Annotated in this window: 50 protein-coding genes, 1 pseudogene and 1 riboswitch (2 of these 52 running past the window's edge); of the genes and pseudogenes, 22 read left to right on the top strand and 29 right to left on the bottom strand. The window is 58.2% G+C overall.

Annotated features, from left to right (window positions below; all coding sequences use genetic code 11):
• Positions 1–238, top strand: partial view of an NADP-dependent oxidoreductase gene (locus tag ACZ6ZO_RS03855; RefSeq protein ID WP_465290686.1) — the 3' portion only. 773 nt of this gene lie to the left of the window's left edge; only the last 238 of its 1011 coding nucleotides appear in the window; the start codon falls outside the window, past its left edge; the stop codon is at positions 236–238.
• On the opposite strand, the gene ACZ6ZO_RS03850 is transcribed toward ACZ6ZO_RS03855, so the two are convergent.
• Entirely contained in the window at positions 235–522 is a 288-nt protein-coding gene (locus tag ACZ6ZO_RS03850; protein WP_182385012.1) for a HigA family addiction module antitoxin, read from the bottom strand. The genes ACZ6ZO_RS03855 and ACZ6ZO_RS03850 overlap by 4 nt on opposite strands.
• Before the next feature lie 399 nt (positions 523–921).
• Between ACZ6ZO_RS03850 and ACZ6ZO_RS03845 the strand changes: the two genes are divergently transcribed.
• The 6 genes from ACZ6ZO_RS03845 to ACZ6ZO_RS03820 all read left to right on the top strand — a co-directional run bounded on the left by ACZ6ZO_RS03845 (position 922) and on the right by ACZ6ZO_RS03820 (position 10714).
• Positions 922–1392, top strand: coding sequence for an NYN domain-containing protein (locus tag ACZ6ZO_RS03845; RefSeq protein WP_465290683.1), 471 nt, complete (start codon positions 922–924; stop codon positions 1390–1392).
• The gene (locus tag ACZ6ZO_RS03840) at positions 1379–3259 is read left to right on the top strand and encodes an HsdM family class I SAM-dependent methyltransferase (protein ID WP_465290681.1); all 1881 of its coding nucleotides are present in this window, start codon (positions 1379–1381) and stop codon (positions 3257–3259) included. The genes ACZ6ZO_RS03845 and ACZ6ZO_RS03840 overlap by 14 nt, the downstream gene beginning before the upstream one ends.
• A gap of 60 nt (positions 3260–3319) precedes the next feature.
• On the top strand, positions 3320–4897 hold the full coding sequence (locus ACZ6ZO_RS03835) for a type I restriction-modification system subunit M (RefSeq protein WP_465290679.1): 1578 nt from the start codon (positions 3320–3322) through the stop codon (positions 4895–4897).
• Complete coding sequence (locus ACZ6ZO_RS03830; protein ID WP_465290677.1) at positions 4890–6092, top strand: restriction endonuclease subunit S; 1203 nt, start codon at positions 4890–4892, stop codon at positions 6090–6092. The genes ACZ6ZO_RS03835 and ACZ6ZO_RS03830 overlap by 8 nt, the downstream gene beginning before the upstream one ends.
• A gap of 22 nt (positions 6093–6114) precedes the next feature.
• Positions 6115–7191, top strand: a complete 1077-nt coding sequence (gene rhuM / locus ACZ6ZO_RS03825) for a RhuM family protein (RefSeq protein ID WP_465290675.1) — start codon at positions 6115–6117, stop codon at positions 7189–7191.
• 76 nt (positions 7192–7267) lie between these two features.
• Positions 7268–10714 carry a DEAD/DEAH box helicase family protein gene (locus tag ACZ6ZO_RS03820; RefSeq protein WP_465290673.1) on the top strand — a complete coding sequence of 1149 codons (3447 nt, stop codon included), beginning with the start codon at positions 7268–7270 and terminating at the stop codon, positions 10712–10714.
• Between the two features lie 84 nt (positions 10715–10798).
• Here the strand turns inward: ACZ6ZO_RS03820 and ACZ6ZO_RS03815 are convergent, their stop codons facing one another.
• Complete coding sequence (locus tag ACZ6ZO_RS03815) at positions 10799–11128, bottom strand: hypothetical protein (RefSeq protein WP_208768429.1); 330 nt, start codon at positions 11126–11128, stop codon at positions 10799–10801.
• Between the two features lie 258 nt (positions 11129–11386).
• Positions 11387–11839, bottom strand: coding sequence for a PaaI family thioesterase (locus ACZ6ZO_RS03810; protein WP_182385021.1), 453 nt, complete (start codon positions 11837–11839; stop codon positions 11387–11389).
• A 77-nt stretch (positions 11840–11916) separates the two neighbouring features.
• Here ACZ6ZO_RS03810 and paaZ point away from each other — a divergent pair, with 77 nt between their 5' ends.
• Positions 11917–13899 (top strand): phenylacetic acid degradation bifunctional protein PaaZ, encoded by a 1983-nt coding sequence (paaZ, locus tag ACZ6ZO_RS03805; RefSeq protein WP_465290670.1) that lies wholly within the window; start codon positions 11917–11919, stop codon positions 13897–13899.
• 60 nt (positions 13900–13959) lie between these two features.
• Here the strand turns inward: paaZ and ACZ6ZO_RS03800 are convergent, their stop codons facing one another.
• From ACZ6ZO_RS03800 to ACZ6ZO_RS03740, 13 genes are all read right to left on the bottom strand, one after another.
• Positions 13960–15117 carry an AAA family ATPase gene (locus ACZ6ZO_RS03800; RefSeq protein WP_465290668.1) on the bottom strand — a complete coding sequence of 386 codons (1158 nt, stop codon included), beginning with the start codon at positions 15115–15117 and terminating at the stop codon, positions 13960–13962.
• A 93-nt stretch (positions 15118–15210) separates the two neighbouring features.
• Positions 15211–15678, bottom strand: a complete 468-nt coding sequence (locus tag ACZ6ZO_RS03795; RefSeq protein ID WP_465290666.1) for a hypothetical protein — start codon at positions 15676–15678, stop codon at positions 15211–15213.
• A gap of 99 nt (positions 15679–15777) precedes the next feature.
• Positions 15778–18102 carry a bifunctional lysylphosphatidylglycerol flippase/synthetase MprF gene (locus ACZ6ZO_RS03790; RefSeq protein WP_465290664.1) on the bottom strand — a complete coding sequence of 775 codons (2325 nt, stop codon included), beginning with the start codon at positions 18100–18102 and terminating at the stop codon, positions 15778–15780.
• Complete coding sequence (locus ACZ6ZO_RS03785) at positions 18099–19334, bottom strand: alpha/beta hydrolase (protein ID WP_465290662.1); 1236 nt, start codon at positions 19332–19334, stop codon at positions 18099–18101. Before ACZ6ZO_RS03785 ends, ACZ6ZO_RS03790 begins: the two co-directional genes overlap by 4 nt.
• On the bottom strand, positions 19335–19952 hold the full coding sequence (locus ACZ6ZO_RS03780; RefSeq protein ID WP_208768423.1) for a DedA family protein: 618 nt from the start codon (positions 19950–19952) through the stop codon (positions 19335–19337).
• A 119-nt stretch (positions 19953–20071) separates the two neighbouring features.
• A complete protein-coding gene (locus ACZ6ZO_RS03775; protein ID WP_465290660.1) occupies positions 20072–20785 on the bottom strand; it encodes an NADPH-dependent oxidoreductase in 714 nt (237 codons plus the stop codon).
• Positions 20786–20807: 22 nt separating this feature from the next.
• Complete coding sequence (locus tag ACZ6ZO_RS03770; protein WP_465290658.1) at positions 20808–21767, bottom strand: ABC transporter substrate-binding protein; 960 nt, start codon at positions 21765–21767, stop codon at positions 20808–20810.
• A gap of 28 nt (positions 21768–21795) precedes the next feature.
• Positions 21796–23166 (bottom strand): VWA domain-containing protein, encoded by a 1371-nt coding sequence (locus ACZ6ZO_RS03765; RefSeq protein WP_465290656.1) that lies wholly within the window; start codon positions 23164–23166, stop codon positions 21796–21798.
• 43 nt (positions 23167–23209) lie between these two features.
• Positions 23210–24097: an ATP-binding protein gene (locus ACZ6ZO_RS03760; RefSeq protein ID WP_465290654.1), complete on the bottom strand. Its 888-nt coding sequence runs from the start codon at positions 24095–24097 to the stop codon at positions 23210–23212.
• Complete coding sequence (locus tag ACZ6ZO_RS03755; RefSeq protein WP_465290652.1) at positions 24098–27241, bottom strand: cobaltochelatase subunit CobN; 3144 nt, start codon at positions 27239–27241, stop codon at positions 24098–24100.
• The gene (locus ACZ6ZO_RS03750; protein WP_465290650.1) at positions 27238–28011 is read right to left on the bottom strand and encodes an ABC transporter ATP-binding protein; all 774 of its coding nucleotides are present in this window, start codon (positions 28009–28011) and stop codon (positions 27238–27240) included. Before ACZ6ZO_RS03750 ends, ACZ6ZO_RS03755 begins: the two co-directional genes overlap by 4 nt.
• The gene (locus tag ACZ6ZO_RS03745) at positions 28008–28988 is read right to left on the bottom strand and encodes a FecCD family ABC transporter permease (protein ID WP_465290648.1); all 981 of its coding nucleotides are present in this window, start codon (positions 28986–28988) and stop codon (positions 28008–28010) included. Before ACZ6ZO_RS03745 ends, ACZ6ZO_RS03750 begins: the two co-directional genes overlap by 4 nt.
• Positions 28989–29181: 193 nt before the next feature.
• Positions 29182–29739: a TetR/AcrR family transcriptional regulator gene (locus tag ACZ6ZO_RS03740; RefSeq protein ID WP_182385035.1), complete on the bottom strand. Its 558-nt coding sequence runs from the start codon at positions 29737–29739 to the stop codon at positions 29182–29184.
• 103 nt (positions 29740–29842) lie between these two features.
• On the opposite strand from ACZ6ZO_RS03740, the gene ACZ6ZO_RS03735 reads away from it, so the two are divergent.
• The gene (locus ACZ6ZO_RS03735) at positions 29843–31414 is read left to right on the top strand and encodes an MFS transporter (RefSeq protein WP_465290645.1); all 1572 of its coding nucleotides are present in this window, start codon (positions 29843–29845) and stop codon (positions 31412–31414) included.
• Here ACZ6ZO_RS03735 and ACZ6ZO_RS03730 read toward each other — a convergent pair.
• The 4 genes and pseudogenes from ACZ6ZO_RS03730 to ACZ6ZO_RS03715 form a co-directional block, all read right to left on the bottom strand.
• Complete coding sequence (locus tag ACZ6ZO_RS03730) at positions 31350–31694, bottom strand: MmcQ/YjbR family DNA-binding protein (protein WP_465290643.1); 345 nt, start codon at positions 31692–31694, stop codon at positions 31350–31352. The two genes, ACZ6ZO_RS03735 and ACZ6ZO_RS03730, sit on opposite strands and share 65 nt — an antisense overlap.
• A gap of 85 nt (positions 31695–31779) precedes the next feature.
• Positions 31780–32046 (bottom strand): annotated as a pseudogene (locus ACZ6ZO_RS03725) (DUF5635 domain-containing protein); the annotation flags it as partial.
• A gap of 61 nt (positions 32047–32107) precedes the next feature.
• Positions 32108–33070, bottom strand: coding sequence for a hypothetical protein (locus tag ACZ6ZO_RS03720; RefSeq protein ID WP_465290641.1), 963 nt, complete (start codon positions 33068–33070; stop codon positions 32108–32110).
• Positions 33071–33616: 546 nt separating this feature from the next.
• Complete coding sequence (locus tag ACZ6ZO_RS03715; protein ID WP_465290639.1) at positions 33617–34048, bottom strand: helix-turn-helix domain-containing protein; 432 nt, start codon at positions 34046–34048, stop codon at positions 33617–33619.
• A 197-nt stretch (positions 34049–34245) separates the two neighbouring features.
• On the opposite strand from ACZ6ZO_RS03715, the gene ACZ6ZO_RS03710 reads away from it, so the two are divergent.
• The 3 genes from ACZ6ZO_RS03710 (at position 34246) to ACZ6ZO_RS03700 (ending at position 35750) form a co-directional block, all read left to right on the top strand.
• Positions 34246–34698 (top strand): S-ribosylhomocysteine lyase, encoded by a 453-nt coding sequence (locus ACZ6ZO_RS03710; protein WP_465290637.1) that lies wholly within the window; start codon positions 34246–34248, stop codon positions 34696–34698.
• Positions 34698–35354: a 5'-methylthioadenosine/S-adenosylhomocysteine nucleosidase gene (mtnN, locus tag ACZ6ZO_RS03705; protein ID WP_465290635.1), complete on the top strand. Its 657-nt coding sequence runs from the start codon at positions 34698–34700 to the stop codon at positions 35352–35354. The genes ACZ6ZO_RS03710 and mtnN overlap by 1 nt, the downstream gene beginning before the upstream one ends.
• A gap of 75 nt (positions 35355–35429) precedes the next feature.
• Positions 35430–35750 (top strand): DUF2853 family protein, encoded by a 321-nt coding sequence (locus ACZ6ZO_RS03700; protein WP_465290633.1) that lies wholly within the window; start codon positions 35430–35432, stop codon positions 35748–35750.
• A gap of 39 nt (positions 35751–35789) precedes the next feature.
• Here the strand turns inward: ACZ6ZO_RS03700 and ACZ6ZO_RS03695 are convergent, their stop codons facing one another.
• The gene (locus tag ACZ6ZO_RS03695) at positions 35790–37037 is read right to left on the bottom strand and encodes a PepSY-associated TM helix domain-containing protein (protein ID WP_465290631.1); all 1248 of its coding nucleotides are present in this window, start codon (positions 37035–37037) and stop codon (positions 35790–35792) included.
• A gap of 37 nt (positions 37038–37074) precedes the next feature.
• The gene (gene thiE, locus ACZ6ZO_RS03690; protein WP_465290629.1) at positions 37075–37722 is read right to left on the bottom strand and encodes a thiamine phosphate synthase; all 648 of its coding nucleotides are present in this window, start codon (positions 37720–37722) and stop codon (positions 37075–37077) included.
• Positions 37723–37737: 15 nt separating this feature from the next.
• A riboswitch (TPP riboswitch) is annotated at positions 37738–37847 on the top strand.
• Between thiE and thiO the strand changes: the two genes are divergently transcribed.
• The 5 genes from thiO (at position 37838) to ACZ6ZO_RS03665 (ending at position 41703) form a co-directional block, all read left to right on the top strand.
• Complete coding sequence (thiO, locus tag ACZ6ZO_RS03685) at positions 37838–38893, top strand: glycine oxidase ThiO (protein ID WP_182385043.1); 1056 nt, start codon at positions 37838–37840, stop codon at positions 38891–38893. (Overlaps the previous riboswitch by 10 nt.)
• 5 nt (positions 38894–38898) lie before the next feature.
• On the top strand, positions 38899–39090 hold the full coding sequence (gene thiS / locus ACZ6ZO_RS03680) for a sulfur carrier protein ThiS (protein WP_343158884.1): 192 nt from the start codon (positions 38899–38901) through the stop codon (positions 39088–39090).
• 3 nt (positions 39091–39093) lie between these two features.
• The gene (locus tag ACZ6ZO_RS03675; protein WP_465290627.1) at positions 39094–39861 is read left to right on the top strand and encodes a thiazole synthase; all 768 of its coding nucleotides are present in this window, start codon (positions 39094–39096) and stop codon (positions 39859–39861) included.
• 4 nt (positions 39862–39865) lie between these two features.
• Positions 39866–40969, top strand: coding sequence for a molybdopterin-synthase adenylyltransferase MoeB (gene moeB, locus ACZ6ZO_RS03670; RefSeq protein ID WP_465290625.1), 1104 nt, complete (start codon positions 39866–39868; stop codon positions 40967–40969).
• Positions 40970–40986: 17 nt separating this feature from the next.
• A complete protein-coding gene (locus tag ACZ6ZO_RS03665) occupies positions 40987–41703 on the top strand; it encodes a hypothetical protein (RefSeq protein ID WP_182385046.1) in 717 nt (238 codons plus the stop codon).
• Between the two features lie 17 nt (positions 41704–41720).
• Here the strand turns inward: ACZ6ZO_RS03665 and ACZ6ZO_RS03660 are convergent, their stop codons facing one another.
• Both ACZ6ZO_RS03660 and ACZ6ZO_RS03655 read right to left on the bottom strand, forming a co-directional pair.
• Positions 41721–43130: a succinic semialdehyde dehydrogenase gene (locus tag ACZ6ZO_RS03660; RefSeq protein WP_232843210.1), complete on the bottom strand. Its 1410-nt coding sequence runs from the start codon at positions 43128–43130 to the stop codon at positions 41721–41723.
• 37 nt (positions 43131–43167) lie between these two features.
• Positions 43168–44112, bottom strand: coding sequence for a helix-turn-helix transcriptional regulator (locus tag ACZ6ZO_RS03655; protein WP_182385048.1), 945 nt, complete (start codon positions 44110–44112; stop codon positions 43168–43170).
• Positions 44113–44208: 96 nt separating this feature from the next.
• Here ACZ6ZO_RS03655 and ACZ6ZO_RS03650 point away from each other — a divergent pair, with 96 nt between their 5' ends.
• Entirely contained in the window at positions 44209–44757 is a 549-nt protein-coding gene (locus ACZ6ZO_RS03650) for a mycothiol transferase (protein WP_182385049.1), read from the top strand.
• A gap of 58 nt (positions 44758–44815) precedes the next feature.
• Here the strand turns inward: ACZ6ZO_RS03650 and leuS are convergent, their stop codons facing one another.
• Positions 44816–47638 carry a leucine--tRNA ligase gene (gene leuS, locus ACZ6ZO_RS03645; RefSeq protein WP_182385050.1) on the bottom strand — a complete coding sequence of 941 codons (2823 nt, stop codon included), beginning with the start codon at positions 47636–47638 and terminating at the stop codon, positions 44816–44818.
• Between the two features lie 412 nt (positions 47639–48050).
• On the opposite strand from leuS, the gene ACZ6ZO_RS03640 reads away from it, so the two are divergent.
• Positions 48051–51509, top strand: coding sequence for an indolepyruvate ferredoxin oxidoreductase family protein (locus ACZ6ZO_RS03640; RefSeq protein WP_465290621.1), 3459 nt, complete (start codon positions 48051–48053; stop codon positions 51507–51509).
• Positions 51510–52025: 516 nt separating this feature from the next.
• Here ACZ6ZO_RS03640 and ACZ6ZO_RS03635 read toward each other — a convergent pair.
• The 4 genes from ACZ6ZO_RS03635 to ACZ6ZO_RS03620 all read right to left on the bottom strand — a co-directional run bounded on the left by ACZ6ZO_RS03635 (position 52026) and on the right by ACZ6ZO_RS03620 (position 55786).
• Positions 52026–52517, bottom strand: coding sequence for a hypothetical protein (locus ACZ6ZO_RS03635; RefSeq protein ID WP_182385052.1), 492 nt, complete (start codon positions 52515–52517; stop codon positions 52026–52028).
• A 137-nt stretch (positions 52518–52654) separates the two neighbouring features.
• Positions 52655–53695, bottom strand: a complete 1041-nt coding sequence (locus tag ACZ6ZO_RS03630; RefSeq protein WP_182385053.1) for a DUF418 domain-containing protein — start codon at positions 53693–53695, stop codon at positions 52655–52657.
• A gap of 13 nt (positions 53696–53708) precedes the next feature.
• The gene (locus ACZ6ZO_RS03625; protein ID WP_182385054.1) at positions 53709–55103 is read right to left on the bottom strand and encodes an FtsX-like permease family protein; all 1395 of its coding nucleotides are present in this window, start codon (positions 55101–55103) and stop codon (positions 53709–53711) included.
• On the bottom strand, positions 55103–55786 hold the full coding sequence (locus tag ACZ6ZO_RS03620; protein ID WP_465290618.1) for an ABC transporter ATP-binding protein: 684 nt from the start codon (positions 55784–55786) through the stop codon (positions 55103–55105). The genes ACZ6ZO_RS03625 and ACZ6ZO_RS03620 overlap by 1 nt, the downstream gene beginning before the upstream one ends.
• A gap of 149 nt (positions 55787–55935) precedes the next feature.
• On the opposite strand from ACZ6ZO_RS03620, the gene ACZ6ZO_RS03615 reads away from it, so the two are divergent.
• From ACZ6ZO_RS03615 to ACZ6ZO_RS03605, 3 genes are all read left to right on the top strand, one after another.
• Positions 55936–56568: a sensor histidine kinase gene (locus tag ACZ6ZO_RS03615; RefSeq protein ID WP_465290752.1), complete on the top strand. Its 633-nt coding sequence runs from the start codon at positions 55936–55938 to the stop codon at positions 56566–56568.
• The gene (locus tag ACZ6ZO_RS03610; protein ID WP_465290616.1) at positions 56565–57221 is read left to right on the top strand and encodes a response regulator; all 657 of its coding nucleotides are present in this window, start codon (positions 56565–56567) and stop codon (positions 57219–57221) included. Before ACZ6ZO_RS03615 ends, ACZ6ZO_RS03610 begins: the two co-directional genes overlap by 4 nt.
• Positions 57222–57359: 138 nt before the next feature.
• Positions 57360–57671, top strand: partial view of an O-acetylhomoserine aminocarboxypropyltransferase/cysteine synthase family protein gene (locus ACZ6ZO_RS03605; RefSeq protein ID WP_465290614.1) — the beginning only. It continues 954 nt past the right edge of the window; 312 of the gene's 1266 nt are visible here — the first part of the coding sequence; it begins with the start codon at positions 57360–57362; the stop codon falls past the right edge of the window.

Genomic DNA, 57671 nt, shown 5'->3' with positions numbered 1-57671 from the left:
GACGCCGGGGCCACGTAATCTGGGCCTAGCGATCGGCAAGTGCCTCACCCTGCGCGGCTTCGTCGTGGGGCAATACGCCCAGTTCGGCGGCGAATTCCGCGAAAAAGTAGCGCCTTTGCTTCTCGACGGCTCCATTCGCACCGACACCACAGTCCGCCACGGCATCGAGAACATGCCGAACGCATTCCTTGAGCTGTTCACCGGCGGAAACCGCGGAAAGATGGTGGTGGAGATTTAGGGGTTTGGCGACGCACCGCCGTCTTGTGCCATGCGGCGGTCGTACTCAGCTTGCAGATTCATCCAAAGCTGTTCAGAAGTTCCAAAACAATTCGCTAGCAAACGAGCCAGAACTGGGGTTATTGACTGCCTACCCTGGATAATCTTCTGAACCACACCAAGTCCAATATCAATTTCAATTGCTAGATCCTTGGCAGTCATTCGGTTAGGCCGGAGGAAGTCGTCCAATAGAACTTCACCAGGATGAACCGGCCTTTGCAGTGCATCATTGTCAACAACTGTCATCTTTTCATCATTTCTGCTTGAACTAGAGAGACTTTTGTTGCCCCTCTAAGTAGTCCCTTCTCTACAAAAGAAGTATAGATTCCAACGTGGACGGTCGTTCGAATATTGCGTCGTTCACGCTCCGAATGACGTACACAGCTCGCTTAATTAATTTTATTCACCCACGATCATCTCGCCAGCTTTCGCTATTTTCAACCATCTAGCTGGACATTTGATCAAAATTTCCACCTACAAACGTGAATTACGACCTCTTTATAGATAGCTGTGTATGTCATTCACTTGCCTTGTGTGCGTGTATGCCTTACGATGAAGGCATCGAGGGAAAATAACCCCGTCGAGAGCAGCTAGATAAAGGATTGAAAATGACATACACGACCACTCAAACTCCTGATAGCATTAATGCCAATCGGAAGTCACGCACCCACTACTTCATCGACATCGAAAATTTCAATGGAGGCCCCGTTCACACTATTGACGAGTCGAACCGCTGCTACGACGAATTGTCTAGCATGCTTGGCTTCGACAAGACGGCGCAGATCACAATCGCCGCGGACATCACCACTATTACAAACCTCCACCAAAGTTGGAATCCATTCCGCATCCTCCGGGGATGGGGGGGGAAACGGTGCCGACTTGGCCCTCATCGAGTCAATGTCGAACGTCATCCTCGCTGAAGGCGACGACATCGTGGTGGTATCTGGCGATGGAATCTTTACCGACCAGATCGACGCTTTGGTAGCCCGAGGTTTCCAAGTTCACGTGTTCTCAGAAGTGACTGCTCTCAACAACCGACTCAAGTTGGCCGCAACTACATGGACAACTTTCGAATACGACTCCAACAACGCAAAGGATTCTTATGCTTTCGCCTAACCCACAGGGCACTCTCGCGCTCAAGGATATTGCTGACCTTGCAGAGGTCAGCCGAGCTGCTGTCAGTAACTGGCGCGCTCGCTACGCAGACAGCTTCCCCGAGCCTGTCCCCCTCTCTACTCCTCGCCGGCCGCTTTTCGACGCCCAAGAAGTCCTCACTTGGCTGACCGAACATGACCTCTTGCCAGCAGGAATCGAAGACAAGAAGACCTCACTCCGCCTTAGAGCAATTCTCAATACCTTGGCCAATGAAGGGTTGAACCCGGGCGAATTGGCAAAATTTGCCTTGCAACATCTCGCTGGAGAAAGTTCGGAAAGTTCCGAGCTAGTGGCAATCTTTGATGGGCTTTCTACTGAAAAGAAGTCGGTCCTTGCTTCCCTTGTTTTGGAGCATTGTTTCGGCAATCAAGGTCGCGGTTCATTTGGAATGTTCAGCACAAGCAGCTCCCGGGCATCATCGATCCTTGCCTCTGCTGCGAGCACTTCTGTAACGGACAGTTCCATCATTTTCGATCCGACATGCGGCATTGGCGAGACACTCATTCAAACCGGTCTCGCTGGGGGCAAAGAGCTTCGAGCTCAAGACATCTATCCCTTTGCCACCGAAGTCGTCTCTCTCCGCAAGTCCATCAGTGAGCCCCGCCTGTCGGTGGAAAATGGAGATTTCCTGATCACCGATGGATTCGGGGACGATCGCCCTGATGTCATCGTCGCAGAACTTCCATTTGGCATGCGCATCGACAAGGAACAGCGCCGAGCCATGGAACGGACAAAAGTTGGCGCCAACGCTTCTTCATCCAATGGGGATGCAGCTTTCCTTGCCAGAATTGTCGATACGCTTGCCGACGAAGGCCGGGGCTACGCTCTGACACCTTTGGCACCCGCCTTCCAGGGGCCGCTTCGGAAATTCCGATCGAATTTGATGGCGCATGGATGCGTGGAGTTCATCTTCCAGTTGCCGCCACGACTGTTGACCAATACCTCGATCCCGACACTTTTGTGGGTTTTGCGTTCTCCAAACGCTTTAGGTGAAACCCCAACAACGTTGATCGATGCATCCCAAGCAGACAACCGATTGGAACAAATTGGCAGTTGGATTACCTCGCTCCGTAAGGGTGAGCACATTGACGTGCCACATGTTTCGGTTTCCCTCGCTGAATTTGTGACTAGCGAAGGCTCCTTGCTCCCATCTGAGTGGCTGTTTGAAGCTCTATCTGAGCAGGAAGTTGCGAACCGACTGAAGGAACTTGAGTCGGAAATCAATGCCATTTCGAAGAAGCTGGACCAACCAATCCGACTGACCTTCGAGCATGGAAGCTTTGAAAATCCGATTCTCATTTCGCTCCGAGAAGCGATTGAACGGAAGCTGATCAAGATCCTCGATTTGCGACCAAAAGACAAAGCAAATGGCGAGACCAAGAAAGTTCCCAAGATTGCATCAATCAATCTCCCAGAGCCAGAGCTTGTCGAGGTACCGGCAGATGAGGAATGCGCACGTTCAGGCGACATTGTTGCACTGGGTATGAGAGATTCCGCTCTTGTGCCCGGCACTTCCGAGGAATGGGCTGTACCCAACTTTGCCAAGGTCATTCGTGTGCTTGATTCAAAGCTTTCTCCGCGAATCGTAAAAGCCTGCATCGACCACAAGATGCGCGAACGGCGCACAGCGGCTCCAGGTGTGCTCACTCCCGGAACGGTCTTGCGTGGATTCCTAGACATTAAGATCCCATTGCTTACGGACGAGCAATTGGCAGAATTAGACTCTGTCCTGCGAGAACTCGACGAGCGTAAACAACTAGCAGACAAGCTAGGCAACCTCGCGGCTGAGGCCAACGATACTCTCATCGCAGCCACGCTTTTGAAGTAACATCAAGACATTGTCTTACTCCCGACCCGGTTAGGGCCGGGCACAAACCAAGGAAAATTCATGAATCACTCTGAGTTCAAGAGCCGCATCGACAAGATTTGGGATGTTTTCTGGTCTGGAGGTATCGCCAACCCGATGAACGTCATCGAACAGTTCACCTACTTGCTCTTCCTCCGCCAGCTCGACAAGCAGCAAGACAACCTTGATGCGCAACGAGCTTTCGGCAACGAGGTCCCGGCTAGCGCCGATATTTTCCAATCAGATCAGCAAGATTTCCGTTGGAAGAACCTTGTTGCTGAAACTAGCCCGACTCGTCTGAAGGAACTCGTCGACGACCACGCATTCCCTCACATGCGAAATCTCGGCAGCTCTGGCATGGCTGCTCACATGAAGAATGCCAATTTCGGCATCGATAACCCCAATACGCTACGCACGGTTATCAGCCAGATCGATGAACTACCGCTGACCAAGCAGGACCTACTCGGTGATCTCTACGAGTACATGCTCTCTAAGCTCAGCAGTTCAGGCACGAATGGTCAGTTTCGCACCACGCAGCATGTTATCGACCTTATGGTCGAACTCATGCGACCGGCTCCCAACGAGCGCATTATCGATCCAGCGTGTGGCACCGCAGGATTCCTAGTCAACGCGTGGGAGTGGATGCAACACAACTACGAAGAAGCACTGCTTAAGACAAGCACGCGTGAGAAGTTTCATAAAGATGGCCTTACTGGCTACGACAACGATGCCACCATGGTCCGGCTGTCCGCAATGAACCTGTTCATGCACGGCTTCCAAGAGCCGAACATCAAGTACAAGGATTCGCTGGGCCCAATCGATCAACAGGACGAAGATGCTTTCGATATCGTTCTTGCCAACCCACCATTTTCCGGCACCATCGATGCCGCCGGCATGGACAAGAAGCTCAATCGCCTGGCTACCACCAAAAAAACTGAGTTACTGTTCATCAACCGTTTCCTGAGCTTGCTCAAAATCGGCGGCCGCGCAGCCGTTATCGTCCCTGAAGGCGTCCTATTCGGTTCGACCAAGGCTCACAAAGCGATCCGCAAGGAACTCATCGAGAACCAAAAGCTCGACGCTGTCATTAAACTCCCGTCTGGAGCGTTCAAGCCGTACACTGGCGTTTCCACGGCGATCCTTTGTTTCACCCGCACCGACGCGCCTGACACAGACCACGTCTGGTTCTACGAAGTGCGTGCCGACGGCCGCTCCCTCGACGACAAGCGCTCCCCGCTTCTCGACGAACATCTGCTCGGCCCAAGGCCTCTCGACCGTCTACCTGATCCAGATAACCCACTCGACAAGCCACAGACCGTCAATCTCACCGCCGAGCAACACGACAAGAACAACCTCCCTGACGTGGTGAAACGCTTCGCACTGCGTGATGCAAGTGAATTGGATCGGGCCCGCACTGAGCAAAGCTTCTGCGTGCCGGTTTCTGAGATCGTCGACAACGACTACGACCTTTCCATGAACCGCTACAAGGAAATCGTGTTCGAAGACGTGGAGACTCGAGAGCCGATGGAAATCATTGCGGAGATCGAAGCCCTTGACGCTCAGATAGCTACTGGAATGGCGCAGCTTAAGAAGCTGATTGGAGGTGCTGGGAATGACTGAAGATTCAAAGGTAGCGTGGCCGATGGTGCGGTTGAAAGATGTGTGCAGATTCGTCGCAGGCCTAACGTTTAAGAAATCTGACGCATCTACAGAGAAGAGACAAGCTTCCGACATTGCTACACTCCGCGCTGGCAATATCCAAAATGGGAAGATAGTTATGGATGAGTTGGTTTACCTGCCCAATGCCATAATCAAACCGGCACAATATCTAATGGTCAACGACATCTTGATGGCTACCTCCAGCGGGAGCCTAGATGTACTTGGAAAAAGTGCAATCGTAAAAGAAAGCGCAAATATTTCTTTCGGCGCATTCTTGCGTGTGATTCGCCCAAACCCAAATCGTGTCGATCCGACATTTCTATTCCATTTGCTTAGCTCTAATCGTATTCTCGCTGAAATTCGCGCAACTGGAAAAGGCGCAAACATCAACAACTTGCGGTCGAGCAGCCTATCCGAACTGCAAATTCCCCTCCCACCCCTTGCCGAGCAGCGCAGGATCGCGGAGATTCTTGAGGTTACGAATCAAAGACTCAATGCGACTCAAAAACAACTTGAGGAACTTGACGCGATTCGCAACAGTTTGATTCGTGAGATCGATGACCTTACTGCGTCTACCTGTCGACTTGAGGAGATTGCTGCAGTTTCAGGTGGCCTCTCTCTGAGTTCCAAACGCGCGAAAAACCCGATTGAGGCAAACTATCTCAGAGTCGCAAACGTTCAACGAAATTCAATTGATCTCGGCGAAGTGAAGACCATTCGTGTTACTGAACGAGAGTTTGATCGATGCTTGGTCGCCGACGGAGACATACTCATGCTCGAAGCAAATGCAAACCCTCGGGAAGTTGGCAGAGCCGCAATCATTTCTCCAGGAGATCACCGATTTGTATTCCAAAATCATCTATTCCGTGTCCGATCCATTGCCACTTCGCCGATCGTTCTGAACGCACTCTTGTCTGCTCCTTCCGTTCGACTTCAACTTATTCGTTGTGTCAAAACAACTTCGGGACTGAATACAATGACAATCAATCAAGCCCGTGACTTACTCATTCCCGACCTTCCAACGATCGACCAAGAACGATTTGAGTCCCAGCTGCTGAAAATTGAAGAGTTGCGGGGCAAAATCCGAACGCGGATCCGCCTACTTGAAGAGCTCCACCAATCCCTTTCCACTCGCGCTTTCGCTGGTCAACTGTAGGATTTCAGCCAGGAGGTAAGAAATGTCCACACCAGATCAGCCGATTGAGAAGGGCGTCGATCAGCTCGGCGAGTTTGTCATCTACCGCACCCTCGACGACCTCACCGAGGTACACCTGCGTTTGATCGATGGCAGCGTGTGGATGACGCAAGCCGAGATCGCCGAACTTTTCGGCGTCACTAGCGCAACTGTCAGCATTCACCTCAAGAATATCTACGCAGAAAACGAGCTGACCAGGGATCGAACTCTTAAAGAATTTCAAAGAGTTCAGAATGAAGGCGACCGGGACATCGTCCGCAGCCTCAACCATTACAATCTCGACGCCATCATGGCAGTGGGTTATCGTGTCCGCGGACCGCGGGGCGTCCAGTTCCGCACCTGGGCTTCTAGCATACTCACTGAGTATTTGGTCAAGGGCTTTGTGATGAATGACGAAAAGCTCAAAGACCCTCGCGGACAGGATTACTTTGATGAGCTGCTCGCACGGATCCGAGATATTCGATCTTCGGAATACCGGTTCTACGCAAAGCTACGCGACATTTTTAGTTTGGCTGATGACTACGACGCGAAAGCGCCGTCGACAAGACATTTTTTCCAGCGCATTCAAGACAAATTGCACTACGCGATCACTGGATTGACCTCGTCGGAAATCATTGCGACTCGGTGCGATCCACAAGCCGACAACCTTGGCTTAACTTCGTTCAAGGGCAACGTCGTCCGTAAAAGAGATATCACTAGCGCCAAGAACTATCTGACCAAAGACGAGCTCGAGATGCTCAACTTCTTGGTGTCTCAGTACCTCGATTACGCCGAGCAACAGGCCCGTCGCCGTAAGGTCATCCACATGGCGGATTGGATCGAAAAGACCGATTCCTTCATCGAGTTCAACGAGTACGAACCTCTCAAGGATCGTGGCCGTATCACGAGGAAGGAAGTCGAAAAGTTGGCCATCGAGCGGTATGAAATCTTCGACAGTCGACGCCGAGAAAAGGAAGATTCGGTTGTGGAGATTGAACTCCTGGAGCGACTGAAAGAAATGGATCGTCGGATTCTCGCGGATCGAAAGCGACTCGAGCCTCGTAAAGCATCTGACGAGTAGCAAAACAGATAATCTATTAGGTAAAGAAACTGGCATTTTAGGCGTCGAAAAGCGCCACCCCACCTGAGGACTTTGATTGACCACTCCTTCACGCTCCAACTTTGCATTTGTCGGACCTGTCTTCCCACGCCTGCTGAGTGATTGCCGTGGGGCGGAAGCCGCGGCCGTCAGCAACCCACGTGCGTCGGCAATTCAGGCACGTTTCGTCACAGAAGCAATGATCAAACACATCAGTGCGTTCTATGGACTCGAGACAGGTGGAGCGATGCTGGACCTTGCCAGAGCGCCTAAGTTCCGCCAGGTTGTACCACCGAGCATCCAAAATAAGATTCATGCGCTGCGCAAGATCGGCAATGTTGCGGCTCACGAGGATAAGCATATCGAGCAACAAGTAGCTATCCACGCCATCGCCCACCTGTATGACCTCATGGTGTGGGCAGCCGCCAACGTGGCCGACCGCGGCCGCGCGGCGATTCCTAACGAGGCATTCGATCCGCAAATCCTCTTTGACGCACCAAAACAGCAGGCAAAGACCGCAGCTCAGTTGCGAAAGCTACAGTTTGAACTTGATCAGCGTGAGCAACAGCATGCCCTCCAGCTCTCGGAGGAACGCGAACGGCTGCGCGCTGAACGCGAAGAACACCTGCGCCAGCAGGAACGCTTCCGGAAGGAATCCGCCGAACAAGCAGCCGAAATTGCACGTCTTCGCGCCGAACTCGAAGAAAAGACTCGCGCGGAGCTAGTTGAAGCTCAGGCCGAGGCAGGAGCAGTAGACACCACTGCGAACTTTGCCATCAGCGAGGCCGATACCCGCCGCGACATCATCAATCCAATGCTCGCTGCCGCCGGCTTCTCCGTTGAAAAAGGGAATGTACGCGAGGAAGTGCAGTTGCCTTCGGGACGCGCAGATTATGTTCTCTACGGTGAAGACGGCAAGGCCTTGGCCGTAGTTGAGGCGAAGAAGCCGTCGGTAAGCATCTCAGCGGGTCGACAGCAAGCGGCACGGTACGCACGCGAATTAGAAGCCCAATTCGGCCAGCGACCAATCATTTACTACACCACGGGCTACCTGGTTGAAATGTGGGATGACGTAGCACTCCCTAGTGGAGTTGAACCAAAACCACGCGAAGTAGATGGCTACGCGACCGCACGCGAGCTGTACCAACTGATTAGGTTCCGCACGCTTCGCCAAGATCTGACCAAAGTGACGCACGATTCCGAAATTGCGGGACGCCCCTACCAAGCAATCGCGATCCGGGCCGTCGCGGAGCACCTGAGCGATGGGTACCGTAAGGCCCTGCTAGTCATGGCTACCGGAACTGGCAAGACTCGTACTGCCATTGCTTTGGTGAAAATGCTGAAGGATGCTGGCTGGGTGAAGAACGTGCTGTTCCTTGCCGACCGCAAAGCACTGGTGAACCAAGCTGCGAAAAACTTCTCCGCCCTATACCCGGATGCGGGAATCGTAAACCTACTGAAGGAATCCAAAACCGATGGCACGGTTTATCTGTCCACCTACCAATCCATGATCAAGCAACTTGGGGAGAAGTTCACCCCATACGCTTTTGACTTGGTTATCGTGGACGAAGCTCACCGCAGTATCTACCGACGCTACCGGCGTATCTTCGATTATTTCGACTCCTACCTCATTGGCCTTACTGCCACGCCACGTGACGAAATCGACCACAATACATACTCGATGTTCGACCTCCAGGACGGCCAACCGACCACGGAATACTCACTCGAACAAGCAGTGTCCGAAGGCTACCTAGTTCACTACCGTCCGTACGCGGCGGAATCAATCATCCTGCAGACTGGCGTCCGTTACGAAAACTTGTCAGAAGAAGACAAGGTCAAATGGGATCTCGCGGAATGGGGTACCGACGAAGATGGAAACAAACTCGAGTCCCCTGAGGGAGCCGACGCGTCTGAAATCAACGCCAAGCTCTACAACCTGAGCACCATCGACCTGGTCCTGAAGCAGGTACTTACCCACGGCATCAAAGTTGATGGAGCAGACCGCATCGGCAAAACGATCATCTTTGCTCGCAACCAATATCACGCAGATTTGATCTACAAGCGGTTCTCGGTGGTCGACCCGAAGGTGAGCGCTGAAGTGATTACCTCCGGCGTGGACAATCCAGACGAACTCATTGAGCGGTTTGAAGACCCGTCACCTCGTGGAATCGATGTTGCCATCAGCGTCGACATGCTCGACACCGGAATTGACGTCCCAGAGATCGTCAACCTTGTTTTCTTCAAGCCCGTTCATTCCCAAACCAAGTTCTGGCAGATGATTGGACGAGGCACCCGCACTCGAAAGGACCTCTTCGGCGAAGGCCTAGACAAAGAAGAGTTCTTCGTCTTTGACTATTGCGACAATCTGCGCCACTTCGCTGGTGCGGACAAGCCTGCCACCGAAGGTTCTAAACAACGGTCACTGTCCGAGCGACTGTTCCTCCGCCGCCTCGAGCTGTTGGACAAATCAAAGGATGTCGAATTGCGGGCGTCCATTAGAACCCACCTTCAGAAGCAGCTGGGAGGCGTGCCAGAGTCTAGCCCGCTGGTCAGCCCCAAGGCCCGGCCCATTCTAGACCGCTATCGTGAGCCAGCTTCATGGGAAAGCCTCAGTGCGGCGGACTACGCTGATATGGAAGAACACCTTGCCAATCTTCCGTTCGCATCTGCCGCGGAAAATGAGCATGCCAAACGCTTTGACCTAGTTGTCCTTGGCTGCCAGACGGCAGTGGCCGAGGAACAGCCCGTGCCCGATGGCCTTCGTTTACGCGTCCAACGACTCGCTACCAACCTGCTCACGAAGCTCAACGTCAAGGCAATCGCCGCCCAAGCGAAGCTCCTTGAACAAGCCGCATCCGATGAGTGGTGGGACGGTGTCACCGAAATGGAACTGGAAGTGCTCCGACGGAGAATGCGCTCACTCGTCCACAATGTAGATAGAGGCCAGCGCAACGCCGTCGTCATGGACATCAAGGACGAACTCGGCGAACTCAACCTCATGTCCCTACCGCTCGAAGGGGCAGCCGGAACAGTCGTCGAAAGTACCGTTGAGCAGAAGATTCAGGCTGTGTTGGATAAGCACGGCGACGCTCTTGTGCTGCAAAAGATTCGGCGAGCAAAGCCTCTCACGGGAGTAGACATCGTCTCATTGGAGCAACTTGTTGCATCGGCTGGCATTTCAGATGTTCCTAGTCTTCGCACCGAGCTCGGGATGTCGCTTCCGAGGTTCGTCCGTACGATGGTGGGCCTCGAAGAAACCGCAGCTCGAGAAATTTTTGCGGACTGGATTTCAGGCAGTCGACTCAATGCCACGCAGCTGGCGTTCCTCAATCGAGTTGTCGGCGGCCTGGTACAAAACGGCATCGTGACAATGGGCGATCTGTGGGAGGCCCCCTACAACGACTACGGAGATCCGCTCGATGTCTTCGACGGAAATACAGCCATGGTGTATGACCTGCGGGATCGATTGCAACGGATTGAGCAGTCTGTGGAGGAGATTTCTTAGTGATCAGCCAATGCACCTGGATGCTTGCGCTCCACCGGTCGCTTCTACCCGGAAGACGCAGGAACGAATGCGTAAAAGCAGTGTCTAACCTGGCTTTTCCGCCCGGGCAATGAGATCCAATAGGGCACTGACCGGCACGTGGGCGTCACCGTCAGCACGCTTGGATACGTATTCCGTGACGATTTCGCGAAGCTTCGCTCCTGTGGTTTTGCCTTCCGTCTCGGCCATATCGCTCACTGCGTTGAGTACGGAAAGTGGCATCCGGACTGAGTATGACGTCATAGCTTCTGATGGCTTAGGAGGTCGATACCCTTCGGGCCGGCGCACAAGACATGCCCCACTCATCGCCGCCGACTGATCAGTGTTGTCATAGAACTCGGCAAGCTCGTGATATTTATGGTCATCGTTTTCCATTTCGAAACTCCCTGTGTTCGGCCAATGCCATGTCACGAGCGGTGACACAGAACTTTCGACCATCTTCGGCTGCCGTTCCCCGGGCATGACAACCCTTTAATCCGTGAGTGTATGCGTTTCGCACACGGCAGGTCAATGGCATATTTCCCCCGTTTCACCAATGTCCGCCACAACACTAGCGAGAGTTCAAAAACAGGGAGGGGAGCTATCCACAGACTGCCCGATCGGGCATCTAGGGAGTGAAGCTATCCACAGCCCCTACACCCGATCCACGATAGCATCAGCACGCGCCGCCTCGAGCGCAGCTGACAGATCACCCAGCGGTTCCACGATGGCGTTGGTGATGCGCACGGTACAGAGCCGCTCCCCCGTTTCCTCGGCCGTGATGACCACTTCGTGCGAGGTCAGCGTGCGCCCGAGCTTGATGGGAGTGGCGACCGCGCGAACATAGCCAGAGCGCGCGCCCCGGTGGTGGGTAGCGTTGATATCCACGCCCACGCAGGCTTTGCCAAGGGTGGAGGCGTATTTCAGCGCAGCCCACGAGCCGGCCATCTCACCGAGGCAGGCCATCGCTCCCCCATGCAAGGCTCCTAGGGACTGACGGTTGCGCTCGACCGGCATGCGCACCTCGACACGATCGACCGACTCGGAAACGACTTCAACGCCCATCCGAATGTCCAGCTCACCGAGCGAAATATTAACTGGATCCATGTAAACCTCCCAAAGCCTTTGTGATCTACGTTATACTCTAGAACATTCCCAACCGAACGTTCAGTAAAGGATGGAAAATGCTTGTTCCTAGCTACCTCTCCGGCCAGTGGACCACCCCGAAATCCCCTAGCAAAGTCACCGACGTACTGGACGCCCGCACCGGCGAAGTAATCGCCCAGGTCAGCACCGAAGGCCTGGACATCGCCGGCGCCATCGACTACGCCCGCACCACGGGCCAGGAGGGCCTCGGCGAGCTCACCATCCACGAGCGAGCCCTCAAACTCAAGGAACTCGCACTCTTCCTCGGCGAACACAAGGAAGAGCTTTACCGCATCTCCGATTCCACCGGCGCAACGCAGCGCGACCACTACATCGACATCGACGGCGGCATCGGCACCCTGTTCACCTTCTCCTCCAAGAGCCGCCGCGAACTTCCCAACTCCCAGGTCATCGTGGACGGCCCCACCGAGCCACTTTCTAAAGACGGCTCCTTCATCGGCACGCACATCTACACCCGCATCCCGGGCGTCGCGGTGCAGATCAACGCGTTCAACTTCCCAGTCTGGGGCATGCTGGAGAAGTTCGCCCCTGCGTTCATAGCGGGCGTCCCCACCCTGGTGAAGCCCGCCACCCCGACCGGCTACGTCACCAAGAAGTGCGTGGAGCTCATGGTTGGTTCCGACATCCTCCCCGAGGGCTCCATCCAGCTGATTTCCGGTTCTGCCCGCACTCTCCTCGACCACCTCGACTACCGCGATCACGTCGCCTTCACTGGCTCCGCCGCCACCGCCGCGCAGCTCAAGGGCCACAAGAACGTCATCGAAGGTGGCGTCCGCTTCACCTCCGAAGCCGATTCTCTGAACGCCGCGATCCTCGCCTCCGACATCACCACCGAGGATCCCGAATTCGACGCCTACATCAGGGTACTTTTCACCGAAATGACCGCGAAGGCCGGCCAAAAGTGCACCGCCGTCCGCCGCGCCATAGTGCCACGCCCGCTTATCGACGCCGTCAAGCAAGCCCTCGAAACCAAAGTGTCCGAAAAGGTTGAACTGGGTAAGACAATGGGCCCATTGGCGTCCTTTGAGCAACAGGAGGATGTGAACCAGGCCGTCGCAAAGCTGGAAGCTGCGGGCGGAGTGGCGACGCGCGTCGGAACGCTGCCGGAAGCCGGCGCCTACGTACTACCCACCATCCTGACCTGGGACAACGACGCCGATGAGGTCCACGACATCGAGGCGTTCGGCCCGGTCGTCTCCATCCTCGGATATGGCACCGACGCCGAGGCCATCGCACTCGCGCAGCGTGGCAAGGGTTCCCTGGTGGCTACGGTCTGCACCCGCGAGAAGGCAGCTGATTATGCTGCGGGAATGGCCGCCCACCACGGTCGACTCCACTTCCTCGACCGCGATGACGCGAAGACCACCACCGGCCACGGCTCTCCCCTACCGATGCTCATCCACGGTGGCCCCGGTCGTGCGGGTGGCGGCGAAGAACTCGGTGGCGTGCGCGGCGTGAAGCACTACATGCAGCGCACCGCCCTGCAGGGCACCCCGAATCACCTCACCGCCGTCACGGGCGAATGGCAGCGCGGGGCCGACGTCCAACGTGGCAAACACCCATTCCGCAAGTCACTAGCCACCCTGAAACTCGGCGACCAGTACGCCTCCGAGCTGCGCAAAGTGACCCTAGAGGACATCCTCGAGTTCGCAGAGAAGACCGGCGATACCTTCTACGCCCACACGGACGAGGAAGCCGCCATGGCCAACCCGTTCTTCCCACGCCGCGTAGCCCACGGTTATCTGCTGGTTTCTTGGGCGGCAGGCCTGTTCGTTTCCCCGGAGCCGGGACCAGTGCTCGCGAATTACGGCCTGGAAAACCTCCGCTTTATCACCCCGGTGACCTACGACGACTCCATCCGCGTCGAACTCACCGCCAAGCGCATCACCCCGCGCGTCACTGACGAATACGGCGAGGTCGCCTGGGACACCGTCATCTACAACCAGAATGACGAGATCGTCGCCACCTACGACGTGCTAACGCTAGTGGAAAAGGAATAACGAACCCCCTGCCAGGGCCACCTGGCAGGGACCTGCGCTTTTTAACCCCTTACAATCTTTTTAATCTTTATGATCTTGGGTACGAAACAGCTTAATGGCGGCATGTTCACGTAGGTATTCCCGCATGTAAGGCAGCTCAAAGTCAACCAAACCGTACCCAGCACTGCCAATCATTTCCGCGTCTATGAGGCGACGCCGGTAAGTCCCGGCATATTGAGAATTAACCTCCAAACGCTGGGCGATGTCCGACATGGCAGACGGGCCGTCATCAACCGCCATAGCAACCAAGAATGTCCTATCAACTTCAGACAGATCAGCCAGGGCGGGTTCGTGAACAAGCTGCCCCAGCTTTCGCTTTGCCACTGACATGCCTTCGTTCACTGCTTTCACAGTGATGACACCATTTTCCCGACGTTTAAAACACTGCTGACCAATGAGTTGGATCATAAAAGGATAACCACCACAGGATGCAACAGCTTCATCAAGCGCTTCGTTATCCCATGTAACGTCGGTCCCTATGACAGGCTCCGCAAGTGCTTTACGCACCTCATCATCACCGATCATGCCAAGATCAATTCGGTTGGCCCTACGCAGAAATGTGACCGGGTTGGTGCCTTCCTGGCTGGCCAGCAAGGGTTTAATCGATTGCGGAATGCCAGCCAATGCGACGGCAATATTGCGATCTTCTCGAACCAAATGCTGGATGGTGGCACCAAACTCGATCACTTCGTCACGCCGGTGATAATGCAACTCATCGAGGGTGATAAGGATGCCGACAGACTGCTGGTTTAACTTACTATCGACTTCTTCCTGCCACATCAGCAACTCAGTCAGCACCGAGCGCAGGGTCATTTTCGGCTGGTGAAGAACTGCCTCTGTGACCTGAACCCCACCAATTGCCGGAAGGCTAATTCCGGTGAGCTGCTTCTTGTGCGTGTGCAGTACATTGCTCGCAGTTCTAAAAAGTGCATCAATGATGCGCTCAGTGAATCCCGCTGTTGCAGTTTCTGAAATGACCCACCATGAGCGAGACTTTGCCTCATCCTCGAACGCATTGAGCAAAACCGTTTTTCCCACACCACGTAATCCGGTTATCAACGAGACACGCTCATGAGAGCCAGGACCATCGTCTAGCGCCTCAGCAAAATCGAAAATCTCATCGCGCCGACCAGCTAGATACGGCGGTGAAGAACCGAGAGTTGCGCGGAAAGGATTCATGCCACGATCATACTGCGCTTTTTAATCCCTTACAATCTTTTTAATCTTTATGATCTTGGGGATTTCTGCAGGTCGTAGGCATTCCCGACAGCGCTATTTCGCGCTTGGATCATACCCACCAGGGACGCATTCGGTGAGGTTGATCGGCTCCGGCGGGCTCAGCTCAGCGATGGTCTCTGGCAGCCAGCAAGGCCCCTGCAGTCCGAGGAATTGGCGGCCGTCGGGCTTGAGTTCCACCCAATGGTCATCAACGAACTGGGCGTAGAGCACCTGCTCTGTTGCTGGGGCTCCGTATTTGGCCCACGCGCCATCGCAGTAGCTGAGCTGGGCTTCATGCTCGGAGCGACCAGTTTCGGCAGCGATGCGCTTGGATTGACAACGTTCCACCATGTATTCCGGCGCTTGGTGCTTGTCGGACCCTGGCTCCGTGCCGCCAGGTTCAACAGCGATGGGGTTCGGCAGCGGAATCGGTGGCAGTGGCGGAGATTCGGGGCCACTGGCGACGGTCTGTATTTTGGCAGTCGTCATCGGGGTTGGGACCGCCTGGCTCTGCTCTGGCATTCCACAGGCGGCGAGTATGACACTGAATGAACTTAAGACAACTATCTTCCTCATGGCCCTGCCCCTAAGGGGTAGCCACCACAGATAAAAGGTCTGTTATCAGTTCTTGCCCAAAGTGTGCCACGCTAGTTTCCTAGCTTCGGCCCCGATTTCAGGAACGTAGCATTTGGACACCGCCATGCCGATGGCTGGTAGTGCTAGCGGATCGCGGTACAGCATCAGCCAGGTTTCGTGCACCGGATCAAACTTACGTTTAAAAGCGGCCAGTGACCGGAACCCGTAGAGCGGTTCCAGGGCAGATCCCACGCGTTCAAGCACCTGCCCCAAGGCGCCGGGATCCGTGGCGGCCAGCGGCGCGCCGGACAGGGATACCCAGCTCAGGCCGTCGTTATACGCCTGCTCTACTACTGAAGCGATCAAGAATTCAACCACTGGGCGGAACCCGTCGGTGCGGCGCCGCATGAAGTCGAGGACGATGCCTCCCGGCGCGGGTAGCCAGCTGGTGACGCCGTGGACCTGCCCCTCCTCGTCGAGGGCCAACATGAGCCGCACTGCAGGGTCATCGAGCTCAGCGAGACCGCCGAGAGTAAACCCCATTTCGGGCAGCGCCTTGTCGGCCACCCATTCTTCGGAGATCTCTGCAATTTGTGCGCGTACTGTGAGCGAGCATTCGGACCACGTCGTCCATTCGGCGTGGATTCCTTCTTTGGTCGCGCGGTTGCGGGCAGTGCGGATATCTTGAAACTTCTTGCCTTTAAACTCCGGGGCGTCCACCACCGGGATCACGGACTCTTCCGCCACCGCCACCCGGTTCCAATGGTCTCTGGTCTCTGCAAACGAAGGCCGAACCGAATACCAGGCAACCTGGGCGCCGGTCGAGTAGATGTAACTTTCGAAGGCGTCGGCAAGCTCGGGCGGCCCGACCGGCTCACCTACGGTGACGGCAATGCCATTGTGGAGCCGGTAGGCAACATAGCCTCCGTCGCCAAACCAATAGGAGTTGCCAGGCCACAGCGTCATCCAGGACAGGTGGTCCCCGCCACCAGCTTGCAGCAGCTCCCGGGCGCGCACCCGATCCGACTCCGACACGGGGTCCGGCGCGCTGCCGATAAGACGAATAAACAGCACCAGGAACCCAGCCCAAAACACCACACCGACCCATTGGGCGACCGCCCACGCCGTCGGCGTCGTAGGCAAGACATCAAAAGAAGCAAACTTAGCGACGACCGGTGGCAGGTACCTAAGCGGCAGCGCCGCAAGCAGCTGGGAGAACGTTGCCTTGAAGACCATCCGCCCCACCACAAGCCACACCGCAGCAGTGGCCACGAACCATCCCGCGACGGCTGCGAAGAAGCCCACCCGACGATTCACGCTGAGCTTCACCGAGAACAGCCCTCGGCGCACGACCAAGAAACCGGCGCACAGCAGCCATGGCAAGCTGATGTAGACCAGGAACACTGGGTCGTCGAAGCCCAAGCGGAAGAGTTCACCGCCAATGGCAAGCACCGTCACAGCCAGCGCAAGGAGGCTGAAGTGGTACGCGATACGACGGCCACGTGCCAACCCCAGAGCAAAGACCGCGGCGATGAACAGTGGCATGGTGTTGGCTAGCGCTTGCCCCACCCCGGATGCGCTGAGATGCGACAATATCCGGGCGCAGGCCGCCGGTGCGACATTGTCCTCACAGACAAAAGTTACGAGGTCGCTCGATAGCTCGGGAACCACAAAGAACGCCACGTCGGAAAAGGGGCCGGCGGCATCTGGATTCATCCCCGAGAGCCACGGTCCTGCAAACACGGTGAGCACCATGATTGCAACCAACACACGGGACTCCCGGAGGGAGGACTTAGGCAATTGCAACCTGCGGTGGGATACCCACTGCCCTAGCAGCAGACCCGATATGGCGGCGCCGAAGAAAGCGAAGTCAGCCATCACACCGGCGTACAGAATCAGCGTGGTGGTAAGCACCAGCAGTAAGGTCCGAATACGGTGGCGCCACAGCGGACCCAGTTGCGCGGAGGCGTACATGCTAATGCCGACCAGCCAGACAAACGGATTGAGGATACGCTCGTGTTCAAGCATGTCTCCCCAGTACAGACCTATCTTGTCCAGCGTCCACACGCATGCTGATCCCAGAGCTAATCCGATCAGGTGCGCGATCACAGCGCCGAGGAAGTACCGTCGCGACCCCAGGTTGCGTTCCACTGCCCCACCAAGCAGCAATAGCGCAATGGTCAGCAGCACCGCCCCGGACCAGGTAGCCACTGTGAGCGCGGAGCTGAAGACCGTCCACCAGGGAGAATCTGTACTAATCCCGAATCCGAGGCTATCGCGAATCCAGTCAGTGTCGAATCCGTAGGTGGCTCGCAGCGCCCATAGCACCACGACCGCCCCGAGTGTGACTGGATAGTTTTTCAGTTTCATAACAGGCCGCCTCGCTTTGCAACAAAGTCCATGTTATTTCGCAGTGCCACACGCCACACTTGGTAACTGTGTCCGCCTGGCACCTCCTCATATGTCGAATCAATACCCGCTTCGGAAGCCAATTTATGCAGGTAGCTCAGGTCTTCCCGAGAGTGGAGATCTTTTTCTCCCGCGACGAATCGTCCCTGGAGGTGAGAGTATTGTCCATCTGAATTACGAAGCAGGTCAGCGGGATTGACTGCTCGGAACTGTTCCTCGTCACCACCGAAGAACTGCTGCACTGTTTTAACGTGATCGCCAACAGTCGGCTCTTTCTGGCCAGAAAAGTTCAGGAACGTCCCATACGCATCCGGGGCGTTGGTGACCACTTGCAGCGCACACGTCCCGCCGTAGGAGAGACCTCCGATGGTCCATTTCTGCTGGTCTGGCTGCACTCGGAACTTCTTTTTCAGCTGCGCCGGCACGTCCACAGCCAAGTATGTTTGCACCTTCTCGGTGGGGCCGTCAACGCAGATCGGATTCGCCGTCATCGACCCCGTCCCATCAACGCTAACCAGAATGGGGGATACGCCATCGTGTGCTGCTTGGAAGTCCTCCAAGGTCCGCGTGGCCTCACCGGGGTCAAACCATTGCGAGGGGGACCCGGGATTGCCCGCCAGCATCACGACGACTGGTAGCTGCAGCTCAGGCTGCGTGAAATACGCCGGTGGTATGTAGGCCAGCGCAGGTCGGTGGGTGAACTGGGTGGCTTCCAGATCCACGGTGACCAGGGCGCCCACTTCCCTGCCCTCAATTTCTGGAGGTGCACTAAGTTGCTGGAAGGTGGCGTAGTCCATCTTCTGCACGATGGGCCTAGGGTCAAGGGAATGAACGGTGGGATACTCTTGGAACTCCAGGTTAAACACGCCCCAGGCCCCGGGCAGCGCCAACAGCGTCATCAGCGCCAAGAGTTTCCGGCGCCCGCGTTGCAGCACGGTCCCAAACAGCGCAGTCGCTGCGACCCCTCCCGCCACATAGATCTGCCACGGAACCCGATCCGGGAACGGCTTCCACGTTTGTTCGAGGATGACCCAGCACGTGGCAGCAACCAACGCTGCCAGTACCAGTGACCACACGGTGCGCGCCCATGATCGGCGATATCCCCACATCGTTACACCGAACGCCGTGATGAGCATCGCGTAGATTACCCACGGGGCCGGGTTCTCTGTCAGGGAGATCGCACCAAAATTCATTTACTTCTCCACGCGAGCGAGTCGCAGCTGGTTCAGGTAGGAAAGCACAATTGGGAGCACGGACAGGCCCACGATGACCAGCATGATGGCGTCGATACGGTGCGCAATGCCGGGGATGTCCCCCAACAGGACGCCCACCAACACCATGGACACCACCCAGCCGATGGCGCCGAGCACATTCCACCCAAAGAATTTCCGGTAGGTCATATCCGCTGTGCCGGCAGCAACTGGGACGTAGGTGCGCACGATGGGCACGAACCTGCCCAAGACCAAAGCGAAGGCGCCGTGCTTGGCAAAGAATTCTTCTGCTTTGTGCAAGTGATCGGTTTTGAGTACCCGAGCGTCCGGGCTGAACATCCCGCGACCAAATCGACGCCCCAACCAAAAGCCCACTTGATCCCCCAGCACGGCCGCAATCGCTGCCACCAGCAAGAGGGTCCACACCCGGATGCTGAGGTCGTGGCGCAAGATCGCGGCGGTGACTAGCAACGAGTCCCCGGGGAGGAAGGGGAAGAGGACACCGGATTCAATGAACACGATACCGGCTAGGCCTACCAACACCCAGGGGCCGAAGCCCTGCAGCAGCGTTGTGGCATCGAGCAGAGTGGAAAGAGACATACATTTTCTCCTGTTACATCAAGACAATAAACAATCTCTCTCAAGGCTCGGAAAGTCCAGTTAAAATTCAGATTTTCTGCTGGGCAGAAGTTAGGAGATTACTTTGGGGCGCTGATTGGCTACACAACGAACCCTTGCCTGCGGGCTACCTCGAAGGTCGAATCCCGTAGGTCCTGTGGCATCCGGTAGTGGCCGGCTATCTGGGCGGTGAAGCTAGGCACCGGCTTATCAGGATTGCGCAGGTCATAGTAGGTTTGGATGTCCTGGTCGTACTGCGCTACTGCCGCTGGATCCGCCTCCGCGTAGCTGTTTTCCATCACTCGGACGCTCCGTGGCAGGCGGGGTTTGAGCTGTGGCTGTTGGTTCGGCCAGCCAATTCCCATGCCCACTACCGGGAAGGTGAGTTGCGGTAGCTGCAGGAGGTCGATGACCGCCTGGGCGTCGTTATGCACGTTGCCGTAGAAGTTGACGCCGAGCCCCATGCTTTCCGCGGCGACACAGACGTTTTGTGCCATGAGGCAGGCATCGGTAAATCCCGCGGTGAAGTTGCGGGCGTACGCCCCGCCCTCGGCGTCGGTGAGCTGGTCATTGCGGTGCGTATCCACAATAAACAGCAGGTACACGGGCACATCCGCTACATACGGTTGGTTGCCGATCTGTGCGAGCTTGTCCTTCAGCGCCTGGTCAGTGACGTGGATGATGCTGGCTTGCTGCAGCCCGAGGGAGCTGGGGGTGCGCATCGCCACGTCCAAAATCGGGTCCAGGTTGACCGGTTCAGCGGAGAAGGAACGGATCGTGCGGTGGCCGAGCTGCGTATCGATCGTGGAATTCATACTTAACTAGCGTACCTGTCCCCTACATGGCGGTCAGAAACTCGGAGACCTGCGCCAGCCCTTCGGTGATCTTGGCAGCTGAGGTCACTCCCGTAGTTGCAGTGTCGGCGTAGTACACGCGTCCATTCTTGATGGCCGGCACTTCGGCAAGCGCAGGGTTTTCCAGCACGGCTTTGAAGTCCTCTGCTCCTCTGCCTCGGTAATTCTGGATAATGATGACCTCGGGTGCCGCTTTGACGATCGTCTCTGGGTCAGCAGGCACGGACCCGGGGGCGCCCAACTCGTCGATAACTGGTTTGCCACCCACCTCACGTACCAGACCGTTGAGCATGGTGGTCTTGGACATGATGAGGTTCTTGCCGCCCCGGCTCATCATCGTCAGTACCGTCGGCTCGCCTTCCACCTTCTTCAGGACCTTAGCGCGTTCGGTTTCGATGGAGCTGCGCAGTTCTTTCCCGGCGTCCTCTTCGCCCACCAACTTCGCTACTTCGTCGAGGTGTGTGAGGATGTCATCGATGCTGCTCCAGTCGTCGGAGGATACGACGGCCAGGGGAACGCCGGATTCTTTGAGCATGGCGGTGGCGTCCTTTTCGCCGTCATGCCGGGCGCTGATGAGTACCAGGTCTGGGTTGCTGGCCAGGACCTGCTCGGGGTCTACCGGCGCCCCCACCTTCACCACGTGAGGCACCGCGGCAGCTTCTTCTGCAACTTTGCCCAGCTCAGGGTTCATTTCTGAGGCCATAACAACGCGGTCTTTCCCGACCAGCGGCAGCACGAGGGATGCCAGGTCTGGGGTCAGCACCGCGATGCGTTGTGGTTTGGCGGGAACCTCCACGTCAGTGCCGCCGACGCTCACGGTGCGTGGGAACTGCGCTGCGTCAGCGCTTTGGCTGGTTTTGGCGGTGTCTTGTTGTTCCGGCGCGGTCGTACCGCAGGCTGTGAGCAGCGCCAACGCAACGAGTCCGGTTAGTAGCTTTTTCATTGTTCTCCTTTGGTGAAGTGCCAGTTGGTTAAGGTGCGGTGAGCCACGCCAGCGGGTCGCCTCGCCGACGCGCACCCCGGTTGTTACCCAGGGGCATCAGGTGCACCAGGCTGGCGGTTTCCAGTTGGCGAAGTGCCCGGCGGGCGTCACGGCGGGCGATGTCTTTCCCGGTATCGGTGAACCCGACGTTGGCGGCGCCGTCGCTGAGCACGATGGTGCGAACGCGTTCCGGTGGGTGCCGGGAGGCTAATTTATGGGCCATGAGAAGCCCGGATGCCAGGGGAGTGCCACCACCGGTGGGGAGGGAGCGGACGCAGTCTCGGGCGCGGGTGACGCTCTTCGTCGGCGGCAGCCCGAGGTAGGCTTCGCCCCCCTTGGCGACGACAATTGCCACCCGATCCCGGTTCCGGTAGCCCTGATCCAAGATCCCGAGCGCTATCGACTTTGCGGTGCGGATCGCCCCGAGCCCCATTGACCCCGAAGCATCGACCACGATGATGGCCAGCCCCGCGCCACGGGTAACGCGTTGTTGGGTGCGCAGGTCATCCTTGGTCACCACGATCCGCGGTGATCCGCTGCTGCGCCGCAGCGGCTGCCAGGGCGCGGCCGCCGCCATAGTCGGCAGAATTGCTAGTGGTGCGTCACCGGTGTGGGGGAGTACCCTGCGGATTCGCCCGCGTGAAGCCGAAAATTCTTCCGCCCCGCCCCGCCCTGGCCAGCGGGTTCGCCCGGCGCGGTTGCGCACTACGAGCTGTGGCGGCGGGGCAGGAGCGTCGGGTTCCTGGGGCGGCAGCTCCTCGGATTCTTGGCTTTCGTCGCGGGACTGTTGTTGTTCTGGTGTTTCTTCCTCCGCTGGATCTGGAGGCGGCGGGGGTTCGGTCAGCTCGGTGCGGGGCGCCACGAAGAGTTCGAATACGCCCTGCATAATCAGTGTTTCGTCCGCGCCGAGCGTGGCCAACTGTGCGGCGAACCGGGCTGCGGGGACATCGAGCCGGGCTGCCGCCAATCCTGCTGTGGTGAGCAGGTGCACGATTTTTTCCGCGGGTACTGCTGCCACCGCAGCGGCCGGGTCAACGCCGGGTAACTCCGCGGGTTGTAACAGCGCACGCACCAGCTGTGGGGAAGATTCCTGGTTAAGTTCCAGTACTGCTGGTGCTGCGTCCGCGAGGGCGCCGGGCAGGTCGGCAAGAGTGGCGGTGCGTACCAGGATGCGCTGGGCGCGGATCGCGGCTGCCATCTCAGGTTCCCAGGCTTCCCCATATGACACCACCGCGGTCGCTGCTTCTTGACTCAGGTGAGTAAGGTCCATGCCAGGGGAGAGGCGGACAGTAGGTCCGGCGAGTGCGATGAGTTGTGGCCAGAGGGCGTCGATAAGCGCCGCGTCCCCGACCACTGCCATGCCCACCCCTGGGCAACGTGCCCACGCGTGCAGAAACAGCGGGTTAACCAAGGAGCTCTCCCAACCGTTCCTCCACGTCAGCGGGGGTTTCAAACGGTTCGGTAGCGACGCGGTGCCGCAGCGCCAACCGAGCAACGGCCCGAATGTCCTCCGTAGTGACCTCGGTGGCGCCCCGGAGTGCGGCGTGCGCGGTGGCAGCGCGCGTGACCACCAACTCCCCGCGATGCCCCACGGTGCCGGCTGCGGCGCACAACTCGATGATCTGCACCAACGCCGCATCATCTAACGCCACCTGGGGCAGCTCCTGGCGGGCCCGGGCAATATCGGCCTGTAGTGCGTCCTGCGCCGGGCGCGCCGCCGCCACGAATCCTTCCGGGTCAGCGTCAAAAGCCAACCGGTCCCGGACAATGCGCAGCCGCAGTGCTGGGTCCGTCAGCGTGTGCACCCAGGTGGCGAGGCCGAAACGATCCTGCAGCTGGGGACGCAACTCGCCCTCCTCCGGGTTTCCCGATCCCACCAGCACAAAGCGCGCCGGGTGCGTGTGCGAAATCCCTTCCCGCTCCACGATATTCACGCCGGAGGCCGCCACATCCAGCAGGACATCCACGAGGTGGTCATCGAGCAGGTTGATCTCGTCGATGTAGAGGAATCCGCCGTGGGCGTCGGCAAGCAGGCCGGGGCGGAGCTTGGTTTCGCCGGTCGCCAGCGCATGGTCGATGTCCATGGAGCCGATCAGACGATCCTCGGTGACCCCCAACGGGCAGTCCACCACCGGATCGTCCAGCAGTTCCCCAAGGGCGCGCACGGTGGTGGTTTTGCCGGTACCCCGATCACCCAACGCGAGCACACCACCAATGAGTGGGTCTACCGCGCACAGCAGCAGCGCGGTCTTGAGTTCATCTTGGCCAACGATCGAGGTAAATGGGTACATTTAGATTCCTTCCAAGATGTCATCGAGTCGGTCTGCGAGTTCTTCCAACTCTGCGATGTGGGTGTCTGAGGCGTCCCACAGGCCACGGTCGTGGGCTTCGAGGAGGCGAGTGGTCATCGAGTTCACCGCCGCCGGGTTTTCTTGCTCCATTCGCTGCCGCATGTCCTCGTCCAGCAGCAACAGCTCGGCCGCTTGGTCAAAGACCCACCCGTCCACCACGCCGGTGGTGGCCTGCATGCCGTAGGTGTTTTCCAGGCGCGTGCGCACCTGCGCCACCCCGCAATAACCGTGCTCTAGCTGCGCATTCACCCATTTAGGGTTCAGGATTCGGGTGCGTGACTCCAGACGCATCGCGTCCTGCAACGTTTCCACCCCGGGTGTGGCGTGCCACGCGTGGGAGACGTAGGACTGCGGCGCCTGCCCACGCAGCTTCTCGACGGTCTTGGTTACGCCTCCCAAGAATTCAAAGTAGTGGTCCACACCGGCTAGGGAGGTTTCCGCCGAATCCACATTTTGGAACGTAGCGTCCACCGTGCCGAGGGAACGCTCCAGCACCGCATGCGCCTTCACTCCGTTGCTCGCTCCCCAGGCATGCCCCATCCGGTGCAAGTACATCTGCGCTAGTTCCGCATCATCGTCCCAGCTTGCGGCCTGGATGAGCTTATTGACGCCCGTGCCATAGTTGCCCGGCGCGGCCGAGAAAATCCGCACCGCAGCCTCCACCAACGGGATGTCTAGCTCCTCGGCGGAATCTGAGGCGTGCCGGGCAATCGGGTTGTAGGCCAGGGGCTCGTTCAACGTGGCGATCTCCCGGATGGCTTCATCGAGTAGCGCAATGGGGTTGGGCATCACGTCGCGGCACACCCCGGACAGCGTGCACACCACGTCCACGCGCGGGCGTCCCAGCTCCTCCAGCGGGAGGATCCGGTAGGAGTCCACCCGGCCCCGGGGCCCGGTCACCGGCTGCGCCCCCACCAGGGCAAACGCCTGCGCGATACCCTCACCTTGGGTTTTGATGTTATCGATGCCCCACAGCACCATCGCAATGGTTTCCGGGAATTCGTCGTGCTCCTGCTGGTGTTTCTGGATTAATTCCTCGGCTGTCGCCCGACCTCGCTCCCAGGCATTCGGTGTTGGCACGGTCGCAGGGTCCACACCGTGGATGTTCCGGCCGGTAGGGAGGGCATCCGGTCGCCGCGCCGGATCGCCACCCGGCACTGGGGCAGTGTAGCCGGTGAAAGCGTGCTCGAGCGCAGTCATCTCCTCATTGACCTGGAGTTTTTCCTCCAGCTCGTTGAGCACCTCGGGGCTGTGGCCGTAAGTGGTGGCGAGCTCCACTGAGCGTTTGGTCTGCTCACTGAGCATCGGCCGACCCAACACGTGCAGGCCCATCGCGATCGGGGAGCGGCGGATCCGCTCCAACTCGCGCCGCAGCTCCACCCGGTCCATCCCCGCGTCAAAACCGCAGGCCTCGGCGAGGCGGTCAATATCGCTGGCATCAGCGTCCAGCGCCTGCGAAAGCTCTTCGAGATTGCCGTAGAGGTCGGCGTCGGCAAGCGGCGGCGTGAGGTAGGAGATGAGGCCGGCGGCGGAGCGTCGTTTAGCGATGGTGCCTTCCCCGGGGTTCGCCATCACATACAGGTAGCTGTGGGGCACCGAGCCGGTCAGCAGCAATGGCCAATCATCAAGCGCAAGACCGGTTTGCCGGCCCGGCATGAACTCCAACGCACCGTGCGTGCCGAAATGCAGCATCGCATCGTGGCCAAAGACGTGCTCCAGCCACAGGTAGTAGGCGGCGAAGGAGTGCGAGGGGGTGGCGTCGTCCCGCATGAGCAGCTCCGCCGGGTCTGAGACGTCGCCGAACTGGGGTTGAATCCCCACCACCACGTTGCCAAACTGGGCGCCCCGGATGATGAGGTCCCGACCATCAGTATCCACCTCGCCAGGGGTTTTCCGCCACGCCCCCTCAATCCGCTTCACATGAGCCCCGAGCAGCCGAGCGTACTGCGGGGCTGGCAGCCGACCCAGCTCGCTGCTCGCCGAACGCGCCCCACCGCCGCCGTCACCCACGATGCGATCAATGAGCTCATCCTTATTCGTAGGCAGCTCAACCGTGTATCCCTGCTGGTCCAGGAACCGCAGGAATTCCAGCAGCGACTCAAACACATCCAGGTGCGCTGCCGTACCGACGGTGCCATCGCCATCGTGACCAAAAATGGTGATCGACAGCTTTCGATCTTTGTTAGCAGTGCGCCGCAACGTCACCAGCCTGCGCAGACACTCCGCCAGCCTGGTCACATTCTCCACCACCGGCGTGAGGAGCTCGGTGCTCGGATCCCGTCCGGCGAACACCCACGGGACGGTCGCCCCCTCCAACTCCGGGATGGCAATGTTCATGCTCACCGCGGTCGGCCACAGCCCAGTGGTGCCCGGATCTGTCCACTCCGCGAGCGTGCCACGCTGCAACGGCACCGGTGTTATCAGCTGCGCGTCATTGCCCTCCGCCAGCTCGATTCCGCGCTCGAGCTGCGGCGCGCCATGATTTCCGGTCAGGGTGAACCCCGTCAGATTCAGCCACACGTCCACCGGCTCCGACATGTCGGACGGATCGCCCAACCAGACGATCGGCCGAAGCTGCTGCGCCACCAACGCCTCGGCCACCGCATCAATATAAGCGGCGTCACCTGCGGCAACATGCAGACCGGAGGCGGCAACCCCCACCGTGCCCACCGGATCAGCCGGCGCAGCGGTAGGGTAGTGGCCCCGAGGAATGTCATCAGGGCACTCGCCGGGGTCCTCGCCCGCGCACAGCAACGCGGCGTGCACAAGGCGCGCCGGGGTACAGGTGCGCAAGGCATCTGCAATGCGCTTGTCCACGCCCTCCCTGTACGCAGTCCGCTTCATCAGGTGCTGGGCATTCGGTGGGACCGTGTACAGAGGTTTGTCCCCGGCCGCTTCGATCACCTCCGTGGCCCGGCTCGGTCGGTGGCAACCTTGCACCCACACCACATCGCAGTCGGGGAGTGGCTGGTCAAGCGGGATGTGCACGATGGCGATGCCCTGCTGCGCAAGCTCTGCTTTAGCCTTCTCAACGGTCAGATTCGCGGGGCCGTGAAACCCCCAAGCGGCGATGGTAAACGTCACGATGCTCCTGCTACGGGTTTCGGGGTGATCAACATGGCGCCACTGGCGCGGTGTGGTTCTACGCTTAACGGAAGCTGGTAGACCCGCTCCAAGTTGTCTTTCGTGAGCACCTGGGTTGTGGTGCCCTCGGCTCTAACATGGCCGTCTTCGAGCAGCACCGCACGGTGGCACCAGCGGGCTACCAGATTCAAGTCATGCAGAACCACGAGGACAGCTTTGCCTTGGTCGCTGAGCTGGCCCAACAGTTCCAACACCGCAACCTGGTGTTTCAGGTCGAGTGCGGAGACGGGTTCGTCCAACAAGATCACGGGCGTGTCTTGGGCGACAGCGCGGGCGATGTGGATGAGCTGCCGCTGGCCGCCAGAGAGTTGGTTCACCGGGGCCTCGGCAAGACTGGTGGCGCCCACCTGCTGCAGGGCCTTAGTCGCCAGCTCACGGTCCCGCTCGGTTTCTGGTTCCCACCGCCCGCGGTGCGGGTAGCGCCCCATCGCCACCACCTCACGCGCCGTAAAACCAATGCTCAAGGCAGTGTCTTGGGGCACGAAGGACACGATGCGGGCGCGTTGCTTGGGGCCCAGTGCGGTCACGTCGTGCCCCTCGTGGCGGATGCTGCCAGTGGCTTCATTCAGCCCCGCCACCGCACTGAGCAGCGTCGACTTCCCGGCCCCGTTGGGGCCCACCAGCGCCGTCACTTTCCCGGCGGGGGCGGTGAAGGCCACGTCCGTTAAGATGGGGCGATCATAGCTGAGGCTGAGATTCGTGATCTTCACAGGCCCAGCCCCTTGCGCGAGTTACGGGTGCGCAGCAACAAGTACAGGAACACCGGCGATCCAATGAACGCCACCACGGTGCCTGTCTGCAGCACCACTGGCTGGAACAACAGTCGCGCCACGATGTCTGCGGCGACCACGAAGGTGGCACCCAATACCCCGGCCAGGGGGAGCAGCAGCTTATGGTCCGGACCTAAGGTAATGCGGATCAGATGTGGCACCACCAGGCCCACGAAGGAAATCGTGCCACTCACCGCCACCGCTGTCGCGGTCATCACGGCTGCCAGGACCAGGACGCATACTCGCAGCCGCTTAATATTGAGTCCGCTGGACTGGGCAGTCGCTTCCCCCAGCAGCAAGATATTCAGATCACGAGACAGTGCGACCGCCAACGCCAACCCGACTACGATGGGCAGCACAGCGACAGACACGTGCGCCCACGTGCGGGCCACCAGATCACCGTTCATCCAGAACATGACGCTACGCAGGTCAGAATCCTGGGGCGCGTTCGCCACCGCTGCGGAGATCACCGCGCCAATAAACGACGTAATAGCCATACCTACCAGCACCAATGTGGCCGGATCCCCGGCTTTCCGGGTGCTAGCAATGAGATACACAACGGTCACCGTCACCAACGCCCCGATGAAAGCACCCGCTGGGAGCGTCCACATCCCTAAGAATGTGGCGCCGCTGACGATAGTGAGCACCGCGCCCAGTGCAGCGCCCGAAGAAACTCCGATGATCCCTGGATCAGCCAGCGGATTGTGGAAGATGGTCTGCATCAGGGCGCCCGATGTGGCAAGAGCGGCGCCGACCAGCGCGGCAACTAGCACGCGGGGCAGTCGAATATTGTGGACCACCAGGTTGTGAGGCAACTCGGCAATCGGGATGGTGATCGGCCCGAGGCTCAGCGCGACCAGCACGGTGAGCACCAACAGGCCCAGTGCCAGTGGCAGTGCGGTGACGCGAATGTTCATTACTAGCTCTTAATGAAAATTAGTGCTTACTGTACAAGTTCGCAGTATAACGCATCAGGTTTTCATGTCGGCTGGTTTGACGTTGCCTCCATTGGCCCCGACATTACGCCCCCGAGGTTGCCCCAAAACGGGTCAAAAACCCCGAACTTCGGGAGGGTAATGTCGGGGTCAACGAAAGCAAAACACAGCCCCGCTAGGCGCGCACAATTCCCAGCGCCGCGGCAACACAATAGTCGGTCACGGCCTCTAAAGAGCGACCGCGTTCCAGGGCCCCAAAGCCCGCAACGAGCACGCCTTGAATCAGCTCGCCCGCGAGCGCGGGATCGCTGACCTGGTAGGGGACGAGGAGGCGACCGATGGCGTCGATAAGCTGCTGGTGCACCTCGGCGATCTGCGCGCTCGCCTCGCCGGGAACCCCCTCCGCCAGCTGCATCATGCAGGCGTGGTTTTCAGTTGCGGCGATCTGCAGGTTCTCCGCTATGTATGCACGGAGGGCGTCATCGGGCGACGCCGCCTTATCGACGGCCCCTTGAATGGAAGCCACCGCCCCCGGCAGGTACCTCATGACCACGCGCCCCCGCAGGTCATCCATCGAATCGACGTAGCGATACAGCGAGTTGCGGGCCAGGCCCACCTGCTTCGCTACCGCCCCTGCCGTGAGGGCCTCCGGGCCACCGACGCGCAGAAGCTCCTCAGCGGCTTCCACGATGGCGGTCATCGTTTGTTCGCGATGCAGTTCCCGGGCGTTCATGTGTTCAGTGTAAGCACGTGCATATAATCTGGCGCAATTTCGATCAGAGTGGTTCAATAGAGATATGTGCGACACCATGTCGCAGTTTCGGAAAGGAACTTTGATGCCTACAACAGCCCATGAAAACCGCTGGAAGGTCTTTGCGATCCTCATCTTCGGCGTCTCCCTGATCGTGCTGGACTCCACGATCGTGTCCGTCTCCCTCCCCGCGATCATCACCTCACTTGATTTGAACCTGACCGAAGCCCAGTGGGTGTCCTCACTGTATTCCGTCGTGTTTGCAGCGCTGCTCCTTCTCATGGGCACGCTGGGCGACAAGTTCGGCCGCACCAAGATCTTTGCCGCCGGACTCTTCGTTTTCGCGCTCGCCTCCGGTATCGCCGCCGCCTCCACATCCGCCGGGTTGCTCATTTTTGCCCGCGGACTCCAGGGCGTTGGTGGCGCGATGATCTTGCCGTCCACCTTGGCCACCATTAACGCCACCTTCCGGGACAAGGAACGCGCCACCGCCTTTGGCATTTGGGGCGCCATCATGGCCTCCATGGCGGCCGTCGGCCCGCTGCTCGGCGGCTGGCTCACCCAGTCATTTTCGTGGCACTGGATCTTCCTGATCAACATCCCGATTGTGTTAGCACTGCTCATCGCAGGTTTCCGGTTGTTCCGCGGATTTGAAGACCGTGGCGAGGTCCCCGGTTTCGACATCCCCGGCACCGTTCTTTCCGCGCTCTCGCTTGGTTTCTTGGTCTACGGCCTGATTGAGGCCACGTCGCTGGGCTGGTGGACGCCCAAGAGTGACCTGAACGTTATGGGTATTTCCCCGACACCGGTGGCCATCCTGCTGGGCCTGGTGTTTGCGGGCGCGTTCATCGCGCTGGAGAACGCGCGCCGACGGGGATCCCGCCCTGTCCTGCTCAACCTGTCACTCTTCCGGATCGGCACTTTTAGCAACGGCAATATCACCGCTATGACCGTGGCACTGGGCGAATTCTCGGCGCTGTTCGTGCTTCCGCTTTACCTGATCTCTGTACTGGGGCTGGGCACGATTCACGCCGGCTGGGTGCTCGCCACGATGGCGCTTGGTTCCTTCCTCTCCGGCGCAGCGGCCCGCCATGTTGCCGCAGCGTTCGGTCCTGCGCTCACCGTGATCATCGGCCTCGTGCTGGAGATCGGTGGCATCCTGGCCGCTGGGCTTATCATTGGGCCCGGCTCTTCGCCGTGGATTATCGCAGTGGTGCTCGCGGTGTACGGCACGGGCGTCGGTTTGGCGTCGGCTCAGCTCGCCTCCGTTGTGCTTGCCGACGTCCCAGTCGCCTCATCCGGCATGGGCTCCGCAACACAGTCCACCTCGCGCCAGTTGGGCTCGGCCCTGGGCGTCGCGGTTGCCGGAACGGTTCTGGCCACCAGCTTGACATCGCGGTTGCCGTCGTTGCTGACCGGTGTTGGGCTGCCAGAACAGGCGGCTGACGGGCTAACGTCCGCCACCTCCGATTCTGCGGGTGCTGCGATCCCTGGCCTGACGGAAAAATTCGGCCCCGCTGTGGGCGAGGTACTGCGCCAGGCGTTTGCCGACGCCACCAGCATGGTTATGTACTTCTCCGCCGGAGTCCTGACTATTGGCCTGCTTTTCGCACTGGGCCTGCGACGAGCCGGCAAGAATCAACAACCAGCTCACTAATCAGTTCCTCCGGAACCCCTTGGCCTTCGGTGATCGTCACCCAATGCTTCTTATTCATGTGATACCCCGGCGTAATGCCGGGGTATTGCTGTCTCAGCAGCTCCCCTTCAAACGGGTCCACCTTCACGTTCACAATCTGCTCGCCATTTAAGGTTCCCATGAGTGCGAACCATTTGCGTTTGATTGTGAACGCGTGCCACTTATCCAGGAACGGCGATTCTGTTGCGTTTGGCTGCTGGAGGGCTACCTCTCGGACGATGTCGTGAAGGTTCATAGTCATGCTCACCTAGGGATTGTTAGATTAGGGGGGTCTAATCTAACAATGATTTCGAGTTTTGGGGAAACCTTGGTGGATTAGCGGGGTGCTATTGCGCCAAGCGGTATCGGCGGGAGCGGCCGTTGCCGATGGGGGTGACGCTTCCCGATTCGGCCATCGCATCAATGCAGGCCTTCGCTGTGCCACGCGAGATTCCGTTGAGCGCCATGAGATCGCTGGTTGCAAGATCGCCGACTTCGTGAAGCCACAGCATTGCCGCATTCTGAAGCTCGGTCTGATCCGTTGATAAGTAACGAGCTGGCGCGAACGGAGTGGGTTCCGCTTTGCGCAAAATGTCACGACATGATTCGCCAAGACGATTCAACTTCGCTTAAGCCTTCGCGTTCTGTCCTTTTATCTGGGTCCCCACGAAGCTACTATGCAAGGTCCCAGACTGTTGAAGCATGTCTAAGCTCATGGACACTGGTGTAGCGTTGCTTGCGGACAAAAGCAGACGTCCGCCCAGATCGATCGTTTTTTAATGGTGCCGACAGTTGAACATGCTCTGGATCACCGTGCTGTGAAAGCAAAAAGACTTTGTAGACGCCATGCTTTAGTCCGCGATTCAGCCCTGCTTCCATCACGTTGCCGAGTTTTCTTTCAAATCGATCATCGCTGCTCTTTAGTCGCTGAGCTTCTACACTATTCCACACGACGTTATTTTTGCGGACCTTAATGCGTGAAATTTCCGGACAGATTTGTCGACCCTTATACACAGCGAGGTACTTGACCTGCTGGAAATAGCGCCCAGCCTGACAGATGTACGCATGTAGATCCTCGTAATACGGTGAGGTGGCGTTGCTGGGCACTACTACTGTGTCTTTGACAGTAACAGGTCGTGCAGCCCCAACCTCACGAGTGCGATCCACCATGATCATCCAGTTAGCCGCTTCGGCGTTGATCAGTGCGGCGAGCTGGAAGACAGCGTTCATTTCAAAACCAATATCAACATTCAGGAGTGAGTCATGGTGCGCCACTCTGTTTCGAAACTTGCGGATCTGTTCAACCAGACGCGCAACTTCTTTGCGCTGTCCAGACCCATTCGGAAACGCTAATCTAAGGCTTTGGCGCCACAACTCTTCATACTTTGAACCGAACCAGCCTGTCCAGAATCCAAAAGAAAGACCAGCGATGATTTGATCCCTTGTCTCTCGATTCTGCTTTCTTAACCTCTCACGAACAACCTCGATCGCTTCACTTTGGGCGGTTAAGAAGGGAGGCATCAAGAACCACGGGATCCCAATTTCACGCTCTCTTGCGCGATTGGAAAGCTGAACATCGACGGCATGCCGCAACAGGATCTCCAAATGGCCAAGTTGCTCAAGAGCCGCCCCAGCCATACGTGTGTTCCACACATATAGGTCTCGGGCTTTGTCAACATCGCCGCCAGCAGCGTTTAGGTACGAGCGCATCCGAGGCTCAGGAAACCCTGCCAAAACCATGCGACAATAACTCTCCCCTTTACTCCCCATACAAGCGATGCTACTATGACTTCGAACGCCCCGGTGATGCCTCTGCTCTTGAGCAAGCACCCGGGGCTCTTGATCTTTCCGCTAGGTTGGTCGACACCGAAAGTCGAACTCCTGCCCCAAGGGGAGGTAGATGCGGGTTGAATAGCAGAAAATGTGTCTGAATTTAGCAGGCGATCACGAATCGCTTCTATTTGATGGCTCGAACTGTCTGGATATTTCCGCCGCTTGTTATATATCGCTTCTGCAAGGATGTCTTCAGTCCAGTGAAATGTCCAACTGCCTAACGTTTTTGCAGCAAGCAACCCAAACCATGAGTGCAAAGTAGTAGAAAACCAGATATTCGCATCTGGAAGCACTGAGTTTGACACCGGCACATACGACACAGTGTCATCCTACCCAGTTCCACACTTGTGCTTACGGCTCGAGATCCATGACATCAAATACCGACCGCCGCAGTTCTTCTTTTCGCTTCTCAAGAAATGCGAGGACTTCGTCCGTATTGAGGCGATGATGCGTGCCAACCATCGTTGACGATAGTTTTCCCTGCTTGATGTACTTCATGATGGTCGGCCGCGAAACTCCAAGCAAGGTTGCTGCGGTGGTGGTCGTAATCTGTTCAGGCATTCTTGAAATGCTGATCGGCCGGCCAGCAGCCACTGCATCGAGCACTTTACTGATGATCTGTGAGACAACATCCGGAGCATTCTGCCCGTCAGAGGCCGTAACAGCCGGTTCAGCACCGCTCAACTGCCTTCGGAATTTAGAAATAAGCTCAACGTCCTGCGCAGTCAGGGTAACCTGCTCTTCTATATGTAGTGACACAGACTTACCTCCCTTGTGCGTCATAGCGTGCTTCATATGAACATCACACTAGGGGGTTTCAGATACAAGTGCAACCCAGTAGCACATCTGTTATTTGTAAAAAACCGGTGTTTTTATAAATAAGACTGCGATCCAGGGGCGCTAGTTTGTAAAAACGGGCTGTTTTTATGAATTAGGATCGCTGCCTTCGGCCGTCGGTAAGCCCGGCTAAACTAAGGGCCATGAAGATGAACGTAGAGTCCTTTAACCTCGACCACACTAAGGTGAAGGCGCCGTATGTGCGCGTGGCGGATCGTAAGGAGCTGCCCGGCGGCGACGTGCTGATCAAATACGACGTGCGTTTCGCACAGCCTAACACCGGCCACCTGGAGATGCCGACGATTCACTCGCTGGAGCACCTCACCGCCGAACTGATGCGCAACCACACCGATAAGCTCATTGATTTCTCCCCAATGGGCTGCCAAACCGGCTTCTACGCCCTGACCTTGGGAATCGAGATGCCAGAATTCCTCTCTATTTTGGAAGCAACCCTGAACGACATCCTCCAGGCAACCGAAGTGCCCGCCGCTAACGAGGTGCAGTGCGGTTGGGGCGCCAACCACTCGCTTGCCGACGCGCAAAGCGCCGCACGCGCATTCCTCGCCAAGCGCGGGGAGTGGGAAGAGGTCCTGTAGTGATCATCATCCAGTGCGCCATGGAGATGGAGGCGGCTCCATTCCTGGCGGAACTCCCCGCAGATCACCGGGTGGAGAAGATTGCTAACCAGGAGTTTCACTTCGGCCCAGATCGTTTGATCGCGGTCACGGGCATTGGGCTGGCCAATGCAGCAGCTGGTACGGCGCGGGCGTTGATGCTGGCAGATTCCGCGGATCTGGTGATTGCGGCCGGTACCTGCGGTGGCCTCCACACCGATATCGAGGTGGGCCAGATCGCGGTGGCAACCAACGCGATCTATTCCATGGCCGACGCCACCGCCTTCGGATATGAGCCAGGGCAGGTGCCTGGCATGCCGGTTTCCTACGACGCCGCTGCGGTGCCAGATCTCGGTATTCCGGTTATGACCGGTCGGGTGGTTTCCGCTGATGCGTTCATCACTGCAGCGAACGTGGCCGAGGCACGTGACCGCTTCCCGGAAGCAATCGCCACTGACATGGAAACCGCCGCGATGGCGCAAACCTGTTACGCTGCTGGCGTGCCGTGGATGTCACTGCGTGCCGTGTCCGACCTGTGCGGACCGGCTGCTGGCCAGGATTTCCACATTGACGGCGAGCTCGCTGCCCGACACAGTCACACCGCAGTATCCACTTTCCTTTCTTTGACTAATTTGTAATGGATTTAAAGGAGCTTCGAGCTTGATCCGGACTAAAATTGGGTATAACAACCCCCGATAAGAACGGAGCCCCACATGTCAAAAGATTGGATTGCAGACGTCAAGAAGTACGCTCCAAGCGCCGACGATGCTGTGCTGGAGAAGATGCTCAAGAATTACCGCCTCGTCCTCACTGACGCCGACGCCGCCTACGTTTCCTTCTCCGACGAAGAGGAACTGAAGACGGTTCGGGAAAACTTCCTCAAGAAGAAGCTCGGCCTCACCGAATCCGATGAGGCACTCAACGCGGCTATCAAGGAAGTCGGCGAGAAGATGAAGGATGGCACCAAGAATGGCCGTCTTGCCGTCTACTACCTGCTGGCAGAAAAGTACGGCAAGCTCGGCGTCTTTGCATAACTATTCCAGTGAAGTGGCAGCCTAACGCTGCCACTCTTCTTATGCCTCAGCTGCAGTGCGCTTTTTCAGCAGCGCCTGAACAACCATGTTGAGGAAAACAAACGCTAGCAAGCTGATGCCGAACAGCGGTGCGACGATCGAGTAGCCGATGAGCACAGCGATCAATGCCCAGGAACGCTCACCGCGCGCCGGTACCCAGCTGCGGCCCGAACGCCAGGCCCGCCACCACATGTAGTAACCAAGCCCGGTCACTACCAAAATTCCGAGGGCCAGCAGCGCCAATGCGGTTTCCGACCAGATCCCGAACAAGAACCCCATGTGCAAATTGATGAGCCATTCGGTCAGTTTCGCAGCAAATGGCCATTCAGAGAACAACACCCGGTCAGTTACTTCTGCCGTGTTCGTGTCTACCTGCACTTTATCCGTGCTGAGCCGGTAGGGTTCGCGCGATTCCTGCACCTGCCAGGTGCCCGCACCAGCAGGTTTCGCTTCCACAAGTCCGGTCAACCCATCTTCTCGTGCCACCCGCACAGCAGTATCCAAGCCCGAAACATCCGTGGCAGCTGCGGGGCTCACAGCCATGGCAGGTGCCCGCAACTGCAGCTCCGTACGGACTGTGCCAATGTTTTGTCCGGCCACACCAGACCACGTCAGCCCAGTGACCGTGAGGAACAGCATTCCGGGTACTAGCCATAGGCCGAGGGTGCGGTGCCAGCGGGAGGCGCGCTGTTTGGATGCGCGGGAACGAAGAGCCAGAACCAACCCCGAGATGGCAATGGCGCCCAACCAGGATGCGGCCAGTTCTGAGTACCATCGGCCGGCTTTTCCCAGCCAGAGTTGCTTGTGTCCTTCAGAGAGCCAGGCTCGCAGTGGGGAAGCGTTGGAACTGCCGTACTGAATCATGTTGCCCGTAATGCGGAGGTCACCGGGATCGACGAAAACGGCGCGTCGATAAGAGCTGCTTGTGAGGGAGGGGTCGGCAAACAGCACGCGGGTCGTGTCCCGTGCGTCGTCACTGCGCTGCACCCCGGACACTTTAAGCTGCGGGTATTCCTTCTGAGCGGCAGCGACCTGGTCCTCAAGGCTACGTGCGGGAAGCGTGGAGGTGGCGGTGTAGGCGTCGTGGTAAACCACCTGTTCAATGCTGGGGGCGAAGGCATATACCAGGCCGGTGAGTGTGGCCACGGCGATGAAAGGGCCCACCAATAGCCCGGCGATGACGTGCAAATATCTAGCGCGTTGACGCTGCTGCAAGGCAGCGCGGCGTGTCAGAGTTAATGTAGTCACGAAGAGTTGTCGGGAATGCCTCCCAACAAGTTCCGTGTTACTTTTCGAGGATTTTTCGCAACTTTCGCGCCGCAGCTACCGGGTCGGCAGCCTCGGTCAGTGCGCGCACCACAACGATCCTGCCCGCCCCAGCTGCGATAACATCAGGCACGGTTTCGGCGTTCACTCCGCCAATCGCGAACCAGGTTTTATCCCCCGCTACCTCGGCACATTCGGTTACTACTGGCAGCCCCACAGCTGGGCGACCCGGCTTCGTGGGGGTCGGCCACACCGGACCAATCACCGCATAGTCCAGCTCCGGGTCGGCGATTGACTCGGCAAACTGTGCCACCGAATTATTGGAGCGCCCGAGCAAAACCTCTGGGCCCAACACGCGCCTGGCCTGCTGGGTAGTCAGGTCTTTTTGGCCGGTGTGGAACACGTCGGCGTCGACAAGCAATGCAACGTCGGCCCGGTCGTTAGCTGCGAACAGCTTGCCGTGCTCCGCTGCGACCTCCGCGAGCGTTTCCAACGCACCGATTTCTGCGCGTGCTTCGATTTTTTTGTCGCGGAGCTGAATGATATCCGCACCACCTTCGTAGCAGGCGTGCAGAAACTCGCGGAGATCGCCGCGGTCCGTTCGGGCATCGGTGCACAGGTAGAGGCGGGAGTTTTTCAGGAGAAGTTGTCGACGTTGCCGGTCCATGAGTCCTATAGTAGGAGTACTTGCCGTGGGAGCCCGTGAAACGCCGGGCTGAGAGGGCCAGCAATCGGCCGACCACCTGACCTGATGCGGATAATGCCGCCGTAGGAAGGACATTATGCATATCGCCGTAATCGGCGCCGGGATCGTAGGCCTGTGCACTGCATGGGAGCTGCGCCAGCGTGGCCACACCGTCACCGTGTACGACCCGGAGCCTGTCTCCGAAGCTAGTTTCGCGGCCGCTGGAATGCTGGCCCCCGTGTCTGAGGTGGTGTGGGATCAGCCGACGCTGTATCCGCTGATGCAGCAGTCGAAGGAGCTGTACCCCGAGTTTGCGCAGCGTGTGGCCGAGGCATCGGGGATGGATATTGGTTACCTGACCTCGGAAACCCTCGTGTGCGCCGGCGATCCTGCCGATAGGGTCACCCTCACCGAGCTCGTTGAGCTGCAGGAACACATCGGCCAGGTCGCCCCGATTTCTTCCCGGCAGGCCCGCAGCATGGAGCCAGGCTTAGGCCCCGGAGTAGTCGGAGCAGTGCACATTCCGGGCGACCACCAGATTGATCCCCGCAAGTTCTGCGCTGCATTGTTGCACCTCTTGGGCCCCGATGTGGTGCGAGAAAAAGTGACGTCGCTGGAACTCGACGCAGACCACGTGGTGGTGGCGGCGGGCCTTCGCTCCTGCGAGATAGCGGGGGTACCTCAGCTACCGCTACGTCCGGTGTATGGCGACGTGCTCCGCCTGGAGGTGCCAGAATATTTACAACCGCTAGTCACCCGCACCGTCCGCGGCGTAGTCCGTGGCCGCCCGGTGTACGTGGTGCCCCGCGCCGACGGCTCCCTCGTCCTCGGCGCCACCTCCCGCGAGGACGGCCCCGGGGTATCTGCTGAGGGAGTGCATCAGCTGCTTCGCGACGCCCACCACCTCATCCCCGGGATTTGGGAATGTTCGATCACAGAGATGACCTGCCGTGCCCGCCCAGGTTCCCCCGATGACGTGCCCATGATCGGGCGGATCTCAGAACGCGCCACCGTGTCCACCGGCTACTTCAGGCACGGCATTTTGCTATCAGTGATTGGCGCGAAACTCACCACTGATGTTGTGCTGGGTGTACCGGTGCCGGAAGCGACTGCCGCAGCTATTGACCCGTTCCGCTTTAACAAAGGAGCTTAAGACAAGTGACTTCAGTAAATGGGAAACCCTACACAGCAGCCCCGGGAATGACTATCGCGGACCTGGTGCAGGAGATCGTTGGCAGGCACGCCGGCGTCGCGGTGGCGGTAGACGGCGCCGTAGTACCCCGCAGCGCATGGGGCACCACCGAGGTGTCAGGCGACATTGACATCGTTACCGCAGCTCAAGGAGGATAACCGATGGATTTCTTAACCGAATCGCGTCTCATCATGGGCACCGGTGGCGCCACCTCCATGGACACTTTGGAACGAGCCCTGGTGGAATCCGGTACCCGCCTCACCACAGTAGCCATGCGACGCTTCAACCCAGCCACCGGCATGGGCATCTTCGACCTCCTGCAACGCAACAACATTCAAGCACTACCCAACACCGCAGGTTGTTACTCCGCCCGCGAAGCAGTGCTCACCGCCGAACTTGCCAGAGAAGCACTACAGACCAACCTCATCAAACTGGAAGTGATCGCCGACGAAGACACCCTACTACCAGACCCCGTTGAACTTCTCGACGCCGCAGAACAGCTAGTACTCAAGGGTTTTGAAGTATTCGCCTACACCAACGACGACCCCGCCTTAGCACGCCGCCTGGAAGAAGTCGGCATCGCCGCAGTCATGCCCGCCGGCGCCCCAATCGGCACCGGCCTAGGGATCCTCAACCCACACAACATCGAGCTCATCGTCGAACGCGCCAACATCCCCGTCATCCTCGACGCCGGCATCGGCACCGCCTCCGACGCGGCACTCGCCATGGAACTAGGCTGCTCAGGCGTACTCCTCGCCACCGCAGTCACCCGAGCACACAATCCAGTACAAATGGCCAGCGCCATGAAACACGCCGTCATCGCCGGACGACAAGCATACGAAGCCGGGCGGATCCCCAAACGCAAGCTGGCGCAGGCGAGTTCGAGTTTTAGTGAGATGGTAGGTGCCGGATTTGGTAAAGCAAACTGACGAAATGGCCCCTAAAAAGTCAGTTTCCGTTACCAAATCCAGCACCGGGTTGTCTGCGGAGGAGAAACTCCGCTACGCCCGCCATCTCACACTGCCCGGCGTGGGGGAGGAAGGGCAGCTCAAACTGAAGCAGGCGAAAGTCCTGGTTATCGGTGCGGGCGGTTTGGGTTCACCTGTGTTGAACTATCTTGGTGCGGCTGGTGTGGGCCATGTGACGGTGATTGATGATGATGTGGTGGAGGAGTCTAATCTGCAGCGGCAGACCATCCACACGGTGGCGGATCTTGGTCGGCCTAAGGTCGATTCTGCTAAGGATGCCTTGGCCCGGTTGAACCCATTTGTGCAGGTCACGCCGATTCGGGCGCGGCTGACTCCTGATAATGCTGTGGAGTTGTTTGGCCAGCATGACCTGGTTATTGATGGAACTGACAACTTTGCTACCCGCTACCTTTCCAATGACGCCGCGGAACTCACCGGAACTCCTCTAGTGTGGGGCACGATCATGCAGTTCGAGGGGCAGATCTCCGTTTTCGACCCGAATAACGGACCGATGCTCCGGGACCTCTTTCCGGACATTCCACCGGCGGATGCGGTGCCGAGTTGTGCCGTGGGGGGCGTGTTCGGGGCGCTCGCGGGGCTGGTGGGGTCGATGTTGGCTATTGAGACTCTTAAGGTGATCACGGGTGTGGGGGAGGTGGCCGTCGGTAAGCTGCTGCTTGTCGATGCGCTGACGTTGTCGCAGCGTACCTTGGTGTTCGCGCGTGATCCGGGGCGGCCGCCGGTGACCGGGCTGGAGCATATGGCGCAGGTCTGTGCCGCCGCGACGCCGGTGCCGACCACTGTTGCGCCGCAGGGCATGCTTATCGACGTCCGTACCCCAGAGGAAACCTCGTCTGGCATTATTCCCGGCGCGACGCTGCTTCCGTTGGATGTGCTGCAACGGGACCCGGGCGTGGTCGAACCCTATTTGGGTAATGTGATCACGGTGTATTGCCAATCCGGTGTTCGTTCCGCGACGGCTGTGCGCTTGTTGCAGGAGAGGTTTCCTGACGGGCGGTTTTTCAGTTTGCAGGGCGGTTTTTCAGCTTGGGGGGCACAACGCGGGTAATTGGTTATGATTATCCCATGCGTGCGTTGGGTACAGCCTTTCTTTCGGTATTGGTCTCAGCTTTGTGGTGGGTTCCGGCTGCGTCCGCTGAACCTCCGGTAGGAAACATAGAGGCGGCGGTCACTGCGTTGAGTACCGAGGGAGCGTGGTCGGGGCTGAGTTCGCAGGCCCGGCATCCGTTCCTTGCAGTAACTGAGGGTGGTGCGGAGGAATGGGTGTTTGCTGGTTCCAGCCCATTGTTTGGCCCGGTCATTTTTGATCAGCAGGGAAATGTCACGGGTTACAAGCTGATGCTGTATCAGGATATGCAATTGCATTTGGAGCCGAAGCTTGGGGCGGAACCTGTAGTGCAGGTGGCGGATGGGATTTTGCGGGATGTGGATCGGGTGGCTTCCCACGGCCCGGTGCCAATCCCGGCGGATTATGTTTATGATCCTTCATTGCTTCATTCGGGTTATCACGATTACTGCACGATGTCGCCAAGTTATTTCACCACTACTGAGATTGATGCGGATTTTCGTGGCGCTTGCGCCCGCCACGATATGTGTATGGAGGCAGCCGATGCTCGGGGCGAGGGCTATTTAAAGTGCAATGTTGATTTACTTACCGATATGTCCAGCGTATGTTCCGCGGTGTACACGGGGGAGTACGCGAGTTATCTGCCTCGGTGTTTGAACACAGCACGGCTGTACCACGCTAGCGTGAACATCGCACACCTGGACAACTTGCTGTAAGCGACACTCTCATAGTCTTATAACAGCCATTTTCCTAGTCTTAGTGCCGTGCTCATGTACCTCGCATAATCGTCCCTCTTCAGGTTTTTCGGGCCTGCCAATGGCAATATGCGCTGCTGAGCGACGGTCCGGGTTTGGGTGTACTTCAACAGGCCTTCGGTGCCATGCCGTCTGCCCAGTCCTGAGGCTTTCCAGCCTCCCATCGGCGCGGCTACGGAACCCCAGGCGGCTGTGTACCCTTCGTTGATATTGACAGTTCCAGCGTGGAGGTGGCGGGCAATGCGTCGCGCTATCGCCGGCTTACCGACGACAGATGCATTAAGGCCATATTCCGTATCGTTTGCCTTGGTCACAGCCTCGGTTTCATCTGCCACGATTTCCAGATAGACCACGGGCCCGAAAACTTCTTCGCGGGTGAGTCGAGCCGTTGTTGGAACATTGACCAGGATGGTTGGTTGGTACACCGCACCTTGTGGTGGCTGACCTCCGGTAAGCACATTGGCTCCTTGCTCTACAGCGTTTTTCACGAATTCATGCACTTTGTTGGCATGTTCGACGCTGATGAGTGACCCCATGTCGTATTCCCACCCACCGGTACCCACGGACAACTGCTGGGTCTTTTGGATGAACTTCTCCGTGAATTCTTCGGCGATGTCTTGGTGGAGATAGATCCGCTCCACTGAAATGCATAGTTGACCGGAATTGGCGAAACACGCCTGCACAGCAATATCAGCAGCTGCGGTTGGGTTAGCAGTACGGTCGACGATCATTGGGTTTTTGCCACCTAATTCCGCTGAATATCCGATAAGGCGTTCTCCCGCGATTGCCCCGAGTTTCCGGCCAGTGGCGGTGGAACCGGTGAACATCAAAAAGTCGCATTCCCGGGCAATAGCTTGTCCTACCTCGCTACCGGTTCCGGTGATGACCTGGAATAGATCTCGAGGTAGCCCTGCTTGGTACAAGAGTTCGGCGGCAAGCAGTGCCGTTTCGGAGGTTTTTAGGTCTGGTTTAAGTACCACCGCGTTGCCTGCAAGCAGGGCGGGGATAGCATCGGATACCGCGAGTGAGAGTGGATAGTTCCACGGCGCGATAACACCCACCACTCCGTGAGGCTCTCGCTGTACTTTCGTGGTGGTGAGCGGTGGCAGGGCGCCTTTAACCCGCTGTTCTTTTAGCAGTTTCCTCGCGATTTTTGCGTAGTGACGTGAGGTGATCGCGACATCGAGCACTTCATCAAAGGCATGACTGCGAGCTTTCCCTGTTTCCCGTTGGATCACATCTAAGAGACTGGTTTGCTCCCGCAAGATGAGGTCGTGGTAGCGCAGAAAAATCGCACAGAGCTGACTTGTGGTAGGTCGATGTTGCAGAGCCTGGCGCGCTGTGGTGAATGCAGCATGGGTTTCTTCGCGAGTGTGCTTCCTGATCATGTGACCGAATGTAGTGTTTTTCTTGTCTAAGGGGTCGTTAGTTTGCCGCATTGTCTAACCTCTTCGCTAAATCCTTGATTGCCTGTTTGACGGCGTCGTCGCTCAATATGGTGAATTCGAAAGGAATTGTCGTCAACCAGTGCGCCGCTTCATTCGGATCGTCAGCCCCGGTAACAAATTCAGTATTGGTGTGGTCTAGTTCCTTAAGGTAACTAGCAAACTGCGGAAGCTTTTGCCTGACCTTGTCTACCGGAGCATGTATGTGCACGTGAACTTGGTGTTTCCATGCGGTGATTGGCACTGGTTTCGCCAGGCGTGCCAGTGCTTCTGTGACATCCGTACGAGGTGAAAACTGCCAGGTTCCGATTTCTGGGGCGCCCATCCTGTCGATCCGGAATGTGCGCCAGTCTTGTTTATCTACATCGAAGGCCAACAGAATCCATAATTTGTCTCTGGCCACGAGCCTATGGGGTTCCACTCGGCGATCTGTGTGCTTTCCATAACGATCGGTGTAGGGGAAAGAAATCCGAAGGTTCCGACGAATGGCATCGGCGCAGGGAAGTAAGACATCCGTTTTCAACGGTGGCCCTTTCGCCGAAGCGGTGGTGGTCTTGAGTGCTGCCAGCCGGTGCTTGAGCTCAGCAGGAAGAAATCCTTCAATGGTTGCCAGGGCGCGCAGTGCGGTTTCTGCTTGTTCGTTATCGCTGGAGCTAGCTGTCCGCATAAGCGAAAGCCCGACGATCAACGCTTGCTCGTCGTCAAGCAGCAGCGGTGGCAGTATCTGTCCTCGACCCAGCATGTAGCCACCACCAGACCCAGATTCCGCCTCCACCACGTAGCCGAGGCTGCGCAACCTATCAATATCGCGCCGCAACGTGCGCGGGGTAACCCCGAGCTGTCGGGCTAATTCAGGCCCTGACCAGTAGGTTCGCGATTCAAGATGTCCTAAAAGAGTGAGTGCTCGTGTAGTTGGATTTGTCATGGCTTCACTATGCATCACCTCGAGGACAAAAGCTGTCCTTGATAGTTGCGATCCTTGTGGTGCAAGGAAAAAGCAACTGTTCCGAAGGAGAATCCCATGCCTTTCCTCACCCCGCAGGCCGATGGTGAACTCGACGTTCTCAAGACTTACATCCTGCAGCAATTCGCCCAGATTCGGTCCACTGCCCACGGCCTCACTAACGACCAAGCACACAGCACTCCGACAGCCTCGTCACTCAATATCAGTGGCCTGCTGCTCCACACCGCTCAGGTTGGGCTGTTTTGGACGTCAGCCGTACTGGCGGCACCTAACCGGTTGCCATTGGACTCCGCCGAAGCTGAAGACCGTTCAACGGAAACACTAAGCGCTGATGGCCGGTTGCTGTCAGACATTTTGGAGCATTTCGATCAATCGGTGCAGGAAATTAAGCACAAACTGGAAAGCATCACCGATCTAAATGTGTTGGTGCCCACGCCGGAATCACCGTGGATTCCTGAGAACATCACGCATTGGGAGGCACGCTGGTGCCTGCAGCATGTCATCGCCGAGCTCGCCCGTCACGCCGGGCACGCCGACATCATCCGTGAAACCATCGATGGCAAGGGTTCCTATGAGCTCAATGCTCTCGCAGACGCGTCGAGTTAGGGACCAGCGAAACCGGCGCCGAGTCTCGGGGCCCTGGGACCCCGAGAATTCGCCAGGGTTACTTCACCACCAGATTCACCATGCGACCGGGCACCACAATCTGCTTGACCACGGTCTTATCCGCAACATGCGAGGCAACTGCTTCAAGGGCTGCTGCGACCACAGCATCCTGCGACGCATCGGTGGCGACCATAATGCGGCCACGAACCTTGCCGTTGACCTGTACTGGCAACTCGATTTCATCATCCACCAGGTACTTCTCATCAAAACCAGGGAAGTCCACGTAGGTGAGGGAACCGGTATTACCCAACCGGGACCACAGCTCCTCCGCAATATGCGGTGCAATTGGGGCGAGCATGATGACCAGTGGCTCAATTGCAGCGCGTGGCGCGCCACCGTTATAGGCCTTGGTGAGGTAGTTGACGTATTCGATCAGCTTCGCCACCACAGTATTCAGGCGCAGCTCCTGGTAGTCCTCCGTCACGCCCGCAACTGTGCGGTGAAGTGCCTTGAGGTCATCAGTGTTCAACGCTGCATCCGAAACAATCAGCGAGCCATCGTCCTCGGAAACGGCCAGACGCCACAAGCGCTGCAAGAAGCGGTGCGCACCAATAACGTCCTTGGTGGCCCACGGGCGAGAGGTATCCAACGGCCCCATTGCCATTTCGTAGACACGCAAAGTATCGGCGCCGTAGTTGTCACAGATCTCGTCAGGAGAAACGGAGTTCTTCAGGGACTTACCCATCTTGCCGTATTCCTGCGTGACTTCTTCGCCCTGGTAGAAGAACTTGCCATCCTTTTCTTCTACCTCAGCAGCTGGAACATACACACCACGAGAGTCGGTGTAGGCAAAGGCCTGAATGTAGCCCTGATTGTAAAGGCGTCGGTAAGGCTCGAAAGAAGTGACATGTCCAAGATCGAACAGTACCTTGTGCCAGAAACGAGAATAGAGCAGGTGCAGCACGGCATGCTCCACACCACCAACGTAGAGGTCAACGCCACCACAGTCGCCATCAAACTGCGGGCCTGTCCAGTAACGTTCATTCTCCAGATCGCAGAACTTCTCGTCGTTGACAGGGTCAATGTAGCGCAGCTGGTACCAGGAAGAACCAGCCCACTGCGGCATGACGTTGGTGTCTCGGGTGTAAGTCTGCAGACCATCACCCAGATCGAGTTCAACATTCACCCACTCAGTTGCCTTAGCCAACGGTGGCTGTGGCTCAGAGTCAGCATCCTCCGGGTCAAAGGCCACCGGCTTATAGTCCGCAACCTCAGGAAGCTCAATAGGAAGCATCGACTCTGGCAGTGCATGTGCAATGCCCTCAGCGTCATACACAACGGGGAATGGCTCACCCCAGTAACGCTGGCGAGCGAACAACCAGTCCCGCAGCTTGTACTGAATTTTCTCCGTGCCCTTACCTTCAGCGGTCAACCACTCGATAGTGGCAGCGATCGCTTCCGTCTTGCCCAATCCATTGATGTCAAGAGAATCATTGGCCGAGTTGACTGCTTCACCAGACTCGGTAAACGCTTCTACCTCGATGTTTCCACCCTTGACCACCTCAACGATTGGCAGTCCAAATACTTTAGCGAACTCATAGTCGCGGGTGTCATGGGCTGGGACCGACATAATCGCACCCGTACCGTACCCCGTCAGCACGTAGTCGGCGATGAAGATAGGGACTTCACCACCAGTCACGGGGTTCACCGCATAGGTGCCCAGGAAAACACCGGTCTTTTGCTTATTTTCCTGGCGCTCCAGATCAGACTTCGCTGCGATAGCAGCACGGTAAGCGGCCACTGCCTCCGCTGGAGTGGCAGCACCATTGGTCCAACGAGGATCTACGTCGTCGGCATAAGTAGGGGCAGTCAAGGCGTCGACAAGCTCGTGCTCTGGGGCGAGCACCATGTACGTCGCACCGAACAGCGTGTCTGGGCGGGTGGTGAACACCGTGAGCGGCCCAGCAGGGGAGAGGAAATCAACCTCAGCGCCCCGGGAGCGACCAATCCAGTTCCGCTGCATCGACTTGACCTTTTCTGGCCAATCCAGGTACTCCAGGTCGTCAATGAGACGGTCAGAGTAGGCGGTGATGCGCATCATCCATTGGGACAACTGCTTCCGGAATACCGGGAAGTTACCGCGCTCCGACTTGCCATCCGCGGTGACTTCCTCGTTCGCCAGCACAGTACCCAAACCAGGGCACCAGTTCACCATGGAACGCGAACGGTACACAAGACGGAACTCATCAATCGCTTCGGCCTTTTCCACCTTGGTGAGCTCGTTATAATCACGACCGTCCTTCGTCTGGCGAGCGCCGGACTCCAGCTCCGAGATCAGCTCAGCAATTGGACGTGCCTTCTGCTGCTCCTCATCAAACCAGGCATTGAAGATCTGCAGGAAAATCCACTGCGTCCACTTGTAATATTCCGTATCGGTGGTGGCAACGGAGCGACGCTTGTCATGCCCCAGTCCCAGCCGACCGAGCTGACGTTCCATATTGTCGATGGACTCCTGCGTCTTGATGCGCGGATGCGTACCCGTTTGGATCGCATACTGCTCTGCCGGCAAACCGAACGCATCGTAACCCAGCGTATGCAGCACATTCTTACCCTGCATCCGGTTAAAACGTGCGAACACGTCCGTGGCAATGTACCCCAACGGGTGACCAACGTGCAGGCCAGCACCAGAAGGGAACGGGAACATGTCTTGCACGAAGAGCTTATTTTCCGGGAGTTTCCCCTCAGTAGCCAACGCACCAACTGGGTTCGGCGCATTAAAGGTGCCATTATCGTCCCAGAAGGACTGCCATTTACGCTCAATATCGGCCGCCAACGGGGCGCCGTAGCGGAAATTAGGGGTTGCTTCGCTCGGATTTGTCATGGCTAACAGTGTACTGCCTAGGCTTTCCGACGGCGCGTTTGGGCTGGTCATTCCATGGGGTGGGAAGTTCCCTATAACCACCACGCCCCACCCACGGATAACACATCGCTCGCCACGGACAAAACGCCACTCCATAACGCCCCAAATGTTCAACGAACTGTTTTCCCTAGCCACAGCTGCAACATCACCGCGAACCTCAAAGTCCCCGCTCACTTCGAGCCACTGCAAACCTTGCCAACACAACACAGTGTCCCACATCACAATTGATATAGAAAAACCCTGGCCATCCCATCAAATAACAACTAATGTCCTCCTCACTATAGTGAGCACCGTCACATCCGGCGACGCTCGCGAGAAAGCTTAGCAACGGCCCCCACCACAGGGCCCTGGCAAGGTAAGGACTGGTGACACCATGACCACCGTAATCGAACCAACCAAGATGACCCTTGAGGACCGCTACACCAAAGAGGAAGGGACCGTCCTCCTCGGCGGCATCCAGGCGCTATCCCGCATGGTGCGCGATCGAGCAGCCCTAGACCGTCGCCTCGGGCTCAAAACAGCGTCCTTCATCTCCGGCTACGAAGGGTCCCCACTCGCCGGGTACGACCTTGAACTCGCTGGCAAGGCAAAGAAATTCCTCCAGCCTTACGACGTCATCCACCAACCAGCCCTCAACGAAGAGCTCGGCGCAACCGCCGTCATGGGCTCCCAGATCGCCCAGGTGGCCAAGCCCCTCGACGGCGTAGTCGGCTACTGGTACGGCAAAGCCCCCGGCTTAGACCGCGCCTCCGACGCACTGCGCCACGCGAACATGATCGGCACCAGCACAACCGGCGGAGCCGTTGCGATCGTCGGTGACGACCCCGGTGCGAAGTCCTCCACCGTTCCGTGCGCATCCGAGATGGAGCTCGCAGACCTGTACATGCCGATCCTGTATCCGGCCGACTCCCAAGACATTCTGGACCTAGGGATTCATGCCGCACTGATGTCCCGCACTTCCGGTTTGTGGACCTCCCTAAAGATTTCCGCGCACGTGGCGGATGGTTCCTCCACGGCCTACGTCCACCCAGACCGCATCCAGCCGATTCTCGATGACAGCCCGCACGTTCCTAGCGGACATCTGCTCGGCAAGACGCTGATGGATCTGGAGGAAAGCCAGCTGACCATCCGACTGCCACGCGCCACCGAATATGCGCGCGCCAATCGCCTGAACCAAATCCGGGTTAGGACTGGCGATGACCGCATTGGCATTGTTGCCGCAGGTAAGACCTATCTTGATGTCTGTTCCGCGCTGCAGCGCTTCGGCCTCACAGAGCACGATCTGAACAGGCTCGGTATTCGTCTGCTGAAGCTGGGCATGGTGTATCCAATGGAGCGCGAGACGCTCTATAACTTCATCGAGGGCTTGGATGAGGTGATCGTGGTTGAGGAGAAGCGCGACTTCATTGAAACCATGATCCGTGAGATCCTCTACGATTACCCGCACACTCCGGTGATCCGCGGCAAGTCCAACGAAGACGGTTCCACGCTCTTCTCCCGCTTTGGTGAGCTCGATATTGATTCCGTCACCCAGGGTTTGGCCTACCGCTTGGGCAAGGTGCACGGCGTAGAGGCGGCGCAGCGCTGGTTGGAGAAGCAACGCCCGAAACCGACGCGGATTCAACTGCCACTCGCGCAGCGCACGCCATACTTCTGCTCTGGTTGTCCACACAATTCCTCCACCAAGGTGGCGGAAGATTCCCTGGTTGGGGCAGGTATCGGCTGTCACGCGATGGTGTTGTTGCAACCGGAGGCCCAGGTAGGCAATGTTATTGGCGTGACCCAGATGGGTGGCGAAGGTGCTCAGTGGATCGGCATGGCGCCATTCGTGAAGGAAAAGCACTTCGTACAAAACTTGGGTGACGGCACCTTCGATCACTCTGGTTCCCTGGCGGTCCGTGCGGCTGTGGCCGCGGGCGTGAATATCACCTACAAGCTGCTGTTTAACGGCACCGTCGCTATGACGGGTGGCCAGGATCCGGTCGGTGGCAAGTCCCTCGCAGAAACGCTCCGCGTGCTGCAGGCGGAAAAGGTAGCGCGCATTGTGGTCACCACCGACGACGTGCGCACCACCCGCAAGCAGGTTCCCGCGGGCGTCGAGGTGCGCCACCGCAACCAGCTTATCGACGTCCAGAAGGAGCTCGCACAAGTCCCCGGCGTGACCGTGTTAGTGCATGATCAGCACTGCGCCGCCGAGAAGCGCCGTAAGCGCAAGCGTGGCGAGTTCCCAACCCCTAAGCAGCGCGTGGTGATTAACGAGCGCATCTGTGAGGGATGTGGTGACTGTGGCGACAAATCCAACTGTTTGTCCGTTCATCCGGTGGACACTGAGTTTGGCCGCAAGACCCGAATTGACCAGTCCACCTGCAACCTGGATTTCTCCTGCATTGAGGGTGATTGCCCATCCTTCATGACGGTCTCCATCCCGGATGCTGGCGAGCGGAAGCAGGGCCTGAACACGGTCAAGAAGTTCAGCGCACCAGATCTGGAAGCCGCCGAGCTGCCTGAGCCTGTGCGTCAGGTTGACTTGGCCGCCACCCCAAGTTTCGGCATGCGCATCACGGGTATTGGCGGAACGGGCGTCGTCACGGTGTCTGCCGTGCTTGCCACGGCCGCGGTGATCGACGGCCTGACCGCCCGCACCGTCGATATGACCGGCCTTGCGCAGAAGGGCGGCGCCGTGGTCTCCGACGTCAAACTCTCCGCCACCCCGCTCGCCCAGGCTGCCAAGGTGGGCAAGGGCGAGGCAGACCTGTATCTGTGTGCGGATGGCCTCGTCGGCGCCGAAGCGAAAAACCTCGTGGCCGCATCACCTGCACGTTCGGTAGCTGTGCTGTCCACCGCGAAGGTTCCTACCGGAGCCATGGTGAAGGACACCAAGGTCACCTACCCTCACCTGGATGACATCGGCTCCCGTATCGGCGAAGCAACTAAGCGCCTGGTGCAACTCAACCCCGTAGCGCTCACCGAGGAACTGTTCGGCGACTCGAACACCGCAAACATGCTGCTCGTCGGCGCTGCTTACCAGACCGGTGCGCTCCCGATCTCGGCAGCTGCGATCGAGGAGGCGATCACGCTCAACGGCGTGGCAGTGGACCGCAACCTGCAGTCTTTCCGACGAGGCCGCCAGGCAGTCGCGAGCCCTGAGGCACTCCAAGCCACCCTGGCAGCAATGCGCCCAGAGGAAAAGCCACAGCCAACCCACACCCTTGAAGACATCGTGAACCTGCGTGTCCTGGAGCTCACCGAATACCAGGATTCCGACTACGCGCGGCTGTACGCTAAGCGCGTCGAGGCCGTACGACTCGCGGAGGAACGCGCCGGCTTCGGCACCACTTTCCTCGCCGAGGCTGTCGCCCGTAACCTCTACAAGCTCATGGCGTACAAGGACGAATACGAGGTTGCGCGCCTGGCCACCGACCCAACCGTGGCAAACGACATCGAAGCCGACTTCGGCCCAGATGCCCGCATCACCATCAAACTGCATCCGCCGGTGCTGCGTTCCCTGGGGATGAACCGCAAGATCAACTTCGGCCCCTGGGCACGCCCCATCCTGCGAGGCCTAGCACAGGGCAAACGCCTCCGCGGTACCCGATTCGACCTCTTCGGACTCACCGAAGAACGCCGCATCGAACGGGAGCTAATCGAGGAATACAACACCTTTGTCGACTACCTGCCAGGCCGCATCTCCGACGGCGTGGACCTAGACTGGATCACCCGCGCCACCGCAGCCGCTGCGCTGCCGGACATGGTCCGTGGCTTCGGCGAACTCAAGCTGAAGAACGTGGCCGCCTACCGAGAGGAATTGGCAAAAGCACTCGCTGAGCTGTAGGTAGCTACAACCGACCAAGGCCCCAGGGTGAACTGCTCTGGGGCCTTGGTCGATGCGTTCCACGCGCTCATTCCAGCTCGGCCAGGTCAGTGGCGTCGATAAGCGTGCCGTAGCGGTTCCCGGCAGGGTGGCCGCTCGGTTTCCTCGGGAAGCAGGCGCTTGACGACGTCCAAAGGTGCTGAGCCCCGCCCCTTGCATCATCGGATTCGGAGTATGGGTGGGGAAAGCGGCTGAGGCCGTCTCTGGGAACACTTAGCAAAGTTCCACATGCAGATTCCCACTTTACAACTCTAGAGTTGGAATCACATTCCCAACTTTCCAAGTTTCCCACTTTTTTGACCTGCGCGTTTGTGTTCACTTGGAATCTCATTGAGAAAGTTGCAACTGAAATTGCAAGAGGAAGTGGGGGAGTTGTTCGCAGCTCTTCGAGGGGAACATCCTGTTGTGCACATGATTCTTGCGGCAATGGCGTCGTCCCCAGCGCTAGGCCGTCACCTGATTAATGCCGAGCAACACCTAGTTCTTAGTACAGTGCTCTTCCAGCTTCTCGCGCGTGGTACCAATCGGAGGTGCTTCCCACTGGTCGCGTACCAGTTCGCCTTCAGGCCAAGCTTGCAATTCTTTCAGTTGTAGGCTCACAGGTCGGATGAGCTTTCCTTTGTCGAAAAAACTGTGCTTCGGATATGCCTCAGCAATTAAATACTTTTCGGGATCCGTCGGGATATTCGCGGGTACTTCTTCCCGCGAACCATCCGGGTCATTCAGGTTCACGGTGAAGTACCCAGTCATCGCGTCGTCACGCGTCAAATGTACCCAATCGGGGTTGTGGGAGCCATTTGGGCCGTCATACATGCCACCGACCACTGTAATTTCACGCACCTCTTCCCCCGGACACGCGTACACGTGCAATGTGATCGAACCATCGATGTCATGCGAAAAGGCCGTGTCACCAACGTGTGGGTAGCTCGGCAGCCACTTCACAAACACTCCGAACGCGATGACCAACACAAGAAATAATCCGCCACAGTCGATAAGCAGGTTGCATAGGCGCAGTCAGGAACTTACCCGTCGAAAATACAGCCAGAAAACCAAAAGCCCGGCCGACAACACGTCGACCGGACATACAGTAGTTAATCTGCAACTGCCTAGTGCTTCCCCCACCAAGTAACCGTGCGCCAGAGCTTTTCCAGTGGGCCTTGGCCGAACTTGGCGAGCCATACGCGGGCCACCAGGGACTGGATGATGAGGAACACCACGCAGCCGCCCCACACCATAAACATTTGGGCGTCGGTGAGCCGGATGGGATCACTCTTGAGTAAGGCGCTGAGTGGAGCGAAGAATGGGATTGCGATGAGCACACCCACCACGGTGGCGGACACGTAAGCGGTCAACGCCATGCGCCCCAGCGGAGCGAGAAACGCTACCAAACCGCTGCGCAGCGGGGTGTGCATCGCCAGTCCCACCAGTGCGATGTAGACAGCCGCCTGTCCCAGACCGGCATAGGCGCTGATGGGGCTAAAACCGGCGGTGTCAAGGTGAGTAAGCTGCAGCGCAATGCCGGGGATAGCGACGACAAGTCCGCCGATCAGCAGCATCAGTGCTGGTTTGGTGGATTCTTCAAACTTACGCGGAACATCGCTGAGCGCCAGGCCAAATCCCAACCAAAACAGCCCTGGAATGAGCAGCATGCCACCAGCCATGCCACCGACCACTGTTGCAACAACTCCGATACCGAGGGAAAACGGTGCTCGATAACGCTCCGGCAGGAACGTTGTGGGCAGCAAGCAGACCAAACCACCGATTGCATATGGGAACAATGCTTCACCGGTTTGCAGAACCTGGTGCACGGCGCCCAGAAGCAGCAGGAACAGGAAGCGACGCAGCAGCACCACGCGCGGGTGTTCACTGCGCTTTTGCACGGACTGCCACAGGATGCCGAAGCCCACTCCGAACAGCAGGGAGAAGATTGGGAAGAAGCGCTCCTGGAAGAAAAGATGCAGGAAGTTGTAGGAGCTTCCTGGCTGGGCATTATGCCATGGCACGTGCAGACCCATAATCGTGGCAACGTTTGCGAACAAAATGCCGCAAACTGCTAAGCCTCGAACAACGTCAAGGCTCATCAGGCGACGGGCACCAGAGGAGGTGGTGGCTCGTTCCAGTGAGTTAGACATAGCGTGTTTTGACATCTTCAACTTTCTTTTAATCGTTACGCCTGCGACCAGCTGCTAGCACCCGAGAGCGTAGTGGTTCTACCGCCACCAAGGCCAGTAGTGTGAGTCCCCATCCCGCGAGGAGGAACAGTAGTGCGTTAAGCATTCGGTACGGGATGTTCATTTCGCTCACTGACCCGAAAATCAACATCAACATACTGCTGCCAAGGGCGAACCCTACCAGGCTCACCAACACAATTGGAGACATAATCTGGATCGTTGCTACCGCCAAGTGGAAGCGGCGCGGCACGCCAAGCGCCGCCAACGCCCGGGTAAGAGACGCCTTTTCAAATACCTCGGATGCCTGACTCAGCAGGGTGGCCACCGCTGCGATGATAAAGCCGATGACCAGCGTGATCATGACGCCTAGGTTCAGGTCCTGATACATCGTATGTAGCTCCTTGTCCTGCTGGAACACAGCAGAAAGGCCATCATTGCCACGTGGGGAGACCACAAGCACACCGACTAGCACACCGTAAAAGGCCGTTGAGGAGCTGCGTCGCCAAGTAGCGCGTCCGTCGGTAAAAATGCGGCGGGTCGCCACAAAATGCTGCGTCCCAGGCAGAATCCCCATGATGCGGTACCAGATCTGCAGTACCAGTGGCATCCCGACGTTCAGCACCGACACCATAATGAAAGCGACCACACCCATGCCCAACAGAAACTCAATATCCGTAGAGGGTTGCTGCACACTGAGCCACATCATCCCAGCCAGCACCACCAGGATCGTCACCAGCAGTCGCCACCACTTCAATGCCTTCGGTATTTCCCGGCGCGCCACCCCAAGCGGGGAAACCATCACACGCTGCATACCGATCACCGAGGACAGCACCGCCAAGAGCAGCAGTAACGCTGCCACCGCAAGGTAACCCCACCACGGCAGGTACAGTTCCGTGGCGGTTAACCGGTGGCCCTGGAAAGTGAAGTTGGCACCAAGCGGGGCGGTGAACAGCGCCAAAAGCAAACCGAGCCCAATGCCGAACACGCCCTGGACCGCCGTTTCAAAGGCGGTAATGCGAGTGATGTCTGCGGAGGAAAGACCAATGAGCCGAAGCGCAGCCAACCGGTGCTCCCGGCCCGACGCCCCCAGCACCGCAGCTTGCGAGGTGAGGGAGAAGATAGCAGGAACTAGGAAGCCACACGCCACCAGCGCCAGGCCCACGTAGGCCTGGAGCACGTCCTTCGGGTCCTGGTATTGGCTCACCACGATCGGCAGATCGCTTTTCATGCGAGACCAGAACATCCAGGTGCCGCCGGCAACGATGAACGCGATCCAGGAGCAGATAGTGAGGGAGAAGATCGCCAGCCCGGACACTACACCGGTACCAGTGCGGGAAGAAAGCGACGCCTTTTGCAGATCCCAAGACAGTTGCATCGTGTTCATCAGGAAACACCACCCAGAACGCGGTCATCATGAATAATGCCGTCACGGATCTCAATGCGGCGGTCCAGCCACTTGGCTACCTTGGCGTCGTGGGTAACCATGATGAGGGTGGTGCCGTGGCCGGTGACCATTGTGGTGAGCAGCTGCATCATCTCGTGCCCCGTCGCTTGATCCAGCGCGCCAGTTGGCTCATCGGCAAAAATCACGGCCGGCCTGGTCACCAGCGCACGTGCTACTGCCACGCGCTGCGCCTGGCCGCCGGACATGTTCGCGGGACGACGATGCGCCAATTCAGACAGGCCAAGCTGCTCCAGGAGATCCAGCGCGCGCTTGCGGGACTTGCCGCGGGAGGTTCCTGACAGCATCGCCGGCAGGGCAATATTTTCCGCAGCGGTCAACTCCGGAAGCAGCTGACCGTCCTGAAACACGAACCCAAACTTGCTGAGCCGGAGTTGGGAGCGCTGGGCGTCGTCAAGCTGCGCAATGTCGGTGCCTTCAAAAAACACACTGCCGCTCGTGGGGCGCAAAATGCCGGACATGCAGTGCAGCAGAGTGGATTTACCGGAGCCCGACGGCCCCATGATCGCGACTTTTTCGCCAGTGCCGACGGTGAGGTTGATTCCAGAGAGTACAGGTGGCACCCCGTACGTTTTGGTGACGTCATGCAAAGTGAATTGTTCCATGGCACCTAATACAGTCGCCCGCGGCGCAAAGCAACATGGTGCGGACAATGATTTACGTGGTAGTGCTAGCACTACCGTGACTAAAGTGGGGGACTATGTGGTTTAGGCGCGAGAAGGTAGCAAGCGGGGAAGCCTAGGCAGTAGAGCGCATCGCCGAGCTGACCGCTTCACGACGCGCCGTTGCCGACGCCTACGAGATCGAACGGCATCGCATTGAACGCGATCTGCACGACGGCGCCCAACAATACCTCGTAGCAGCGCTGATGAAACTGGGGGAGGCCTCGCTGGACGCAACGGGTCCCGTCGCGGATCTGATCAGCGCCGCGCAGAAGGACGTGTCAGAGGGGCTCGAGTCCTTGCGTGCCACCGTCCGCGGAATCCACCCTCAGGTGCTCAGCGACTATGGATTAGTCGCAGCCGTTGAGGCGCACCCCACTGCACCTGCGGTGATGGCGCCGCACCCGCTTCCAGAACTTTCACCTAGTGTGCTGGCAGCTGGGTATTTCTTCGCCTCAGAGGCGCTGACCAATGTGGCGAAACACGCGCCAGATGCCACGGTGTCCGTGTTGCTCACCGCCGACGCGGATCTCAGGATTTCCGTGGTGGACGACGGGCCCGGCGGGGCCACGTTCACCCCTAACGGTGGTTTAGCGGGGATGCGGGAGCGCCTCGAAGCCTTCGATGGTTCCCTCGAACTATCCTCACCTATTGGTGGACCAACCAGACTCGTCGCCATCATCCCGTTACTGCTCGACCGTGGCGAACCAGGAGTTGCCCCATGAACATTGTGCTCGCAGACGATTCTGCCTTGCTCCGCGAAGGGCTCGCCGGCCTGCTGGAACGACGTGGCCACACCATCGTCGCTCAGGTTTCCGATGCTGACGAGCTGCTACGCCTGTTTGACGACGCCACAGCTTTACCCTCCACGCCCGACATACTCATCACGGATGTGCGGATGCCTCCCAACATGACCGATGACGGTCTGAAAGCCGCTGTGTCGCTGCGCGCCGCCCACCCTAACCTGGCGATCATGGTGCTGTCGCAACACGTCGCGCCCGCCTATGCGGTGGATTTGTTCGCCGGTGCCACCACAGCTGGGACTGGCTACCTGCTTAAGGACCGAGTAGCGGACGTGGCATCCTTCCTGCAGTCCTTATCTGTGGTTGCTGATGGTGGCACCGTCATTGACCCGTCCGTTGCCTCAGCCCTCATGTCCGCCGGCCGTTCGGGGCTAGGGGAACTCACGCCACGTGAAAAAGAAGTCCTTGAACTGATGTCTCGTGGGCTCTCCAACTCGGAAATCGCCACCTCGCTGGTGATCTCTGGCGCGGCAGTAGCCAAGCATGTGTCCAACATCTTCCTCAAGCTGCGTCTGCCTCCTGAGGAAGAAAACCGGCGCGTAAAAGCTATCTTGGAGTACCTGACGGCTACCTAACGCGTAGCAGCTACAGCTTGGGCACCCCTTTTTTGTGAACCTTCCAGCGAATAGTTGTGAACCTTACCTCCGATTAGACCACCCTATCCCACGGCTCGGTACACTGATTCCCAAAAGTAATCCACGCAGGGAGAAACAATGCAGGATCAAACAAAGCTCATCCATTCCGGCTACCAGCCAGGAAATACCGACCCCCGTCAGGTGCCGATCGTCCAGTCGACCACCTACACCTTCGACTCCTCAGATGACATCGCGGCCGTTTTCGACGAGCCCACACACGCCCTGATCTACTCCCGGTTCGCTAACCCCACCGTGATGGCGGTAGAGGCAAAGATCGCCGACCTCGAGGGCGGGGCAGCAGCGATGGCCACATCCTCCGGTCAAGCCGCCACCGCAATGGCCATCATGAACATCTGTTCCGCGGGAGATTCCTTCGTCTCCTCCACACAG

The sequence above is a fragment of the Corynebacterium sp. NPDC104732 genome, assembly GCF_055583565.1.
The sequence above is the reverse complement of the archived record's forward strand: the minus strand, read 5'-3'. Positions and strand labels throughout refer to the sequence as shown.

Coding starts and splice junctions, on each gene's coding strand:
- ACZ6ZO_RS03650 (WP_182385049.1), top strand. CDS start 44,209: ATGCCTTTCCTCACCCCGCAGGCCGATGGTGAACTCGACGTTCTCAAG.
- paaZ (WP_465290670.1), top strand. CDS start 11,917: ATGCTTGTTCCTAGCTACCTCTCCGGCCAGTGGACCACCCCGAAATCC.
- ACZ6ZO_RS03715 (WP_465290639.1), bottom strand. CDS start 34,048: ATGACGCACAAGGGAGGTAAGTCTGTGTCACTACATATAGAAGAGCAG.
- thiO (WP_182385043.1), top strand. CDS start 37,838: ATGCATATCGCCGTAATCGGCGCCGGGATCGTAGGCCTGTGCACTGCA.
- ACZ6ZO_RS03835 (WP_465290679.1), top strand. CDS start 3,320: ATGAATCACTCTGAGTTCAAGAGCCGCATCGACAAGATTTGGGATGTT.
- ACZ6ZO_RS03675 (WP_465290627.1), top strand. CDS start 39,094: ATGGATTTCTTAACCGAATCGCGTCTCATCATGGGCACCGGTGGCGCC.
- ACZ6ZO_RS03840 (WP_465290681.1), top strand. CDS start 1,379: ATGCTTTCGCCTAACCCACAGGGCACTCTCGCGCTCAAGGATATTGCT.
- ACZ6ZO_RS03760 (WP_465290654.1), bottom strand. CDS start 24,097: ATGTACCCATTTACCTCGATCGTTGGCCAAGATGAACTCAAGACCGCG.
- ACZ6ZO_RS03700 (WP_465290633.1), top strand. CDS start 35,430: ATGTCAAAAGATTGGATTGCAGACGTCAAGAAGTACGCTCCAAGCGCC.
- ACZ6ZO_RS03720 (WP_465290641.1), bottom strand. CDS start 33,070: ATGGCTGGGGCGGCTCTTGAGCAACTTGGCCATTTGGAGATCCTGTTG.
- ACZ6ZO_RS03830 (WP_465290677.1), top strand. CDS start 4,890: ATGACTGAAGATTCAAAGGTAGCGTGGCCGATGGTGCGGTTGAAAGAT.
- ACZ6ZO_RS03740 (WP_182385035.1), bottom strand. CDS start 29,739: ATGAACGCCCGGGAACTGCATCGCGAACAAACGATGACCGCCATCGTG.
- ACZ6ZO_RS03790 (WP_465290664.1), bottom strand. CDS start 18,102: ATGAAACTGAAAAACTATCCAGTCACACTCGGGGCGGTCGTGGTGCTA.
- thiE (WP_465290629.1), bottom strand. CDS start 37,722: ATGGACCGGCAACGTCGACAACTTCTCCTGAAAAACTCCCGCCTCTAC.
- ACZ6ZO_RS03815 (WP_208768429.1), bottom strand. CDS start 11,128: ATGGAAAACGATGACCATAAATATCACGAGCTTGCCGAGTTCTATGAC.
- ACZ6ZO_RS03770 (WP_465290658.1), bottom strand. CDS start 21,767: ATGAAAAAGCTACTAACCGGACTCGTTGCGTTGGCGCTGCTCACAGCC.
- ACZ6ZO_RS03655 (WP_182385048.1), bottom strand. CDS start 44,112: ATGACAAATCCAACTACACGAGCACTCACTCTTTTAGGACATCTTGAA.
- ACZ6ZO_RS03630 (WP_182385053.1), bottom strand. CDS start 53,695: ATGTCAAAACACGCTATGTCTAACTCACTGGAACGAGCCACCACCTCC.
- ACZ6ZO_RS03775 (WP_465290660.1), bottom strand. CDS start 20,785: ATGAATTCCACGATCGATACGCAGCTCGGCCACCGCACGATCCGTTCC.
- ACZ6ZO_RS03745 (WP_465290648.1), bottom strand. CDS start 28,988: ATGAACATTCGCGTCACCGCACTGCCACTGGCACTGGGCCTGTTGGTG.
- ACZ6ZO_RS03735 (WP_465290645.1), top strand. CDS start 29,843: ATGCCTACAACAGCCCATGAAAACCGCTGGAAGGTCTTTGCGATCCTC.
- ACZ6ZO_RS03620 (WP_465290618.1), bottom strand. CDS start 55,786: ATGGAACAATTCACTTTGCATGACGTCACCAAAACGTACGGGGTGCCA.
- ACZ6ZO_RS03665 (WP_182385046.1), top strand. CDS start 40,987: ATGCGTGCGTTGGGTACAGCCTTTCTTTCGGTATTGGTCTCAGCTTTG.
- ACZ6ZO_RS03780 (WP_208768423.1), bottom strand. CDS start 19,952: ATGTCTCTTTCCACTCTGCTCGATGCCACAACGCTGCTGCAGGGCTTC.
- ACZ6ZO_RS03785 (WP_465290662.1), bottom strand. CDS start 19,334: ATGAATTTTGGTGCGATCTCCCTGACAGAGAACCCGGCCCCGTGGGTA.
- ACZ6ZO_RS03730 (WP_465290643.1), bottom strand. CDS start 31,694: ATGACTATGAACCTTCACGACATCGTCCGAGAGGTAGCCCTCCAGCAG.
- ACZ6ZO_RS03845 (WP_465290683.1), top strand. CDS start 922: ATGCCAATCGGAAGTCACGCACCCACTACTTCATCGACATCGAAAATT.
- ACZ6ZO_RS03850 (WP_182385012.1), bottom strand. CDS start 522: ATGACAGTTGTTGACAATGATGCACTGCAAAGGCCGGTTCATCCTGGT.
- ACZ6ZO_RS03660 (WP_232843210.1), bottom strand. CDS start 43,130: ATGATCAGGAAGCACACTCGCGAAGAAACCCATGCTGCATTCACCACA.
- moeB (WP_465290625.1), top strand. CDS start 39,866: ATGGCCCCTAAAAAGTCAGTTTCCGTTACCAAATCCAGCACCGGGTTG.
- ACZ6ZO_RS03640 (WP_465290621.1), top strand. CDS start 48,051: ATGACCACCGTAATCGAACCAACCAAGATGACCCTTGAGGACCGCTAC.
- leuS (WP_182385050.1), bottom strand. CDS start 47,638: ATGACAAATCCGAGCGAAGCAACCCCTAATTTCCGCTACGGCGCCCCG.
- ACZ6ZO_RS03625 (WP_182385054.1), bottom strand. CDS start 55,103: ATGAACACGATGCAACTGTCTTGGGATCTGCAAAAGGCGTCGCTTTCT.
- ACZ6ZO_RS03810 (WP_182385021.1), bottom strand. CDS start 11,839: ATGGATCCAGTTAATATTTCGCTCGGTGAGCTGGACATTCGGATGGGC.
- ACZ6ZO_RS03765 (WP_465290656.1), bottom strand. CDS start 23,166: ATGGCAGTGGTCGGGGACGCGGCGCTTATCGACGCCCTCTGGCCACAA.
- ACZ6ZO_RS03795 (WP_465290666.1), bottom strand. CDS start 15,678: ATGCCAGAGCAGAGCCAGGCGGTCCCAACCCCGATGACGACTGCCAAA.
- ACZ6ZO_RS03610 (WP_465290616.1), top strand. CDS start 56,565: ATGAACATTGTGCTCGCAGACGATTCTGCCTTGCTCCGCGAAGGGCTC.
- ACZ6ZO_RS03800 (WP_465290668.1), bottom strand. CDS start 15,117: ATGAATCCTTTCCGCGCAACTCTCGGTTCTTCACCGCCGTATCTAGCT.
- rhuM (WP_465290675.1), top strand. CDS start 6,115: ATGTCCACACCAGATCAGCCGATTGAGAAGGGCGTCGATCAGCTCGGC.
- ACZ6ZO_RS03710 (WP_465290637.1), top strand. CDS start 34,246: ATGAAGATGAACGTAGAGTCCTTTAACCTCGACCACACTAAGGTGAAG.